This is a genomic window from Sphaerotilus montanus (assembly GCF_013410775.1).
Lineage (GTDB): Bacteria > Pseudomonadota > Gammaproteobacteria > Burkholderiales > Burkholderiaceae_C > Sphaerotilus > Sphaerotilus montanus.
Genome location: NZ_JACCFH010000001.1, coordinates 1693919 through 1749326, shown reverse-complemented (window position 1 = coordinate 1749326; position 55408 = coordinate 1693919). Strand labels below are relative to the sequence as shown.

Here is a 55408-nt window from a genome sequence, read left to right as displayed (position 1 = left end):
AAGGACCACCCGCTGCAGATCTTCGCCACCGACCTGGACCTGGAGGCACTGCAGCGTGCCCGGCGCGGTGTCTACGACCCGCAGTCGCTGGCGGCCCTGCCCGAGCGTTTCCGCGCCCGCCACTTCACTCCCTGGGGCACCCAGGTCGAGGTCTCGAAGGCGCTGCGCGAGTGCATCGTGTTCTCGCGCCATGACCTGACCCGCGATCCTCCCTTTCCCCGGCTCGACATGATCAGCTGCCGCAACGTGCTGATCTACCTGAAGCCGCAGGCGCAGGAGCGCGTGATGCGGATGTTCCACTACGCACTGGGCACCCGCGGCCTGTTGATGCTGGGCCAGAACGAGTCGGTGCTGCACAGCGAGGCGCTGTTCAGCCACCTCGGACGCGAAGTGCGGCTCTACGCGCGGCGCAGCGGGCCGACGCCGCTGCACGAGGTGGCACTGATCCCGATGGCCGAGGTGCAGCCGGTCCCGCCGAAGCCCCGTCTCGATGTCGGCCAGCCGCTGGAGTTGCGCTTGCTGCGCCAGGGGTCACAGCGCTATCTGCCTCCGTGCGTGCTGCTCGACGAGCGGCTGCAGGTGCTGCAGGTGCACGGGGATGTGTCGCCGTTCTTGCAGCTGCGGTCCGGGGCGCAGCGATTCGATGTGGTGTCGCTGGCCCGTCCGGAGATCGAGGAGGATCTGCGGTTGCTCTGTGCGCTGCTGGGCGATGGCAGCCGGGACACGCACCGCATGGCTGTCACGCTCCAGAACGGTCGGCGCCGCGAGCGCTGGGAGCTGGTGCTGCACCTCATCGGCGATGTGCCGCTGCAGCGCCAGGCCCTGCTGGCCTTCCTGCGGCAGCCGGCCCGTGTGCACCGTGAAGCGCCGTCGAAGGCTCCCGACAGCCGCGAGGCCCTGGAGTTGGCCGATGCGCGCGACCGCATGAAGAGCCTGATCGAGCAGCTCGAATCGTTCAACGAGGAGATGCAGGCTCTCAACGAGGAGTCCCAGGCCACCAACGAGGAGCTGCAGGCCAGCAACGAGGAGCTGGAGTCTGCCAACGAGGAGCTGCAGGCCACCAACCAGGAGCTGGCGACGGTCAACGCCGAGCTCAACCACCAGTGGCGGCGCCACCAGCAGCTCGCTGAAGAGCTGCAGAGCGTGCAGAACAGCATCGCCATGCCCCTGCTGGTCATTGACGACCAGTACCGCATCAGCCGCTACAACGTGGCGGCCGCCCGCCTGTTCAGCATCAGCCCGGGGGCCGAGGGCCTGCCGCTGTCCACCTTGCGGCTGCCGGAAGGCATTGATGACCTGATCGCGCCGGCGGCCCAGGCCCACGGCTCGGCCAGCCCGACCACGCTGGTGCTGCCGCCCTCGGCCCGTGGACAGGAATACGTGCTGCATTTCAGCCACAACGTCTTGGGCGGCGAGCGGCGTGGCGTGGTGCTGACGGTGGTCGACAACACCGAGCTGGCACTGGCCGAGCGCCACACCCAGCGGGTCGAGCGGCGTCTGCTGACGGTGCTCAACCACGGCCGCGCGCTGATGGCGATCAAGGATCTTGCGGGCCGCTACGAGTTTGCCAACGGCCACTACGCAGCCTTTCTCGGTGTCGAGACGGCGGCCCTGCTGGGGCGAACCGACGAGCAGGCGCTGCCACTGGCAGTGGCGCGTGCGCTGCGTCTGCGCGATGTCGAGCTGCTGCGTGACAACGAGCCTGTCGAATGCGAGGAACTGTTCGACATCGGTGGCCAGACACGCTGCTGGTGGTCCACCCGTTTCGGGCTCTACGACGTGCATGGCGCACTGGAGGCGGTCTGCCTGCAGGCGGTCGATATCACGGCCTCACATGAGGCAGACACCGCGTTGCGCATCGCCGCGCAGGTGTTCGAGGCCACGACCGAGGGTGTGCTGGTCCTGGATGCGCAGGGCTGCGTGCTGCGGGTCAATGGCGCTTTCTGTCGACTGACCGGACACGACGAATCCGCGCTGGTCGGCTCGCCGCCTCCGGTGCTGTTCGATGTCGAACGCCATGGGCCGCATTTCTTCGACGAGATCCGGCGCCAGGTCGGGCAGACCGGTCGCTGGCAGGGCGAGGTCTGCCGCAAACCCGCAGCCAACACCGCCCAGGCCCAGCGCCCCGGCGCGCTGTTCACCGGCTGGCTGTCGGCCAGTGCCATCCGGGACAAGACAGGTCAGCTGACACAGGTGGTCATGGTGCTGACCGATGTGTCCGCCCTGACCGAGACGCGCGAGAGCATGCGCCATCTCGCCACCCACGATCCGCTCACCGGGCTGCCCAACCGCAACCTGCTTTCCGACCGGCTCTCGCACGCCATCGACAGTGCGCGGCGGCACCGCAGCGAGATCGCGCTGTGCTTCATCGACCTCGACCATTTCAAGACCATCAACGACAGCCTCGGCCATGACGTCGGCGACGAGGTGCTGCGCATGGCTGCCCGCCGCATCGCCGAGGGTGTGCGCAGCGCGGATACGCTGGCGCGTCTGGGAGGCGACGAGTTCGTGCTGTTGCTGGAGAACACCAGCCGCCACGAGTGCCTGCAGACCGTCGAGCGCATCCGCAAGGCACTGGCCCAGGACATGCCTTTCCAGGGGCGGCTGCTGACGACGGGGGCGACGGTCGGCATCGCGATGTACCCGGGCGATGCCAGCGACGGCGCGACGCTGCTGCGCCATGCCGATGCCGCGATGTACCGTGCCAAGGCCAGCGGGCGCGGCAGCTACGAGTTCTTCTCGGTGGAAGTCGGTGACAGTGCCCGCACGCGGCTGATGATCGAGAGCGGCTTGCGCCAGGCCCTCAAGGGTGACGAGCTGGTGCTGCACTACCAGCCGCAGATCGATGGTGGCACTGGCCGTGTCTTCGGTGTCGAGGCACTGCTGCGCTGGCGGCCGACGGGCGGTGAGCTGATCGCGCCGTCGGTGTTCCTGCCCATCGCCGAGCAGTCGTCGCTGATCGACCTGATCGGCCACTGGGTCCTCGACGAGGCCTTGCGCCAGCTCTCGGCCTGGCGCCGGGCGGGGCTGGAGTCGGTGCGCATGTCGGTCAACATCTCGCCGCGCCAGCTGCGCGACCGCAGTTTTGCCGAGGCGCTCCAGGAGGTGCTGATCCGCCACCAGATTCCCGGCGAATGCCTGATGCTGGAGTTGACCGAGAGTGCGCTGCTGCAGCAGGACGACACGCTCACGCAGCTGCTGCAACGGCTGAACCAGCTGGGGGTGCAGATGTCGCTCGACGATTTCGGTACCGGCTATTCCTCGCTGGGCTATCTGCGTCGGCTGCCGCTCAATGAACTGAAGATCGACCGCAGTTTTGTCAACGGCGTGCTCGACCGCCGTGATGACCGCGAGATCGTGGCGGCCATCGTCGGGCTTGGCCAGGCGCTGGGGCTGCGGGTCGTGGCGGAGGGCGTCGAGACTGCGGCGCAGATGGGGCACTTCCGGGGAGGCGCAGTGCCTGTCGGCATCCAGGGCTTTCATGTGTCCCGGCCCATGTCTGCCGAGACTTCTTCCCGGTGGCTGCTCGACCACCGGCAGGGATGGGGCCATGCCTGATTCACTGGCGACGCCAGTGGCTGCAGCAGACATTGCCGAGTGGTATGAGCTGGATGCCGAGGGCCGTGTGACCGCTGTCTGCCCCGACTGGGACGCAGTCGCGAGCCGGGGTGGTGCTCCGGCCGGCTCGCTGCAGGGGTCCGTGATCGGCCAGCCGCTCATACGCTTCATTTCGGGCGACGCGACGCGGATGTACATGGACGCTGCGCTGCAGGCTGTGCGCGTGACAGGCCAGCCCCGCACGCTGCGCTACCGCTGCGACACCCCGGTCGTCCGGCGCAGCATGGAGATGACCTTGAGACCGCGGGCGGGCGGTGCGGTGCGCATTGAACACCGCCTGATCGATCAGCAGGCCAGGGTGCGCGGGCTGACGTGCTACACGGACGATGCGCCGGGCCCGCAGTCGGTGGGGTCGGCGATCATGCGCTGCAGCGTGTGCCTGCGACTGCAGCGGGCCAGCCTGCCCTGGGAGGAGCCAGAGCAGGTGGCGTCGCCTCGGCTCATGGTCCGCTACACCGTCTGCGCACGCTGCCAGATACGCTGAGGCGCGTAGCCGGTCAAAGGCTGCGCGCCTGGAAGCTGTCGCACTGCGCGAGCTGCCCCGTCTGCAGGCCGCGCTTGAACCAGGTCATGCGCTGCTGGCTGGTGCCGTGGGTGAAGCTCTCCGGGCGCACGCGGCCCCCGGCGTTGCGCTGCAGCGTGTCGTCGCCGATCTGCGACGCGGCATTCATCGCCTCTTCGAGGTCACCCTGTTCGAGCCAGTTCTTCGCCTGCTGTGCGTGGTGTGCCCAGACGCCGGCGAAGCAGTCGGCCTGCAGCTCCAGCCGCACCGACAGCGCGTTGTTCTGCGCTTCGCTGACGCGGCCCCGCATCGCGTCGATCTTGTCGGTGATGCCCATCAGGTGCTGCACGTGGTGGCCGACCTCGTGGGCCACCACATAGGCTTGCGCGAAGTCGCCCGGTGCGCCGAGCTGGCGGCGCATGGTGTCGAAGAAGTCGAGGTCGAGGTAGACCTTCGAGTCGCCGGGGCAGTAGAACGGGCCCATCGCCGCCTGGCCGGTGCCGCAGGCGGTGCGGGTGGCGTTGCTGTAGAGCACGAGACCGGGCTTCTGGTACTGCGCATTGGCCTGGCGGAACACGCCGTCCCACACGTCCTCGGTCGAGGCGAGCACGGTCGAGATGAAGCGGGCGTTCTGGTCCTGGGGGGCTGCGCGGTTCGTGCCGGCCGGGGCCTGCTGCACCACCTCGGCCTCGCCACCGCCCATGCCGCCGAGCACGCCGATCACCGTCATCGGATTGACGCCGAACACCCAGCTCGCCACCAGCGCGATCGCGATCGTGCCCAGCCCGACCCCGCGCCGCCCGCCCATGCGGCCACCGCCGCCGCTGGTGCCTCCCTGGCCGCGGCGGTCCTCCACCTGGTTGCTCTCTCGCTGTCCGTCCCACTTCATGGCGTGCTCCTCAAGTTGGTGTGAATTGTTACCGCTTCTGCGGCCATCATGCCAGCCGCATCAGCCCGCACTCCAGTAACCGGGCGCGCTGTAGCTGTGCTTGAGGAAGTCCACCCACAGCCGCACCCGCAGCGGCAGGTGGCGCACATGCGGCAGCACGGCGTAGATGCCGTTGGGCGGCGCGGCGTGGTCGTCCAGCACGCTGACGAGCCGGCCGGCGCGCAGGTCGGCTTCCACTTCCCAGGTGCTGCGCCACGCGACGCCCAGGCCCTGAACGCACCACGCATGCAGCACCTGCCCGTCCGAGCAGTCGAGCCGACCGGGTGGCCGCAGGTACTGCACCGCGCCGTCGACCAGGAACGCCCAGCCGCGCGACTGGCTCGCCTCGGAGCTGAGCGTCAGGCACTCGTGGCGCATCAGGTCGAGCGGCTGCTGGGGCGTGCCGGCGCGGGCGAGGTAGGCGGGCGAGGCCACGCAGCGGCGGCGGTTGTCGGCCAGCCGGACCGAGATCAGGCTGGAGTCGGGCATGTCGCCGACGCGCACCGCGCAGTCGTAGCCCTCGTTGACCATGTCGATGATCCGGTCCGACAGGTTCAGCGACAGCGACACCTCCGGGTGCAGCGCCAGGAACCGCGGCAGCAGCGGCGCCACATGCCGACGGCCAAACCCCCCCGGCGCCGTGATGCGCACATGGCCGCTCGCCTTGACGCCGCCCGCGCTGACGCTGGCCTCCGCGCTGGCGAGGTCGGCGAGCACGCGGGTGCAGTTTTCGAGGAAGGCGCTGCCCTCGTGGGTCAGCGTGAGCTTGCGCGTGGTGCGCACGAGCAGCTTGACGCCCAGGCGCTCCTCCAGCGCGTCCAGCCGCCGGCCGATCACCGCGGGCGCCACCCCTTCGGCCAGCGCGGCGGCGGTCAGGCTGCCGCGGCTGACGACGGCGGTGAAGGTTTCGAGTTGCTTGAGACGGTCCATGCCGGATTGTGGATTACCTGCATCCAGGTCACAAATCATTCGATTTTCAGACCATCAATGATTCTGCAGGGTTGCAATACAGTGATGCCACCATGCACAAGCTGTCCCCTGCCACCGCCCCCCAGGCCGTCCTGTTCGACGCCTACGGCACGCTGTTCGACGTCTACAGCGTCGCGCTGACGGCCGAGCAGCTCTTTCCGGGCCGGGGCGAGGCGCTCTCGCTGCTGTGGCGCGAGAAGCAGATCGACTACACGCGCCTCATCACCATGAGCGCGCCCGACGGCAGCCGCTACCGCCCGTTCTGGGACATCACCCGCGCCGCCCTGCGCCACGCCTGCGCGCGGCTGCAACTCGCGCTGCCCCAGGCGTCCGAAGACCACCTGATGAACCAGTACCGCCACCTGAGCGCCTTCCCCGAAGTGCGCGAGGTGCTGGACGGTCTGAAATCGCGTGGCATTCCGACCGGCATCCTCAGCAACGGCGACCCCGACATGCTCGGCATCGCGGTGCGCAGCGCCGGGCTCGGCCCGCTGCTCGACCACGTCATCAGCGTCGAGCCGGCGCGGGCCTTCAAGACCGATCCCCGCGCCTACGCCCTCGGTCCGAAGACGCTCGGCCTGCCCGCGAAACAGATCCTGTTCGTTTCCAGCAATGGCTGGGACGCGCTCGGCGCCACCTGGTTCGGCTTCACGACGCTGTGGGTCAACCGGACCGGCGCGCCGCTCGAAACGCTCGGCACCGAGCCGACCCGCGTGGGTGCCAGCCTGCGCGACGTCCTGAATTTCTTTCCTTCCTGATTCCTGTCCTTCCGTTCATTCCATCGATCCGACCCCGAGGTTCCCACCATGACCGCACGCACCACGATCCACGGCCTGCAAGTGGCCACCGAGCTGTTCCGCTTCATCGAGGATGAAGTGCTGCCGAACACCGGCGTTGCTTCGGCGACGTTCTGGGCTGGCTTCGACGCCATCGTCAGCGACCTCGCGCCGAAGAACGCCGCGCTGCTGGCCGAGCGTGACCGCATCCAGCTGGAGATGGATGCGTGGCACCAGGCCAACCCCGGCCCGATCGCCGACATGGCCGCCTACCGCGCCTTCCTGACGCAGATCGGCTACCTCGTCCCGGTGCCCGAGACCGTGCAGACCACGACCGCCAACGTGGACGCCGAACTGGCGCTGCAGGCCGGCCCGCAACTGGTGGTGCCGATCCTGAACGCCCGCTACGCGCTGAACGCCGCCAACGCCCGCTGGGGTTCGCTGTACGACGCGCTGTACGGCACCGACGCGATCTCCGAGGCCAACGGCGCCGAGAAGGCCGGCGGCTACAACCCGGTGCGCGGCGCCCGCGTGATCGAGTTCGCCCGCAACTTCCTCGACCAGGCCACCCCGCTGGCCGGCGCCACCCACAAGGACGCCACCGGCTACCGCGTCGAAGGCGGCAAGCTGGTTGTCGCGCTGAAGGGTGGGGCCACTGCCGGCCTCGACAACCCGGCCCAGTTCGTCGGCTACCAGGGTGACGCAGCGGCGCCGACCTCGGTGCTGCTGGTGAACAACGGGATGCACATCGACATCCTGATCAACCGCACGACCGCCACCGGCAAGACCGACGCCGCTGGCGTGTCCGACGTGGTGGTCGAGTCCGCGCTGTCCACCATCCTCGACCTGGAAGACTCGGTCGCCGCGGTGGATGCCGAGGACAAGGTGCTGGCCTACCGCAACTGGCTCGGCATCCAGCTCGGCACGCTGACCGAGGAAGTCAGCAAGGGCAGCAAGACCTTCACCCGCCGCCTGAACGCCGACCGTGTCTACACCGGCCCGAACGGCGGCGAGGTCGTGTTGCACGGCCGCTCGCTGATGTTCGTGCGCAATGTCGGTCACCTGATGACCAACCCGGCGATCCTGTGGGGCGCCGAGGGCAAGGAGATTCCGGAAGGCATCATGGACGCCGTGGTCACCACGACCATCGCGCTGCACGACCTGCAGCGCCACGGCGCCAACGGCCTGAAGAACAGCCGCACCGGCAGCGTCTACATCGTCAAGCCGAAGATGCACGGCCCGGCCGAAGTGGCCTTCGCGGGCGAGCTGTTCGGCCGCGTCGAGCAACTGCTCGGCCTGCCTGACAGCACCGTCAAGCTCGGCATCATGGACGAGGAGCGCCGCACGTCGGTGAACCTGAAGGCCTGCATCGCGGCGGCCTCGTCGCGCGTGGCCTTCATCAACACCGGCTTCCTCGACCGCACCGGCGACGAGATGCACACCGCCATGCACGCCGGCCCGATGATGCGCAAGGGTGACATCAAGTCCAGCGCCTGGATCGCGGCCTACGAGCGCCGCAACGTGCTGATCGGCCTGTCCTGCGGCCTGCGTGGCCGTGCGCAGATCGGCAAGGGCATGTGGGCGATGCCCGACCTGATGGCCGCGATGATGGAGCAGAAGGTCGGCCACCCGAAGGCCGGCGCCAACACGGCGTGGGTGCCGAGCCCGACCGCGGCGACGCTGCACGCGCTGCACTACCACCAGATCAGCGTGGCCGCAGTCCAGCAGCAGATCGAGGCCAGCGGCGACGCGGCGAACCCGGCGCTGACGGACAAGCTGATGACCGACCTGCTGACCGTGCCGGTCGTGGCCGAGGCCAAGTGGTCCGACGCCGAGCGCCAGCAGGAAATCGACAACAACGTGCAGGGCATCCTGGGCTACGTCGTGCGCTGGGTGGACCAGGGTGTGGGCTGCTCGAAGGTGCCGGACATCCACAACATCGGCCTGATGGAAGACCGCGCGACGCTGCGGATCTCCAGCCAGCACCTGTGCAACTGGCTGCTGCACGGCGTGGTGAGCGAGGCGCAGGTGCGCGAGGCGTTTGCGCGCATGGCGGTGGTGGTGGACGGGCAGAACGCCGGGGATCCGCTCTACAAGTCGCTGGCGGCGAATCAGGATGGTGCGGCTTATCAGGCGGCGCTGGATCTGGTGTTCAAGGGGCAGACGCAGCCGAGCGGGTACACGGAGCCGTTGCTGCATGCGTGGCGGTTGAAGGTGAAAGCTGCGGCCTGATCCGGCTCTGACTGCCTGAAGTCGTGAGGACGGCGCTCTGCGGGGCGCCGTTTTTCATGGCGTCGAGAACAGCGGCACTCTGCGCATGTGCTGCTCGACCCGTTCCCGAGCCACCAAGTCGTAGCCAAACTCGTGGGACGAGGCCGACCACGCTTGCTGCGTGGCGGCCACCGCCTGCAGGGTCCATCCGACGATCTGCGCCTCGTCGAAGTCGATCTTGCGCGCCAGCCGACGGAAGGTGGCCATTCCCATGTCCTCCCACCGCTTGGACCTGCCGAAGTTCAGCGCCAGCCGGTCGTCGGGCATGTACTGGATGGTGGACACCAGGTCATAGGCGGGCGACAGCGCTGCCTGCACGCCGTCCGGGTAGATCAGTGTCCAGTTCTTGTGGTGGGCGTCGCCGTTGCCGCTGGCGAGCATGAACACGTAGCGGCGGATCAGCTCTTCCAGCCCCGCAACGCCGGTCAGCACCAGCGTCAGCCGGGCGATCGTCTCGTAGTTGAACCGGGCGTATTTCTGCTCGGGGTACAGGCCGAGGATCTGGTTGAAATCCTCCATGTGGAGGCGTTTCCCGGGCACCGGCCGGTCGAAACGCCGTATGACAAATGCCTGCGTCTCCTGCCGCGGGATGCCCGTGGCCGGCAGCCCGCTCACCTGCCCGATGTCGACCAGATCGATCTCGGGAATGGTGATCCCGCTGGCGGCGGCCCAGTGCATCGTCGCGTGCTCGTTGGCGGGTACGCCGGGATAGCGCAGGTCGGGCAGCTTGAGGATCCAGTCCCCGCCCTGGCCCGAGACGGGAACCGTCATGCCGCGGTTGCTGCGCAGCGCGGAGAACTTGAGTTGCACACCAGCCAGTGAAAAATGCCAAGCGCTGTCCTCGTGTGTGCCGGCTGCCAGGTCTTCCAGGGCGTCCGCAGACTCGGCGTCTGCCCGCACTGCTGGGTGGTCGTCCTGCTCGATGCGAATCGCGCCGGGCAAATCGTGACTGAGGTGTTCCAGCAGCCTGAATTCCCGGGCGGGCTCGACGCCAGCATCCCGAGCGACCAGTTCCCGCAGCGCGCCTTCGGGCAGCAGATTCGAGAACCACGCAGGCAATCGCGACAACGCACGTCGGTGGGCACCGAGATCGTCCTCGAAGCTCTGGCCCAGCACCGGTCGGGGGTGGCCGTGGCGGTAGGACTCCAGCAGGTGGAACTCGCAGCGAGCCGCATCGTCCAGCGTCAGTCGCCCGACGGGCAGATCGCCGAGCAGCACACGCAGGCGCTTGACGGTACGTGTCATGTGTCTTCCTCGTCATCGGACACGACCAGCGAGGAGAGTGAGGGCCGGTCTGAGGCATCCCAGCGGGCATGGCGGGCGAAGACCTGCTCGAAGTGCGGCTGTAACGTCGCAGCACGCAAACTCAGGAATCGCACGTTGTCTCCGCCCTGGAGGGCGGACAACGCTTCCGGGCTGATACCGTGCGAGGCCAGCGTGGCGTCATCTGTCACCTGCAGCAATGTCTTGCGCAGACCGGGTCGCACGGGATGTGCCATTCGATTGGCCACGGACAGGGCCAGAGCACCTTCGGCATGCGAGCCCTTCAACAGCGGCACGAACGGAGGTTCCTGCCCCGCCTGCCGGTAGTCCAGCAGTACGCCCATGTCGATCAGTTCGCCCGTTTCCAGATCGCGCGGTTGCAACTCCAGCAAAGCAAGTGCCTGTAGCTTGCTGGCTGCAAAACGAAAGTTGAAGGGCTCTGTGGAGGCTGGTAGCAGTGGCTGCTCGTGGCCCACCATCTCCAACATGCACTGAACGGACCGTTCCTCGTCAATCGGGTCTATCCGATTCAGCGCCGCTCGGGTTGAGACTGCGTTGCCGAGGTGGTCACCATTGAGTGCTCCGCGCCAGAGCCAGCGGGCCAGCAATTCGCGTGACCGTGGCTTCGGTTGTGGGTGGTGACTGAAGAACTTGCCCAGCGTGACCAGCGGCTGCTTGTACGGCAGCAGGTTGTAGTGAGGAATGCCTGCGTCGCGGCGTATGAAATAGACCACTTGGCGGGCAATCTGCTCTGTCTGTCTGTACAGCTCGCCGGCGAGGTGCTGGCTTAACCGCAGCGGGTCAGCGTTGCCACCAGATACGACATCCAACCCATGCAGCACGCGCAACAACCGGTAGAGGATGTCCTCCTCGATATGACCAAAATCAAGGGACTGGGCCAGCGCGAGAACCATGTCGGCCAAGGACGATGGGTTTTTCCCGGTACGCAGGCCGTTCAATGCGTCAAATACCTCGGCCGCCTTGAGTTGTTTCCCCATCGAATTGAGCCGCCCGAAGATTTCCCGAAGGATCGACTCGCTGCCATTGCGCACGATGTAGGCCGGGATGTCGTATTCCCGCAGACGCTTGCCGAGTTGCAGCGCCCGCTCACGGCGCTCACGGCTGGGCTCACGTTTGTAGAGCCACTCGAACAACTGCTCCGAATCCAGCAGGCGGTTCAGGGGAAACCATCGGGCGGGGTCGTCTTCGAGGTTGCCCGGCGAGGGTGGCAGGACGAAGGTCTTGCGGTCAAGGTCGAAGTACAGGGCGAAATCGTCGGCATCGTCGTCAGTGGTCAACAGGATGCGCGCCAGTGATACCAAGCGTTGCTGGCCATCCACCACCAGCAGGGCGTCCGGTCTTGCCTCAGCCTGAAGACGCAGGCCACCCCACCGGATCTGATCTGCTGGTGCCGTCGTTTCCCAGAGCAGCAAAGTACCCACCGGATAGCCCAGGTACAGGCTGTCCACCAGTTTGCGGGCATCCTCGCGGTCCCAGGCCAGTCGGCGCTGAAATGAAGGAATTCTCAGCCGGCCCCGTCGGATCTCCAGCATGAGATCCTCGATCTTGAATGCGCGCGCTTCGGGCCTGTGCTCCAGCATGTCGGGTGAGCGTGCTGTCTCGAATGTCGTCATGGGATGGCCCTCGGTTTCGAAAATTATCGACGCGATCCGCAATACTCGTGTCCATGACCGCGCCGCCAACCCCCACCCACCGCCACTACCTCCCCCACGACACCCTGCTGACCGTCGTCCGCCACACCCCCCTGGTCTCGATCGACCTCGTCTGCCGCAACGCCCGCGGCGAGGTGCTGCTCGGCCTACGCCAGAACCGCCCGGCGCAGGGCACGTGGTTCGTCCCCGGCGGGCGCATCCTCAAGGACGAGCGCGTGGCCGACGCGCTGCGCCGCATCGCCGCCGCCGAACTCGGTTTCCACCCCGACGAGGTCGCCGCCGCCCGGCCGCTGGGCGTGTTCGAGCACCTCTACCCCGACAACTTCTCCGGCACCGAGGACGTGACGACGCACTACGTCGTGCTCGCCTACGAGGTGACCGTCGGCGAAGACTCGGTCCGCTCGCTCGACAGCCAGCACAGCGCGCTGCAGTGGTGGCCGGTGGGCGCGCTGCTCGCCAGCGACGCGGTCCACGTCAACACCCGCGCCTACTTCGACGACGCCATCACCTGCACCCGCACGCCATGAAGCCCCGCCTCACCGTCCTCACGCTGGCCGTCGACGACCTCGACCGCGCGCTACGCTTCTACCGCGATGGCCTCGGCTTCGCCACACCCGGCATCTTCGGCACCGAGTTCGAACACGGCGCGGTGGCCTTCATCGACCTGCAGCCCGGCCTGAAGCTGGCGCTCTGGCCGCGCCGCAGCCTGGCGCACGACACCGGCCTGCCGCTGCAGCCGCCCAGTGCCACCGAACTCTCCCTCGGCCACAACGTGCGTTCGCGCGAGGAGGTCGATGCGGTCATGGCGCAGGCCGCCGCCGCGGGCGCGGTGGTCGTCAAGCCGGCGCAGGACACGTTCTGGGGTGGCTACGGCGGCTACTTCCAGGATCCGGACGGACACCTGTGGGAGGTGGTCTGGAATCCCCATCTGCTGCCGGATGACTGAACCCGCGGCAGCCCGCCCGCCCGCGCTGTCCCGGCCGCAGCTCTACGCCATCGTCTTCATCGAGGGCTTCTGCTCGCTGGGCGCGGAGGTGCTCGCGCTGCGGCAGCTCGTGCCGCACCTGGGCAGCTCCATCATCGTCACCGCCCCGACGATCGGGCTGTTCCTGCTCGCGCTGGCTCTCGGGTACCACACGGGGGCCAAGGTCGAGCGGGACTACCTCGCCGCCGTGTCGCGCAACTTCCTGTGGTCGGCGGTGGTCTGCGGGGTGGGGCTGGCTGGGGTGAGCGTGGACGGGCTGTTCGCGGGGATGCCGTCGCCGTGGCTGGCCTACCTCGCCTTCATGGCGGCCGTGCTGTGTCCGCTGGCGTGGCTGCTGGGCCAGACCGTGCCCATCCTCACCAACTTGATGCAACACGCCCGGGCCGGCGAGTCGAGCGGCTACGCGCTGTACTACTCGACGCTCGGCTCCTTCCTCGGCTCGGTGACGCTGTCGCTGGGGGTGATGCAGTGGCTGGGCGTGTCGGCGGCGGTGTCGGTGTGCGCGGCGCTGCTGGTGCTCGGCTTCGGGCTGGTGAGCGCCCGCAGCGGACGCACGGCGCTGACGGCGGCGGCGCTGCTGGCGCTGATCGGCGTGGGCCATCTGTGGCTGCGGCCGGGGATCGACACGGCCTACGCGAGCTACAGCGTCGTGCCGGTGCAGCTCGACGGCGCCGTCAACCCGCGTGCGTTCAAGAGCAACAACTCCATTGCCTCACTGATCGACGAGGGCACGCCGCCGCACTACGCCCGCTACGTCAGCCACATCCGCCGCGTGCTGCTGGAGGACTTCGGTTTCCGCGACCGGCCGATCCTGGTGCTGGGCGCAGGCGGCTTCACGCTGTCGCACCGCGAGACCGAGAACCGCTACACCTACGTGGACATCGACCCCGCGATCCGCGCCATCGCGGAGGAGCACTTCCTCGGCGAAGCGGCGCGTGGCGAGTTCATCGTGGACGATGCGCGGCATTTCGTGGCGCGTACGGACCGTCGCTTCGACGCCGCCGTGGTCGATGTCTACAGCTCGCACACCTCGATCCCCGGCCACCTCGTCACGCGCGAGTTCTGGCAGAGCACGCGCCGGGTGCTGACCGCCGACGGCGTGCTGATCGCCAACCTGATCCTCGACGGCCAGCTCGCCACGCCGTATGCACGCAACCTGCTGGCGACGATCGAGAGCGTGTACGGCCGCTGTGCGGTGGAGGTGCTGCACCGCCGCCAGCCGCTGAGCAATGTGGTCGTCATGTGCCACGCGCGCAGCGAGGTGCAGCCGACCAGCGTGTACGTGGACGAGCGCAATGCGGCGGACCTTGATCTGGCGCGTTCGCGGTGACCCCCTGAACCTTCCTGGACTGTTCATGACTCCTTCGCAGCGGCCCCGCGCCGTCCTCACCGGCGTGTTCTTCGCCTTCGCCTTCGGCCTGGGGCTGTTCGCTGGCGCGATCCCGACGCTGATGCGCCAGACCGGCCTCGACACCGCCGGCCTCGGGCTGGCGCTGACGCTGCACAGCGCGGCCTACGTCGGCGCGATGACCGTGGGCGGGCGGCTGCTGCGCCGCATCGAGGTGCGGCGGTTGATGCGCTGGGTGCTGGTGCTGCACGCGCTGACCTTCGTGGCGCTGTTTGCCGCCGGCTCGCCGCTGGCGCTGACGGCGAGCCTGGTCGCGCTCGGCCTGACCGCCGGCACGGTCGATCTGGCGATGAACACCGATGGCACGGCGCTGGAGCGCGAGGCGGGCCGGCCGGTGCTGATCCGGATGCACGCGGCAGCGTCCGGTGCGTTCGCGATCGGTGCGATCAGCGGCAGCGTGGTGGCGAGCCAGTTCGAGGCGCTGGCGTGCGCGGGGCTGGCCGTGCTGTCGATCGCGCCCGTGGTGTGGGCGCTGACGCGGATCCCGCCGAGGGCGATGGCGGTGCTTGGGGCGCCGTCATCGACGGATGCCGCGGTCTCACCGTCACGCGCCCATCTCGGGCTGCCCGTGCTGCTGCTCGGCGTGGTGCTGGGCGTGTGCATCGCCGCCGAGATCACCGCGCAGATGTGGTCGGCGCAGTTCCTGGCGCAGCAGGGCGGGCCGAATCCGGCGCTGGCCGGCGCAGGTGCGGCGCTGTTCGCGGGCTGTCAGGCGATCGTGCGCAGCCTGGGCGACACGCTGCGGCACCGCTTCGACGACCACCGCGTCATCACCGTGTCGCTGGTGCTGGCCGCGCTGGGCTTCGCCGCGGTGGCGCTGGCGGACGGGTTCGTCAGCAGCGTGCTCGGCTTCGCGCTGGTGGGGGTGGGCACGGCGTGTGTCGTGCCGTGCTGCTTCGCGCTGGTGGCGAAGCAGGCGCCGCAGCGCGCGGCCGATGCGCTGGGTGTCGCCTCGCTGGTCGCGGGCGCGCTGCGATTGCCGACGCCGCTGTGCCTGGGGTTCGTCGCCGCGACGTGGTCGGATGCGGTGGCCTTTGGCGGGATCGCGGGGCTGCTGGCGGCGGGGGTGGTGCTGGTGGTGTGGATGCACCGGCGGCCGGCACCAGTGGCCGCTGCGGTCAGCGCCCCAGGTCCTTCGCGCTGAGCCAGGTGGTCGTCGTGGGCCCCGCGTGCAGCGAGGTGCAACCGACGCGCCTGTACCTCGACGAGCGCAACACGGCGGATCCGGATCTGGTGAATTCGCATTGATCCGCCTGCCCATTCGCGGGGCCGCGAATCGAGGGACGCTGCCCGGAAGACCAGCGAGACCGGCGAGTAAGCTGGCTTGGCCAATCGTGGCTGAACAAGCCTGGAAGGACTCGTCGAATGGGCCTGGACAAATCTCCGGTGGTGCTGGGCAAGGACCACTTTCGCCAGCTGTACCAGACCGAACTCGAGCAGGAGGCCGAGTGGCTGCGGCGAGGTGCAAGGGAGAAGGTGAATTCGATCGAGCAGTTCCTGCGCGCCCATGATCTCCATCCGCGCCGGTTGGTGGAACTGGGCTGCGGCGTTGGTGCGGTGATCACGGAATGCCAGCGCAGGTCACTGGCGGCGACCTACATGGGCGTCGATTATTCGCAGGAGGCGGTGGATTACCTGCGCGCCCATTCCCCGGGCATCGAGGCCGTGCAGGGCGACATCACCGACCCGCAGTTCCGCGTCGACGAGCCGAGCGACGTCGTGGTTGTCAGCCATGTGCTGGAACATCTGGAGGAGCCCGCCCGGTTCCTGCACTCCATGCAGCGGGCGCTGAAGTTCTCGCACGCAGTCATCGAGGTGCCCCTGGAAGACTTGATGGCGAGCAGGCTGAAAGCGCGCCTGAAGGACCGCACTGGCAATGTCGCCGGGCATGTCCAGTTTTTCACCTCGACCTCCTTCGAGGCCCTGATCGAATCCTGCGGACTGCGCATCGTGGACCGGCGGAACTATGCGCCGGTGCTCGACATGGACACGATCCGCTTCGTGTCGCAAAAGGATGGGCTGGCACTGCACCGCTACTGGCTCAAGGCCGTCACCAACCATTACCTGCCGCAGTGGCTCATGCCGTGGTGGAAGCGGCTGTATTACGCCCACCACGCGGTGTTGTGCACCGCGCGGTAAGCGCACGGGTGGCGGGCATTCAGCGCCCCAGGTCCTTCGCGCTGACCCCCGCGATGCCCCAGTTCTCCTTGGGCATGTCGTGGATCCAGACGCGGATGGCTTCCTTCGGGGCACCGACGGCTTCGTGCAGCGCCTGCGTGACCTTCTCGATCACGGCGCGCTTCTGGTCCTCGGTGCGGCCTTCGAGCATGTAGATCTGGGCGAATGGCATGGGGGGCTCCTGGGGTTGACTCGGGATCAGACGGCGGCGCGCTGGCGGGCCATGGTGAGGGCGGTGTCCTCGATCATGTCTTCCTGGCCGCCGACCATCTTGCGGCGGCCGAGTTCGACCAGCAGGTCGCGCGCCGGGATGCCGTATTTCTTCTCGGCGCGCTTGGCGAACAGCAGGAAGCTGCCGTAGACACCCGCGTAGCCCAGCGTCAGCGCATCGCGGTCGATGCGGATCGGGAAGTCCATGATCGGCACGACCAAGTCTTCGGCCACGTCCTGGATCTTCCAGACATCCACACCGGTCTCGATGCCCATCCGGTCGCACACCGCGACGAGCACTTCCATCGGCGTGTTGCCGGCGCCAGCACCCAGGCCCGCCGCTGCCGCGTCGATGCGCGTCGCGCCGCACTCGATCGCGGCCAGGCTGTTGGCGATGCCCATCGCCAGGTTGTGGTGGCCGTGGAAGCCGAGTTCCGTGGCCGGGTTCAGTGCCGCGCGCACCGCGCCGAGCCGCGCCTTCACGTCCTCCGGCAGCATGTAGCCGGCCGAGTCGGTGATGTAGATGCAGTTGGCGCCGTAGCCCTCCATCAGCTTGGCCTGCTTGACCAGCCCTTCAGGCGAGTTCATATGCGCCATCATCAGGAAGCCGACCGTGTCCATGCCGAGCTTGCGGGCGTAGGTGATGTGCTGCTCGCTGACATCGGCTTCGGTGCAGTGCGTCGCCACGCGGATCGTGCTCACGCCGAGGTCATGTGCCATCTGCAGGTGCTCGACGGTGCCGATGCCGGGCAGCAGCAGCGCTGACACCTTGGCCTGCTTCATCAGCGGGATCACCGCGCCGAGGTATTCCTCGTCGGTGTGCGCCGGGAAGCCGTAGTTGACGCTGGAGCCGCCCAGGCCATCGCCGTGGGTGACCTCGATCAGCGGCACGCCGGCTGCGTCGAGCCCGCAGGCGATCGACTTCATCTGGTCGAGCGTCATCAGGTGGCGCTTGGGGTGCATCCCGTCGCGCAGCGTCATGTCGTGGACGGTGATCTTCTTGCCGTGCAGGCTCGACAGCGGTGTGGTGGTGGTCGTCATGGTGGTGTCTCCCTTCAGGCGGCCACGGCGGGCGCGGTGGGCCGCAGGACCAGTTCGCCCTTGAGGATCTCCTCGGCGAACATCTCGGCGGTACGGGCAGCGGCGGCGGTCATGATGTCGAGGTTGCCGGCGTACTTGGGCAGGTAGTCGCCCAGGCCCTCGACTTCGAGGTAGACCGACACGCGCTGGCCGTCGAACACCGGGCCGTTGACCAGCCGGTAGCCGGGCACGTATTTCTGTACCTCGGCCAGCATCGCGTGGACCGAGGCGGTGATGGCAGCCTGGTCCGGCGCACCGGCGGCTTCATCCACCAGGCAATGCACCGTGTCGCGCATCATCAGCGGTGGCTCGGCTGGGTTGATGACGATGATCGCCTTGCCCTTCTGCGCGCCGCCGACCTTCTCCACCGCGCCCGCGGTCGTGCGGGTGAATTCGTCGATGTTCTTGCGCGTGCCGGGGCCGACCGAGCGGCTCGACACGGTCGCGACGATCTCCCCGTAGGCGACCGCCTGCACGCGGCTGACCGCGGCGACCATCGGGATGGTCGCCTGCCCGCCGCAGGTGACCATGTTGACGTTCATCTCGCCGGAGCCGACATGCGCCTTCAGGTTCACCGGCGGCACGCAGAACGGCCCGATCGCCGCCGGCGTCAGGTCGATCATCAGCGCGCCTTGTTCGTTCACCTTGCGCGAGTTCTCGGCGTGGACGTAGGCGCTGGTGGCATCGAACACGATCTGCACGCCGTCCGCCTGCATGTGGGGCACCAGGCCGTCCACGCCGTCCGACGTGGTCTTGATGCCCATCTCGCGGGCGCGTTTCAGGCCGTCGGATTCGGGGTCGATGCCCACCATCCATACCGGTTCGAGGACGGGCGAGCGCTGCAGCTTGGCGAGCAGGTCGGTGCCGATGTTGCCGGGCCCGATCAGGGCGCACTTGATCTTGCGGTTCTGTGTCATGAGGAGCTTTCGGGGTTATTCGACGAAGCGCATCGACACGCTGCCCAGGTCCTGGAAGCGCACATTCACGCTGTCGCCGGCCTGCACCGCGATGGCTTCCGTGACGCCGCCGGTCATGATGAAGGGGCCGGCGGGGATCTCCTGGCCGCGCGCGCCGAGGTGGTTGGCCATCATCGCGACCGCCGCGGCCGGGTGACCGAGCACCGCTGCGCCCGCCGCCATCGCCACGATCTGGCCGTTCTTCTCCAGCACCACGCCGAGCGTGCGCAGGTCGAGTTCCTCGACGTTGCGCGAGCGCCCGCCGATCACGAAGCGCGAGGCCGAAGTGTTGTCGGCGATGACACTCTTCAGGTCGAACTTGAAGTCGCGGTAGCGGCTGTCGATGATTTCCACTGCGGGCAGCACGAAGTCGATCGCCGCCATCACCGTGCCGACGTGGCAGCCGGGGCCCTTCAGCGGCGCCTTGGTGACGATGCAGATCTCGGCCTCCACCTTCGGGTGGATCAGCTCGGACATCCTGATTTCGCCGCCGTCGGGGCGCGCCATGTAGTCGCTGACGAAGCCGAAGCAGGGGGTGTCCACGCCCATCTGCTTCATCTTGGCGAACGAGGTCAGCCCGGCTTTCAGGCCGACGGTCTTGTTGCCGCGCGCTTCCTTGCGGCGGCGGATCTCGTCCTGGATGGCGTAGGCGTCGTCCCAGTCCATCAGGGGATAGTCGTCGGTGATCTTGGTGATGTCGCGGGCGTTCAGCTCGGCGGCCTCGACGTGGAGGGCGAGCAGTTCGATGGTCTGGCGGTCGAGTTGCATGGTGTGGGTTCCGCTCTGGTCTCTCGGGGTTCAGATGAAGCGCACCGAGGTGCTGCCCAGGCCGCCGACGCTGCAGTGCAGGCTGTCGCCGGCTTTCACCGGGACCAGCGGCGACTGCGAGCCCGACAGGATCACGTCGCCCGCCTTGAGCGAGATGCCCAGCCGGCCGAGCGTGTTCGCGAGCCACGCCACGGCGTTCACCGGCGAGCCCTGGACCGACGCACCACACGAGGTGGAAATGATTTCGCCGTTCTTCTCCAGCACCATGCCGGCCAGCGCCAGGTCGAGGTCGCGCGGGCTGCGGCGCGTGCCACCGAGGGTCAGCACGCCGCACGAAGCGTTGTCCGCGACGGTGTCCTGGATCTTGATCTTCCAGTCCTTGATGCGCGAATCGACGATCTCGAAACACGGCATCACGCAGTCGGTGGCGCGCAGCACGTCGGCCGCCGTCACGCCCGGGCCGGTCAGGTCGCGCGCCAGGATGAACGCCACCTCGGCCTCGGCCTTCGGCGCGATCATCTTGGACGTGTCCACCGGCTCGCCTTCGTTGAACACCATGCCCGAGAGCAGGTGCCCGAAGTCCGGCTGGTTCACGCCGAGCATGTCCATCACCACCTTGCTGGTCACGCCGATCTTCTTGCCGATCACGACTTCGCCCGCGTCGAGGCGGCGCTGGATCATGCGGAGCTGGATCTGGTAGGCGTCGTCGATGGTGATGCCGGGTTCGCGGTTGGTCAGCGGCTCGACGGGGATGCGGCTGAGCAGCGAGGCGTACAGCTCGTCGCCGTAGCGTTCGATCGTCTGGGTGTCCATCATGGTCTGGGTACTCGGTGGGTGCCCGCGTGCGCGGGCATGACGGGCGGGGTGCGTCAGCGGGTCGCGTCGGCTTCGGCGAGGAAGTTGGTGACCAGTTGCGCGAAGCGGGCGCTGTGCTCGATCTGCGTCCAGTGGCCGCAGTGGCCGAAGACGTGGAGCTGGCTGTTCGGAATCCAGTCGGCCAGGGTCAGCGAGTTGGACAGCGGGATGACCTGGTCCTCGCGGCCGTGGATTACCAGCGTCTCGTGCGGCAGGCTGCGGATGGCGGCTTCCGGGCTGGCCATCGCATCGACCCAGCGCTGGCGCGGCGCCGGGAACATCGCGGAGAACGATTCCTGGAAGCCGGGCCGGATGCTGGCCTGGTAGCGCAGTTCGGCCAGCTCGTCCGTGACCAGCGCGCGGCTGTACGCGAAGATGTCCAGCAGCCCGCGCATCGTCTCGAACGACGGCTCGTAGCCCCACACCGCGTCCAGCCCCGGCGTGATCACGAACGGCACGCCGACCGAGCCCATCAGCACCAGCCGCCGCACACGCTGCGGCGCCCGGATGGCCAGCGCCAGCGACAGCGCGCCGCCGAAGGAGTTGCCGATCAGGTCGACCTGCGGCACGTCCAGCGCGTCGAGCAGGTCGAGCGCCTGCTGCACCCAAGTGTCCATGATGTAGGCGGTGCCGGCCGGTCGATCGGTGTAGCCGAAGCCGACCATGTCGGGCGCGATCACGCGGCGCTGCTGCGCGAGCACCGGCATCACCAGCCGCCAGTTCGCCCACGCCGACACGCCCGGCCCGGAGCCGTGGATGAGCAGCACGGGCGGCTGGTCCTCAGCGGCGGTGCCGAGGTCGTGGACGTTGGTCTCGAAGGTGCCGGTGCGGACGCGGCGGCCGAGTTCGGGGTTCATGGAGGCGAACTTTCTCGGGAGCGGTGGGGAGGGGATCACCGCCACGATAGGATCGCCTCGCGATACTGTCCAATACTGAATATTGTCGAATCAATACCCTTTAGGTATTGGTGTGCCGTCTGCGCAGCCGCCGCACCCCGACGGCCAGCCCGTATCCCCACGGTGCCAGCGCCAGCACCAGCGGCTTTTCCCAGTCACTGGCGCGGTGGGTCGCGTCACGCTCCTGCTGCGTCACCGCATACGGTGGGCAGACGAAGGCGCACCGGCGCTGCCAGCGGAACCGCTCGTCCGAGAGAGCCAGGAAATAGCGGCTCCACGCCACCATGGCGGCCAGCACCACTAGGGCGACGAGCAGGCGCCACCAGCCTGTGCGCCAGGACATGGCCATGGCAGGTGTTCTCACGGCGTTCCTCGGTCTGGTGCGCGGGAGACCAGCGTCAGGTTGGGTTGGTCGGAGCGAACCTGCAGGCAGGTCGACGGGTCTGCCCGAACGATGGCCAGCAAGTCGGCATCGGACAAGACCGCTGTCTCCAGGACCACGTGGTCGCAGGCCCGGCAATGGCGGTGGGGGGCGTTGTCGCGGGCTGGTTCCAGCTGCGTCCACTGCATCTTGCGCGGGCAGTGCAGCGTCTTGATCCGTTCACCGGTATCGGTGAACAAGGTGCTGGTGGAGGGGTCGAATTGCATGGGGCATCTCCTGTGTGATCCGCATGGTGCGATGGCCAGCGCAAAACATCCTCGCCGGATCGTGATGAAAAGTGGCAGGGCGGGTGCCCTACCGCCCCGCTGTCAGCGCGTCCAGCCACTGCCGGCACGCGACCGTGTCGGCGTGCTGCGGGCCGTAGGTGCGCTCGTAGAGGGTCAGCGCGGCCTGGGCGGCGGCGCGGGCCGGACCCGGGCGCCCGGTGTGGCGGTAGACCTCGGCCAGGCGCTGGTGGACCTGGGCGACATGGGGCGTGCCGCGGGTCGGCCCCTGGTCGAGGACGTGCAGGGCGTGCAGCAGCAGCGGCTCCGCGGCGTCCGGCCGACCGGCGGCGTCCAGCACCCGGGCCAGTGCGACTTCGGTGATGGCGGTCGGGCGGGCGTCCGGGCCCCAGCGCGCCCGCCGCAGGCGCACGGCCCGCTCCATCAGCGACTGGGCCTGCGCGAACTCCCCCCGGCGGCGGTGCACGCCCCCGAGGCTGACCAGCTGATGGGGCAGGGCGGCGTCGTCCGGATCGGCGGCTTCCAGGGTCTGGATGGACACGCGCAGCGCAGCCTCGGCCTCGGACAGCCGGTTGCCCTGGACCCAGACGCCCGCCAGCGTCCCCTGCAAGCGGGCGAGCCGCGTGTCCTTCGGGTCGGGGGCCGGCACCCGTTGCCGGTGCACCGTGATGGCACGCGTCAGGCTCGCTTCGGCGCGGGGCAGATCCTCCAGTTCGCTGTAGAGCGAGCCCAGCGTGTCCAGGGTGTCCACCAGCCGCTGGTGCGTCGGCCCGAGGCTGGCCTCCTGCACCGCCAGCGCCTGGCGCAGCACGGCGGCGGCATCGGCGAGCCGCCCCTGCCGCTGCAGCGCCAGGGCGAGGTTGGCCTGCACCGTGGCGACCTCCGGATGGGTGGCGCCGTGCAGCGCTTGCGTGCCCTGCAGCGCGGTGCGGAAGGCGCTCGCGGCCTCCGCGAAGCGCCCCTCGTGGAGCAGCAGGGTGCCGAGCTGGTTGCGCATGTCGGTGGACGCCTCCGCCAGGGCGCCGGCCTCGGCCCGGTCGGCGATGTCGAGGGCCGACCGCAAGGTCCGCTCCGCCTGCGCGGTGTGGCCGCTGTCTTGCTGCGCCCAGGCCAGCGTGGCCAGCGCATGGACGGTGTCGGGATGCCGGGCGCCACGCACGGTGCGGGTCTCGTCGACCAGCCGGGTCAGCAGGTCCACCGCCTCGCGGCCCCGGTCGAGCTGCACCAGAACCCGGCCCAGACGCGACCAGGTGGAGAACAGGTCCGGATGGAATTCCCCGCGCACGCCCCGGCGCTGGCTGTCCAGCACCGCCCGCAGCAGCGGCTCGGCCTCGGCCGGCCGCTCCTGGAAGAGCAGCAGCTCCGACAGCCGGGTCCGGGCGAGGTTGAGGTCGACGTCGCGGACACCGGGGTGTGGCAGGGCCGCCTGGACGGCCTCGCGCAGCGCCTGTTCGGCCGCGGCGTAGCGCCCCTGGCGCAGCAGCGCTTCCCCCAGCGTCCGCAGCGTCCGGATGCGCTCTTCCGGCCGGGCGGCGGCCCCTTGGCTGTCGAGAAAGGCCAGGATGCGCCGCAGCACCGATTCGGCATCGGCCGGCCGGCCTTGTGCGATCTGGATCGCCGCGCGTTCGAGGCGGTACGGCGTGAGGCGCGCCTCCTGCACACCGGGGGACTGGCGCAGCAGCCGCAGGCCGCTCGACACCGCGTCCTCGGCCTCTGCCAGCCGGCGCTGCGGCACCAGGAAGAGCGTGGCCAGCGCCAGGTGGTCGCGGGCCGCGGCGTCCACGCCGGCCGGCAGCTGGTCCATGCGGGTGGCCAGCACGGCGCGCAGATCGGCTTCGGCCTCGCGGGGCTGCTGCAGATGGCGCAAGGACAGCGCCAGGTGGGTGCGCGCATCCAGCACCGTCGCGTGGGTCGGCCCGAAGGCGCTGCGCCACTGCGCGACCGCGTGCACCCGCGCCCGGTGTTCTAGCGCGAACTGCCCGCGCCGGCCGTAGGCGTCGGCGAGCAGGCCCCAGGCGCGTCCCAGGTGGACGGCGGTGTCGGTGTCCGTCGAGGCGCCTTGCCCGGTGGCCCGGCGCTGGGTCAGCAGGGTTTCGAGCCGCTCGATGGCCGGCTCCAGGCGGTTCTGGCGCAGCCAGGTCTCGGCCTGGTCCACGGCCGGCTGCAGCGGCAGCGGCGTGGCCGCGCCATCGGCCGCCAGGACGGTGCCCGCCCACCACAGGGCGGCCAGGCCCGCGCCCAGCCTGCGGCGCCAGGGGCGCGCGGTGCCTCGTTGTCTGCTCATGCTCATGCTCATGCGGTTCATGCGGCGTTCGTGTCCGGGGTGTCCCTGTGGGTCGATGTGCAGTGCCACACGCCCATGCCCACGCATGCGCACACGCACCACACGAGCACCATCATGAGCGACACCGGATGCCAGGACAGCCCCGGGAACCCCATACCGACCGGCCGACCCAGCAGCGCCAGATTGACCGCCACCCCCAGCACCGCCTGCACCAGCAGCCAGAGCCCGACCACCCGCCAGACCCGGGCCAGCCCGTGTTCGGCGCTGTCGGCCGGCGTGCGCCGGAGCTGCCGCAAGGCGCCGATCAGACCGGCGGTCCACAGGCCGACGAACCCCGCCACAAGCCCGGCCACCGGCACCCAGCCCACCCGGACCACCAGCCAGACCAGCGCAAAGTCGCCATGCGACTGCGGCACCGGCCGCACCGCGCCGAGGGCCGGCCCCCAGTCGGCCGCCCGGGCCAGCGCCAGCGCGGTCAGATGCCGCTGGTACTGGCTGCAGCAGTCGCCGTAGGGGCTGATCTGCACCATCCACCACAGGCGCCAGAGCGGGTTGGACGCCTGCAGGTCCACGACGCCGAGCACCACCACCAGGGCCAGCAGCAGCACGCCCGGCGGGAGGGCGCGCCGCCACCCGCGCCAGGGGCCGGGCGGCCGTGCGCTCCGTGCCAGCAGCAACAGCACCAGCATGGAGACGATCTGCCGCGAGTTGGCCAGCGCGCAGCCCCACCACAGCATGGCCCAGCATGCGGTGGCGGTGTGCCACCCACCGGGTGCAGCCGGTGGACGGGCTCCTCGGGTGCGGTACACCTGCAGCAGCAGGACGGCCGCGACCAGGGTCTCGACACCAGTCATCCAGACCGCTTCCACGCGCCGGCTGCTGCTCAGCGTGGTGATCAGCAGGCCGCAGAACAGGTAGAGACCGGGCAGGCGGGTGGTGTGCATGTCCTGCATGGTGCCGCGCGGCGGGGGCGGAAACCTGTACCGAATCTGCCGGATCCGGACGAATGGTGATGAATCGTGACGGCTGCGGATCCGGTCGCCACACCGGGGTCCGCTTGCGTTCCAATGGCCCATCCGCGGGGCAGTGACCGCTCCGCCACAGGAGAGGAGCACCCCATGACCAAGCAGATCGCCGTTGTCGAGGACGAACAGGACATCCGCGACAACTACCTGGAAGCCCTGCGCCGCGCCGGGTACCAGCCACGTGGCCACGCCTCCCGGCAAGAGGCCGAGGCTGCCTTCGCCGTCCAGATGCCGGACCTGGTCCTGCTGGACATCGGCCTGGGGGCCGAGCGTGATGCGGGCATGGTGCTGTGCCAGGACTTGCGGGCGCGCTCCAAGGTGGTGCCGATCATCATCCTGACCAACTTCGACAGCGAATCGGACGTCATCAGCGGCTTTCGCCTCGGGGCAGACGACTACCTCGTCAAGGCCCACATCACGATGGCGCAGCTGCTGGCGCGGGTCACGGCCCTGTTCCGCCGGCAGGAAGCCCTGCAGCAGGCGCGTCGCCAGGAACACGTCCTCGACATCGGCGCCCTGCGGCTGGACCTGGAGCGCTTCGAGGCCCGCTGGAAGGACACCGCGGTCGATCTGACGATCACCGAGTTCGAGATCATCAAGGCGCTCACCCGGCAGGTGGGCCACCTGCGTGACCGCGACACGCTGATGCGCTCGGCGAACATCTACGTCGAGCCCAACACCATGACCGCGCACATCAAGCGCATCCGCACCAAGTTCGAGGCGGTCGATCCGGCGTTCTCGATGATCGACACCGTCTACGGCCGCGGCTACCGCTGGAACGGCGCGGCCGCCCGATGAGCCCCGACACCGTGCCGACCACGGCGCGCCGGCCGTGGCGCTTCGGCCTGCGCGCGCAGGGGCTGGCCGTGGCGCTGGTGCTGCTGGTGGTGTTTCCGCTGGTGCACGAGCACTACGTCGGCGAGATGCGCACACGCCTGCAGCAGGCCCAGCAGCGTGCGCTGCTCGACGTGACCGAGGCCTATGCCCGCGCGCTGCAGCCGCTGTCCGATCCGGTGGCCGAGCGCTTGCCGGGGGCGTCGATCGCGCGCAGCGGCTTCCAGGTCTGGCTGCTGGACACGGAGCTGCGGGTCCGCGGCCACTGGGGCAGCCTGGTGCGCCAGGACACGCGGTTCATGGCCGATGCCGACCCCCAGGCTGATCCCCAGGCCGATGCCCTGGACCGCTGGATCGTGCGCTGGGTCCACCCCTGGGTGGCGCCGGACACGGTCGATTTCTCCGACCTGGAGCGGGCGAGCGGTCCGGTCCTCGATGACGCGGTGCGGGCCGCCGCCCAGGGCAGCATCGGCGTGCAGCAGCGCAGCCTGTCGACCCGCGACGCGCGCATCTTCTCGGTGGCCGCGCCGGTGTGGGGGGCGTCGGGTGTCGAGGGCGTGGTGGTCGTGGAGCAGGGCGACGACACCATCACCCGCGCCGCCTGGCATGCCCGCGAACGGCTCGCGGTCACGACGCTGCTGGCCTTCCTGGTGGTGGCGGGCGTGCTGGCGCTGTACGCCGGCCGGCTCACCCGGCGCCTGCTGGCCTTGCAGGCCGAGGCGGAGAGCGCCGTGGACGCCCAGGGCCGTGTGCGCCGCAGCCGCGGTCTGCGCCTGCAGGCCAGCCACGATGCCGAGGACGAACTGGGCGACCTGTCGCGCAGCTTCTCGACCCTGCTGCAGCGCCTGGACGGCTACCACGACTACCTGCAGAAGCTCGCCCGCCTGCTCGGCCACGAGCTGCGCACGCCGATCACCTCGATCCGCATGTCGCTGGACAACCTGCGCGCGCTCAGCACCACGCCGGCCGACGCGGTCTACTTCGAGCGCACCGAGCGCGGCATGGACCGCATCAACCGCGTGCTGTCGGCCATGGGCGAGGCGTCGCGGCTGGAGGAGATGCTGGCCAGCAGCCCGCGCATTCGCTTCGACCTCGGCGCCTTCCTGCACGACTACGTCAACACCTTCGCGGCGGGCCGGCCGGACCGGATCTTCGAGGTCTGCGTCGGCCCGCCCGCCGCGTGGGTGCTGGGCGATCCCGACTGGGCTGCGCAGATGCTGGACAAGCTGCTCTCGAACGCCTGCGACTTCGCGGTGGCCGGCACGCCCATCGTGGTCGCGTGCGAGCGCGACGCGCCGCACGCGCGCCAGGTCCGCGTCAGCGTCTCGAACCAGGGGCCGCGCCTGCCGGCGGCGCTGGCGACCTCGCTGTTCGAGCCCTTCTCCTCGGTGCGCGACGGAGCGGCGTCCGACCAGCCGCACCTGGGCATCGGGCTCCATGTCGTGCGCCTGGTCGCCGAGTACCACGGCGGGCAGGTGGCGGCGCAGGACCGCGCGGACGGGAGCGGCGTGGTGTTCACCGTGACCCTGCCGCTGGAGGCCTGAACCCTGTCGGGTCCGAGATCTCCTCGACTTCCCGCCAGTATCAGGGCAGCGCTACGCCTGCCACGCCGATCACCTTCTGGTGCGAGTAGTCGCCCGCCGCCGGACGCGACACCGTGCCGCCGCGCGCGACCAGCCAGTCGGCGAAGGTCTGCGTGTAGAGCAGGTAGGTGTTGACGTAGTTGCCCGCCGTGTAGACCTGGCCGAGCGTGGTGTAGCCGTCCTTGCCGGTGGCGATGAAGTCGTTTGTCACCAGGGTGTAGGTCTTGGCCGGATCGATGGCGGACCAGACGCCCGAGGTGCGGTCCTTCACCTCCACGTTGCTGAAGCGGCTGCCACGCGCCTTGCTCAGGTCCAGGTGCCAGCGCAGGCCGGCCGCGTAGGGGTGCGAGCCGTCGGACGAAGCGTTGTCGCGGTAGTTGGCGACAGCGTCCTCCAGGGCCTGGACCACCTGGGCGCCGGTCATGTTCAGCTCGACCAGCACGTTGGAGAAGGGCAGCACGGTGAACGCGGTGTTCATCGTCAGCGTGCCGCTGCTGATCGGCGTGCGCACGCCGCCGGCGTTCTGCAGCGCGAAGTGGGCGCGCTTGCTGGCGGCCAGGAAGGCTTCGGCCACCACCTGCGCGGCGTCGCTGCCGCGGGCCAGCGTGTTGGCGGTCTCGCAGCCGGCGATGCCGCCGGAGCGGTTGGTCGTCTCGCCGGGCACCCGCACCAGGCAGAGCGCTTCGGTCGCGGTGCCGATGACCTTGGCCTTCTGCGCCTCGACCTGCACGGTGTAGCCGGCCAGCACGCCTGCGGCGATGGTGTTGGGCGTCGTCACCTTGATGCGCGGGTCGGTGGCCAGCTTGGCGGTCAGCGCGACCTTGGTGGCGTCATCGACCGCGACGAAGGTGCCGGCGGCGTTCTTGCGCTTGAAGCTGTCGCCGATCACCACCGAGGCGTTGCCCGCGCAGCTCGCGACCGCGCCCTGGGTGTCGAACTTGACGTTCATCAGGCTGAAGACCTTGCTGTATTCCCACGACTGCCCGATGCAGACCGTGCCGCCGTCCTTGTTCTTCACCACCGTCGGGTAGGCGCCCGAGCTGCTGAGGCCGAAGCTGGCGAAGTCGCCCAGCAGCGTGTGCGAGTCGCCGCCGATGATCACGTCCACGTCGGTCAGCGCGGCCGCCAGCTTCTTGTCGGCGTCGTAGCCCTGGTGCGTCAGCAGCACGATGTGCTTCACGCCCTGGCCCTTGAGTTCGTCGATGTACTTCTGCGCCGTGGTCGTCTCGTCGAGGAACTGGGTGCCGGCCAGCGGGCGCGACGACGCCTTGGTCTTGCCGGCGACGTCGATGCCGATGATGCCGACCTTCACGCCGTCATAGGTCTTGACCAGGTAGGGCTTGTGGACTGGCGTGCCCGACGGGGCCAGAGGGGAGCCGGCTGCCGGCACGACGTTGGCCGAGACGATGGCGGTCTGGCAGTCGGCCGTGTAGAGCTGGTCCAGGAAGTTCTTCAGCACGCCGTCGCCGTCGTCGAACTCGTGGTTGCCGTAGCCGAAGGCGTCGAAGCAGACCGTGTTCATCATCCTCGCGTCGGCCTCGCCCTTGAAGAAGGTGTAATACAGCGTGCCGGTCACCGCGTCGCCTGCGTGCAGCTTGAGCAGGTTCTTCTTCTCGGCGGTGGCCTGCTGGAACAGCGTGGTCTGGCGCGCGAAGCCACCGAGTTCGACCTGGGTCGCCACGCCGTCGAGCACCAGTTCCACGGCGGGGATCGGCTCCAGTTGCGAGTGGTGGTCGTTGAGGTGTGCGATGGTCAGCGTCAGGGGGGCGGGGGTCGGCGGAGCGGTCAGGTCGGGCCGTGTGCTGCAGGCACCGAGGGCGGCCACCAGACCGGCGGCGGCGAGGAGGTGACACAGGGGGCGCAGGGGACGCAGAAACATCGTGAGGCTCCTGAGGCAGGGGGCGTGATTTGTGCGGCACAGTGTCGCTCATGGACCTCAGACAGATGCGCTACTTCCTCGCCGTGGCCGAGGAGCGCCACCTCGGCCGCGCCGCCGAGCGCTTGCACATGGCGCAACCGCCGCTGACCCGCCAGATCCACGCGCTGGAGGACGAACTCGGCGCGCCGCTGTTCACCCGCACGCCCAAGGGCATGGAGCTGACCGAGGCAGGGCAGACGCTGCTCGACGAGGTACCGAACCTGCTGGCGCTGGCCCAGCGTGCCCGCGAGCGCACCCGCGCGGCCGGACGCGGCGAGACCGGGCGGCTGGACGTGGGGCTGTTCGGCTCGGGGGTGCTGGACGTGATCCCGCGGCTGCTGGCGCGTTTCCATGCCGAGCGGCCGGACGTGAAGATCGTGCTGCACACGATGACCAAGGCCGAGCAGCTCGACGCGCTGCGCGAGCGCCGCATCAGCGTCGGCTTCAACCGGCTGGTGCCGCCGGAGCCGGATCTGGTGATCGAGACGGTGCTGCGCGAGCAGATGCGGGTGGCGCTGCCCGAGGGCCATCGGCTGTGCGCGCAGGCGTCGGTGCGCATTCCTGATCTGCAGGGTGAGCCGATGATCCTCTACCCGAACCTGCCGCTGCCCGGTCTGGCGCAGCAGGTGATGCAGGCCTTCGCGCAGGAGGGCACGCCGCTGCAGATCGAGCAGGAGGTCGAGGACGTGCTGACCGCGGTGGCGCTGGTGGCGGGGGGGTTTGGCGCCTGTGTCACGACGGCCAGCAGCGAGAGCCTGCGGCTGCCGGGGGTGGTGTACCGGCCGCTGGACTGCGCGTATCTGCGGGACATCGAGCTGAGCTGCATCCACCGGCGGGGGGATGGATCGCCGGTGCTGGGGGCGTTTCTGGCGGTGGTGCGTGGGTCCTCGCCTTCGCGAGGATGACGAGGGGGTGGCGGACTACTCGATCACCAGCCGGTCGATCCACCGCACCCCCGCCGCCACGTCATCCCGCAGCGCCGGCCGATACGGCGGCTTGTCGGTCTGCGTCGGCGGCGCGCTGATCAGGTTCAGGTCGATCGACTGCGGCCGCCCGACCAGGCCTTTGTCGGTGCGCTCCAGCTGGTAGTACAGCCCGTTCCACAGCTTGGCGCCGAACTCCTTGGGCAGCTTGAACAGGAACAGCAGGTGGTGCTCCAGCCACGCCAGGTCGGTCGGCGTCACCGTGCCCGGGTTCGGATACGGGTAGGGCACGTGGCAGCTCACCTCGCCGCCGCCTTCGACGCACTTGAACTCCTTCATCGACAGGAAATGGTCGGTGAACTTGGCGTGGTCCATGTGGACGGAGAAGGCGATGCGGCCGTCCGGGCGGGGCGTGAACTCCACGGTGCCGAGCGGCAGGCGCTGCTGGTCGCGGGTGATGGCGACGAGGGCCTTGGTGCCTTGCAGCTCCCAGGCGCTGGCCGCACCGGGCAGGGCACAGACCGAGGCCGTGGTCAGCAGCGCGAAGGCGGTCAGCGTGGTCAGGCGGGCGGGCTTGGGCATGGTCTGTCCTCAGGTGGGCGGGTGAGGGAGGCAGGCTACAGCGTAGCCGTTCCCGCCGTGTCCGGACAGACCGTTGCCCTGACGCGGTACCAGGCTGTGCCTAGGCCGCCTGGCTCAGGTTCGCCGCCTCGTTGCTGCGCGACAGGATCTCGTCGACCAGCGTGGCCTTGAGCGCCTCGGCCTGTTCGTTGGCCCCCTGGCAGGTGCCCGCGGCATGGTGGCCGCCGCCGCCGTGTTCCAGCATCAGTGCGCCGATGTCCATGCGGTTGCGCCGGCCGAAGATCGACTTGCCGACGGTGTAGACCGTGTTCTGCTTCTCGCGGCCCCACAGGACGTGCATCGAGATGTCGCACTGCGGGAACATCGCGTAGACCACGAAGCGGTTGCCCGCATAGATGACCTCCTCGTCGCGCAGGTCCAGCACCACGAGGTTGTCGCGCACCTGGGCGACGCGGCGGATCTGCTCGCGGAACAGCGCGTGCTGCGAGAAGAACAGGTCGATGCGCTCGTGCACGTCCGGCAGCGCCAGGATCTCGTCGATGGACATGTCCCGGCAGCACTCGATCAGCATCATCATCAGCTGGTAGTTCGAGATGCGGAACTCGCGGAAGCGGCCGAGCCCGGTGCGGGCGTCCATCAGGAAGGACAGCAGCTCCCAGCCCTTCGGGTCGAGCACGTCGTCGATGCTGAAGCCGGCCGAGTCCGCCTTGTCTACCGCTTCCATCATCGCGTCGCTGACACGGGGAAAGCGGGCCTTGCCGCCGAAGTGGTCGTACACCACGCGCGCCGCCGACTTGGCCTCGGCCAGCAGCACATAGCCCGGCGTGTCCCGGCCCTGGTTGCGGATGGCCTCGCTGGCGTGGTGGTCGAAGCACATGCCGCAGCCGGGGACGTAGGGCACGTTGGTGAGGATGTCGCGCGCGGTGACCGCCACCTTGCCGTCCTGCACGTCCTTGGGGTGGACGAAGGTGATGTCGTCGATCAGGTCCAGCTCGCGCAGGAGCACGGCGCAGACCAGGCCGTCCATGTCGCTGCGGGTCAGCAGGCGGTATTTTTGCGGGGTCGAAGAGGTCATGGTCAGGGGATCCTGGTGAACGCGTGGGTGCCGTCTTATCGGCATCCACGGACCTCGCTTGACGCCTGCGGGCGGCAGGTCGGCCGGCCTCCCCTTGGCCAGTCGCCGGGCGTTGCGGACTTACTCGGCTGCCGCGGCGATCAGCTCCGCCAGCGCCTGCGCGACCTCCTCAGTGGACACACCCTCGCCCAGCGTGACCGGCGCCTCACCCAGCGCCGCCGCCCCTTCGGTCTTCAGCCGCTTCACCCAGTTCCCCGCATCGCGCCCGCCGGCAAACGCCTGGCTCTGCAGCAGCACGCGCCCGTCCGCCGCGGCGAGCTTGAAGTAGAACTGCCCGTCCGCCTCGCGGTACTGCTTGAACACGGCCAGCGCGGCCTTGTCGGCTTTCGCCGTGACCGTGGCGGCCACGGGTGCGGCCACCATGCGACGCAGGCCCACCGCCTCGCGCAGCCGCTGCAGCAGCGGCGCGGCCTCGGCGCGGGCCTTGGCTGCGCCGGCCATCAGGATCGCCTCCAGCTCGGCCGGCTGATTGATCAGCGCCTCGTAGCGCGCCCGCATCGGCGCGAGTTCGCCGTTGATCAGCTCGAACAGCCGCTGCTTGGCCTCGCCCCAGCCCAAGCCCTGGCGCAGCGCGTCGCGGAAGGCGGTGTTCTGCTCCGGCGTGCCGAAGGCGTCGTGCAGCGTGACCAGCGCGGAGCCCTCGGGATCCTTCGGCTCGCCCGGCAGCTTCGAGTCGGTGACGATGCGCGCGATCGCGTCCTTCAGCGCCTTCGCGCCACCCTCGAACAGCGGGATCGTGTTGTCGTAGCTCTTGCTCATCTTGCGGCCGTCGAGGCCGGGGAGCAGCGCCATCTCGGCCTCGACCACGGCTTCCGGCAGCACGAAGAAGTCCGTGCCCTGGCCGTAGAGGTGGTTGAAGCGCTGCGCCACGTCGCGCGCCATCTCGATGTGCTGGATCTGGTCACGGCCGACGGGAATCTGGTGCGCGTTGAACATCAGGATGTCGGCGGCCATCAGGATCGGGTAGCTGAACAGGCCCATCGTGATGCCGGCGTCCACGTCCTCGCCGGCGGCCAGGTTCGCATCTGCGGCGGCCTTGTAGGCGTGGGCGCGGTTCATCTGGCCCTTGGCGGTGACGCAGGTCAGCAGCCAGGTCAGCTCGGGGATCTCGGGGATGTCGCTCTGGCGGTAGAGCGTGACGCGCGCGGGGTCGAGGCCGGCGGCCAGCCACGTCGCGGCCAGCTCCAGCCGCGAGCGCTCGATGCGCGCCGGGTCGTCGCACTTGATCAGCGCGTGGTAGTCGGCGAGGAAGAAGAAGCTCTCGACGTCGGTGCGGCGGCTGGCGATCACGCAGGGCCGGATGGCGCCGACGTAGTTGCCGAGGTGGGGGGTGCCGGTGGTGGTGATGCCGGTCAGGACGCGGGTAGGCATGGTGGGCTGGTGCTGGAGCGACAACGAAAACTCCGATTGTGACCGGACCCCGCCACCCCGCGCCGCCCGCTCAGGCCGGTGCCTCCGGGCGCGGCTGGTAGCGCGGGAAGGCCTGCGCCATCGCCTGGTAGGCCTGCCGCTCGTCCTCGGTGGTGGCCGGGGGCAGGGCGATGTGCAGCACCGCGTAGAGGTCGCCGGCCGGGTGACCGGGCAGGCCGCGGCCCTTCAGGCGCAGCCGGCGTCCAGGGGTCGAGCCGGGTGGAATCGTGAGCTGGACGTCGCCTTCCGGCGTGGGGGCGGTGACGGTCGCGCCGAGCACCGCTTCCCAGGGCGCCGTGGGCAGATCGACCTGCACGTCGCGCCCGTCGACGCGGAACAGTGGGTGCGGCTGCAGCGTGATGTCGAGGTAGAGGTCGCCCGCGGCGGCCCCGTCCTCGCCCGCGCCGCCCTGGCCGGCCAGCCGCAGGCGTTGTCCGGGGCGCAGGCCTTTCGGGATGTCCACCTCCAGATGCCGGGTCTGCAGCGAGGCCCGCCCCGCCGCATCGACCACCGGGAGGCGCAGCGAGACCGTGCGCCGCGCCCCTTGGTAGAGGTCGATCAGCGCGACCTCCAGCCCGGCGTGGTGGTCGCGGCCGGGAACTGGCTCGCGGTAGCGCGGGCCTTCGCGGCGCCGCGACCGTCCGGCGGCGTGGGCGAACATGGCCTCGAAGGGGTCTTCTTCCTGGCGGTGCGCCTCGGCGGCGGCCTGCGCGTAGGTGCGGTCGAGCGCGTGCTGGCGCCAAGCCTCGTCGTGGGCGGCGCGGCGGTCGGTGTCGATCAGGGCTTCGTGGGCCTCGGCGGCGGCCATGAACTGCGCCTGCGCATCGGGCTCCTGGCTGACGTCCGGGTGGAACTTGCGCGCCAGCTTGCGGTAGGCCTTGCGGATCTCGTCGTGCGTGGCGGTGCGGGCCACGCCGAGGGTGGCGTAGTGGTCCTTGGGGCCGGAGGCCCCGGACGGGCTGGCGTGCGTCATGCGGTGTGGAGGAGGTTCGTGTGGGTCCGTTTTAGCGGCGCCGCCGGCCGGTGTCTGTTCGTCATCGCACAGACTGGCCCGCCGGGACCGGCGCACGCTGGATGCCTGCCCATCCGACCGGACCACCACCATGCCCACTGAAGCCACCCAGATCGTTCTCCACGCCGTGGTCCGCACCGACCACCAGCAGGCCCAGGTGCTGCGTTTCGACGAGACGCAGGTGCAGACGCAGACCGTGCAGCTGCACGCCCACACCACCGCGCAGCACAAGAGCGGCGTGCGCTCGGAACACGAGTTCTTCGGCGCGGTCTGCGACGCGCTCGACGGCATCGCGCAGGTGCTGGTCACCGGCACGCACACCGCGCTGGCCGATTTCCGCCACTACGTCGACAAGCACCGCCCGCACCTCGCCAAGCACCTTGTCGGCTACGAGGTGGTGGACCACCCGACCGATCCCCAGCTGGTGGCGCTGGCGCGGGCGTTCTTCCAGCGCCAGGACCGGCTGGGGGCGGACGGGATGCTCAGAGCTTGACCATCACGTTCCGAAGCTCGGTGTAGAACTCCAGCGAATGCACCCCACCTTCGCGCCCGATCCCTGACGCCTTCGCGCCGCCGAACGCGGTGCGCAGGTCACGCAGGAACCAGGAGTTGATCCAGCACAGCCCGACCTCGACCGCTGCGGCCATGCGGTGCGCGGTGCCGAGGTTCTGCGTCCACACCGTCGTCGCCAGGCCGTAGTCGGTGGCGTTGGCCAGCGCAATGGCTTCTTCCTCGGTGTCGAAGGGCGCGATGTGGCAGCAGGGGCCGAAGACCTCCTCGCGCACCACGCTGGCGCTTTCCGGCAGTCCGGTCCAGATCGTCGGCTGCACCCAGTGGCCTTCCGCCAGCGCGCCGGGCATGTCGGGCACCCCGCCGCCGGTCACCACCGTCGCGCCTTCGGCCACCGCCTTGGCGTAGTAGCCCAGCACCTTCTGCTTGTGCTCGGCCGAGATCAGCGGGCCGAGGCCGACGCCGGGCTGCTCGCTCGGGCCGACCTTGAGCGCCTCGGCCTTCTCCTTGAGCGCGGCGACGAACTGGTCGAAGATCGGCCGCTGCACATAGACGCGCTCGGTGCCGAGGCAGACTTGTCCACAGTTCTCGAACGCGCTGCGCGTGATGCCGGCGACCGCCTTGTCGAAGTCGCAGTCGGCGAAGACGATGCCGGCGTTCTTGCCGCCCAGCTCGAACGACACTGGCCGTACGCCCTTGGCCGCCGCCGCCATGATCGCCTCGCCCGTGCGCGTCTCGCCGGTGAAGGTGATGCCGCTGACGCCCGGGTGTCTGGTCAGGAACTCGCCCGCCGAGCCGGGACCGAAGCCGTGCAGCACGTTGTAGACACCCGGTGGCACGCCGACCGCGTTCATCACCTCGCCGAGCAGCGTCGCGGTGGCGGGTGTTTCCTCCGACGGCTTGACGATCACCGTGTTGCCGCAGGCCAGCGCGGGGCCGACCTTCCACGTCATCAGCAGCAGCGGCAGGTTCCACGGGCACACCACCGCGACCACGCCCAGCGGCGAGCGCACGGCGTAGCTCACCGCAGTGCCGCCGTCCGGCGTGGTCATCTGGAAGCTCTCGGTCGGCACGTTCTTGATGATGTCGGCGAAGACCTTGAAGTTGGCCGCGCCGCGCGGGATGTCGATGTGCGAGGCCAGGCTCAGCGGCTTGCCGGTGTCGGCGATCTCGGCCTGCAGGAAGTCGTCGAAGCGGCGGTTGATCTCGTCGGCGACCGCGTAGAGCATGTCCACGCGCTTGACCACGCTCAGGCGGCCCCAGTCGCCCTTGAGCGCGGCGCGGGCGCCGGCGACGGCCGCGTTCACCTCGGCCTGACCCGCCTCATGCACCAGCCCCAGTACCCGGTTGTCGACCGGCGCGCGGTTCTCGAAGGTCTTGGCCGTGGCGACGAATTCGCCGTGGATGAAGTTCAGGTACTGTTTCATGGTGGGTCAGGTGGGGTGCGTGGGTCCTCGCGTTCGCGAGGATGACGGCGGTGGGGCGCAGGCTGGGCTCAGGTGTAGACGTCCGTGAAGGACGGCACCGCGGCACCCGTGTGGTAGAAAATTCCGCTCCAGAGCTGGTCCTCGGTCCAGGTCGTCACGGGCCGGTCGCGCTGCGCCAGGTAGCCCAGGCCGGCGAAGGTCTCGTTGCGGTTGCCGCTCGGGTCGAAGAAGTAGATGGTCTCGCCGCGCGTGATGCCGTGGCGGGTGGGCGCTACGTCGATGCGGGTCTTGTTCTTGGCCATCACGTCCGCGGCCTTGAGCACGTCGTTCCACGAGTCGAGGAAGTAGGCGATGTGGTGCAGCCCGCTGCGGGCGCCGCCGACGAAGGCGATGTCGTGCGGCGTGGTGGTGCGGCTCATCCAGGTGGCGGCCTGCATGTCGCCGTTCGGGCCGACCAGCACCTGCTCGGTCAGGAAGAAGTCCAGCGCCTCGGTCATGAAGCGGGTGTTGTCCGCAACCGTGTTGATGCCCTCGGGCGGGTTCATCTCGCACATCAGCAGCAGGTGGTCGAGCCAGTGCGCGCCGGCCCCCTTCAGGCCGTCCGGCCACGGGTCGGGGTTGGTGGTGCCGACGTCCGTGCCCACGTACTCCTTGGTGGCGTACAGGCGCATCTCGTGGCCGCTGGGCAGGTGGAACTGCAGCATGCGGCCGGTGGCGGGCAGCGTGCCCTCGTCGAGCATCACGGTCTTGACGCCCCAGGCCTCGACCTTGGCCTGCAGCTCGTCGAGGTCGGATTCCTTCTCGCATTTGTAGGCGACGTGGTTCAGGCCGGCCTGGTCGCTCGGCGTGAGGATGAGCGAGTACTTGTCCCACTCGTCCCAGCACTTCATGTAGACGTTGCCATGCTTGTCTTCCATGGTGACCTTGAGGCCGAGCACGTTCTCGTAGTGCTTGAGGGCCGCCGCCATGTCCATGACTCTGATGCTGGCGTGACCGATGCGCATGACACCCATGATTTGTCTCCTAGGGGTTCAGGGTTGTGGGGAAGGTGTGGGTTGCGGGGCTGCCGCCTTGGCGTACCCGCGGGAAAACGGTTTCTCGAACTTGCCGATCACTTCGATCTGCACCGCCGTGGTCGGCGCGACCCGGCAGGCCAGGGTGCAGCCCTGGCGTTCTTCTTCTGCGGTGACATGGGCGCGGCTGACGGGGCCGAGCGCCGTCACCGTGCCGTCGACGATGCGGACCTTGCACACGCCGCAGCCGCCGTTGACGCAGCCCACCGGGATGCCCTTGCGGCCCAGCCGCAGCATCCCGTCGAGCAGGCTCTCGGTGGTGGCGCAGGGGTACTCCTCGCCGGTCTGCGTCACGTGGACGGTCACCTTGGGGCGGAAATCGAACATCGCGTGGGTGCTCCTGCCGGCCCTCAGACGCGCTTGAACAGCGGGCTGCGCTGTGCGTTGGCGTCGGCGGCCGAGATGAACTTCTCGGTGTGGATGCCGTCCTCGAACAGCCGGCCCTGCATCAGCGTGCCGATGCAGGCTTCGACCATCGGCGGCGGGCCGCAGAGGTAGGCCTTGTGGCCGGCGAAGCTGCCGCCGAAGTGCGCCTTGGCCGCGTCGTGGACGAAGCCGCGGGCGCCGGTCCAGTCCGAGCCTTCCGCGGCATCCGGCTCGTTCGACAGCACCGGGACGTAGGTGAAGTTCGGGTGCTGCGCGGCCAGCGCGACGAACTCGTCGTGGTAGTACAGCTCGGCCCGCGTGCGCTGGCCGTAGACGAGCGTGATCGGCTCGGTGCAGCCCTGGCCGAGCAGGTCCAGCACCATCGAGCGTGGGCTCGACAGCCCTGACCCACCCGCCATGAACACCATGGGCAGGTGTGCCGACTGCCGCACGAAGAAGCGCCCGTACGGGCCGGACAGCCGCAGCCGGTCGCCCACCTTCAGCTTCTCGTGCAGGTAGGTCGTGCCCGCGCCGCCCGCGACGATGCGCACGTTCAGCTCGACCTCGCCGCTGCGCTGCACGTCGGCGGGCGCGTTGGCGATCGAGAAGGCGCGCGACTGGCCGAGGCCGGGGATCTCCAGCTGCACGTACTGGCCGGCCTGGAAGTCGATCGGCTTGTCGAGCGCGAGGTGCAGCGCCTTGATCGTCGGCGTGAGATCGACGATGCGGGTGACGGTGGCCGCGAAGTCGCGCACGGGGATGATCCGCGCGTCGGGCTCGTCGTCCATGTCGGCTTCGATGGTCACGTCGTCCTGCAGCGTCGCGCAGCAGGCCAGCGTCTTGCCCTCGTCGCGCTCGAAGTCCATCAGCGCGAACGGGTTCGCCGCGCCGTGGTCGACCTCGCCGCCGCAGACCTGCACCTTGCACGTCCCGCACAGGCCGTGGCCGCAGGCGTGCGGGATGTAGAGCCCCTGGCGCAGCGCGGCGTCGAGGATGGTCTGGCCCTCCTCGACGTCGATCACGGCGCCGAGCGGCTCGATGGTGAGTTGGTAGCTCATCAAACGGTTCCTGCGCGCGGCGCGGGGATCAGTTGCACGACCCGTTCAGGCCATGCAGGCCCGGCGTGCGGAAGCGGATCACGTCCTTGTGCGTCAGGCCGTTCTCCGCCAGCGACTTGGCCGGGTCCGGCTGCCAGGGCTGGCCGGACTTGGTCCACTCGACGGTCGCCCAGTCGATCTTCGCGAAGTCCGGGTGGTAGCCGTAGACACCGGGCAGCACCGCCGCGCCGACCGCCCCGAACGGCATGTCCGGCGGCAGCGGCAGGCACACCGGCGCGCAGAACAGCAGGTGGTCCTCCCAGCCGATGTAGAGCAGCGGCGCAGGGAAGTTCTCGCGCACGTCCTTCATCGGGAAGTCGTACGGCGCGGCGTTGGGGTTGGCGACGACGCTCATGCTGCAGCTCCTCCGGTGTGGCCCATGCCGCCGTCTGCACGCCAGGCGGCGAAGTTCTTCTGGTCTTCCGAGCCTTCGAAATCGAAGTTGTCCCGGCCGATGTTCAGCTCGTACCACTGCAGCACGGCGATGAGCGGGTCGAAGCCTTCGGCGGTCGGATCGGTGCCCGGCTTGAAGCAGTTCCCCTGGTAGATCTGGTGCACCGGCAGCCAGCTCTGGATGTACTTCTCGGGCTCGTCCTCGAAGATCTCCTTGCAGTGGTCCGAGCAGAAGTGGTACTTGTTGCCGAAGTAGTTCGATTCGCGGTAGCAGATCTTGGTGGCGTCCCCCGGCTCGGTGAAGAGCATCGGGATCTGGCACGTCGTGCAGAGCATCGGCAGCGTCTTGTTGTAGAAGCGGTTGCCGGCGGCGGCCTGCTCGCGCCAGTAGTCCCAGCGCGGCTTGTAGGTCGACTCGAAGCTGTCCGGGTACTTCTCGGCCAGCCACTGCATCTCGTCCTCGTTCGGCACCCAGGTGTGGAACGGCGCGGCGGCGTTGTAGTTGTAGAAGGTGGCCCACGCCTGGTGGCTGATGTGGTCCTTGCCTTCGCAGGCGTCCTTCCAGCCCTTGGGCTCGCGGATGCCGTAACGCGCCAGGTCCTTGAACAGCGCGCCGCCGTTCTGCTCGGCGTACATCTCCCAGGCCTCCTTCCAGCTCATGACGCGCTTCGGGAGCATGTAGTCCTGCATCATCGCCACGATGGTCAGCAGGCGGTAGCCGCGCCAGAACCACTTGTCGATCCACTTCTGCACGATCGGCACATTGGCCGGGTCCTGCTCCAGCATGAACTTGATGCACTCGATGCCCAGCGTCATGTGGCGCGACTCATCGGACTGGGCCGAGAAGCCGAAGGTCACTGTGGACATGTCGCCGTTGTGCGCCGCGCCCGACATGAAGGGCACGAACAGCAGGTTGGTCAGCACGTACTCGAACGAGAAGCTCACCGCGGTCAGGAACTCGAACGGGCCGCCGGTGCAGGCGTCCTCGAAGAAGCTCTTCGGCACCGACAGGTACCAGACGCGGTCGAACCAGTGGCTCGAATGGTGCATCCCGTTGAAGTACTTGTTGTAGTGCGAGAGCGCGTGCGTTTCGGTCTGGAAGTGGCGCAGCTCGTCGATCGACTGCATCTGCGCCGCGACCCGCGCGCCTTCGCCGGTAAACTGGCGGCCGACGTGGGCGAAGCCGCGGTGGGCGTAGTACTCCAGTGGCGTGACACCCTGGATGAAGAGCTTCAGCGCGTTGATGTAGCGCGCATCGCTCACGCCGAGCTGGCCGTTGTTCTGCGCAAAGGCCTCGATGACGGCGTAGAGCTTCTTTTCCTTCTCGCCCTGGTACTTCCAGTAGGCGTCCATCGTCAGGCGGAAGGGGTCTTGCCACTTGTCCCAGTCGTGGATCTTGATGCCCTCGTAGGTGTCGTACGGGAAGACCTTGTCCATCGGCTGGTAGGTGGTCTCCCAGCCGAGGCCGCGGGTCATCGCGGCGTAGCGTTCCTTGAGGCCGAGCTTTTTCTTGGCGACGCGGGTGTCCATGCTTGTCTCCTTTTATTGCGCCCAGCTCAGGGTGAGTTGGTCGTCGTCCTCGTCGATGTGGCCCGACAGCGTCACGAGGTTGACGTGGATCTGCTGCAGGTCGTAGGGGCGGCCGGTGATCTCCTCGATCGTTGCGCGGCGGATCGTCAGGCGCTGCGGCACGTCGATCTTGGTCAGCCCGGTCGGGTGCGTGACGACGGCGGTGGGGTTGTCGGCCACGATGGCCTCGACCACTGGCCGGGATTCCTCGTTGGCCTGGAAGGCGATGAAAACGTTCGACATGGGCGTGGTTCCTTGCGGGTCAGACGGCGAGGCCGGCCTTGCGGCAGCGGGCGTCGAGCGTGGTGCGGGCGTCCGCCAGCGCGGCGTCGCCGTGGTCGCCCATGGCGAGCTGGGCGATGGGCGCCAGGGCGGTCTGGGCGCGGGCGACCCAGTGGGTGGTCCACTTCGACAGCAGCGCGCGGTTCTCGTCCGATTCGGCCGCAGCCGTCTTCACCACGGCGTCGATCCAGCGCGCGCTCTCGGCGTGCCAGTCGGTCATGAACGCGGTCATCATCGCGACGGCGGTGGCGCCCTTGAGCGTCAGGTGGTCGTCGATGAAGCTGCCGTAGACCAGCGGATAGAGCAGGCCGTCGATCGCCAGGTTCTGCGCGACGAACAGCTCGAACGGGTCCTTCACGACCAGGGTGTCCTCCACCAGCCGGCGCAGCTCCTGCCAGACCGGCGCGGCCAGCCAGGCCTGCTTGCCCACGTCGAGCACCTCCGGCTCGCCCAGCACCAGCCCGAGCCGGGTCAGGTACTGCGCCACGCCCAGGTTGTCCATCGCGTGGAACATCGCCGGGGCCGTGAACGCCGTGCCGTAGCCATAGGCGCAGACCGAGGCGTTGTTCATGTTGGCGCCCCAGGCGGCGTGGCGCAGCGGCATCAGCACCGTCAGCGCCTGCTCGCGCACGGCATCGGTCATGGCCGCGACCATGCCCTTCGACTCGACGAACTGGAAGTTCGACTCCATCGCGTCCTGCTGGCGCGCGCGGGTCATGGTCCAGTTGGCGTAGTAGTACTGGCGCGGATCCTTCAGCACGTACCAGTCCTTGAGCCGGATCGCCGTGCGCGCCGTGTCGAACAGCTCGAACTCCGGCTGCCAGGTCGGGCGGTAGTGGAAGTTGGCCGCGGGCTGCGCGCCGATGGTGGCTTCCAGGTAGCGCGAGGCCGCCTTGTCGCTGCCGAGGTGCTCGGCCACGCGGGTGAGGGTCTGGCGCAGCGGCTGGATCTCGCGCGCTTGCAGGTCGATGTTCATCGGGCTTGTCTCCTGGTGTGGATCTCAGTGGTCCAGCCGGATCACGCGGTGCGTGGCGCAGAACTCGGCGAACGCTGGCTCGGGCAGCAGCAGCTCGACCAGCAGCTCCGGCCAGCCGATCGCGAACTCGAAGAGCACGAGACCGTCGGCCCGCTGCTCCAGCACGCGGACGTACTTCTTGCGGGTGTCGAGATCGGTGTCGGATGCGGTATCGAGGGACGGGCTTGCGGTCATGGGCAGGACTCCGGGTGGTCCCTCTTCCATTGCAAGCGACAGGCCACTTCAGGCCAGTTTTCCTGAAATCTCGATATTCCTAGGGTAAGCACCGAGAAAGTGCGCCCCGTTTTTTCCGGAATCGGCCCCGGACAGCATGGTGTTCACCTGCTGCGGGTCCGATGGAATGCGGGCGTTTTACGGTCAATTCACGGTGAATTGACGATATGGACAAGTCACGCGGCGTGATTTGATGATTTGGTGAAATGTCGAGATTGCGGCGCGGGAGGGCAAGGTCGCCGGACGGCTCAGGAATAGCGGCGCGACACCGACTCGGCCACGCAGACCGGCCTGGTCGAGCCTTCGCGTTCGACGGTGGCTTCCACCGTGACTTGCGAGCCGCCGTCGATCTGCTCGCAGGCCAGCAGCCGGAACACGCCGCGCACCCGGCTGCCCACCGGCAGCGGCGCCGGGAAGCGCACCCGGTTCAGCCCGTAGTTGATGCTCATCCGCAGGTGCGGGATCTCGAAGGCGTGTTCGCCCATCCACGACAGCAGCGACAGCGTCAGGAAGCCGTGCGCGATGGTGGTGCCGAACGGGCCGGCCGCGGCGCGCGCCGGGTCGGTGTGGATCCACTGCAGGTCTTCGGTGGCGCGGGCGAAGGCGTCGATGCGGGCCTGGTCGATCGTCAGCCAGGGGCTGGTGCCGAGCACCTCGCCGAGGCGGCCGGGCAGTTCGGCGAGCGGGATGGACGGGAGGGCGTGGTCGGGCATGTCGGGTCCTGGCGGCGGAGGAGGTGAGGGGAGGGGCGGGCGGGATGCCAACGATCTTAGGCAGGCCGTCCGCGCCGGGTCATGCGCGACAACCCCGAGGGCCTGTCCCGCGGGTGACGCCCCGGACCTGGTGCCACGCCACATCTGAAGTGACGGTCCGCTCTGACGAACGAACCCCTCCCGTCATGCCCGCGAAAGCGGGTACCCACGCATGGCGATGAGCGTGCTTGGTGAACGTGGGTCCTCGCCTGCGCGAGGATGACGGCGGTGGGGTGCGATGGAGGATGGCGGTGGGGTGCGACAGTTGATCGTTGACGCAACACTAGAATCAGGCCAAGAGAGAAATCTCGAGAATCTGCCCGCGGAGCCCCGGCATGCCCAACCACCTGAAGTACCCGCCCGACACCGACCTGCGCCGCCTGCTGCGCTTCGCGCCGGAGGAGGGCGCGATCTGGCTCGGCGAGCGGCGCATGGTGCTGCTGCACACGGCGTCGCTCGGGGCGCTGCGCCAGGACCTGATCAACTCGATCGGGCTGGAGCAGGCGCGGCGCATCTTCACGCGCATGGGCTACGCCAGCGGCCTGAACGACGCCGAGTTCGCCCGCAAGACGCGGCCCGGGGAGGATCCGGCGGCGGCCTTCCTGGTCGGGCCGCAGCTGCACATGCTCGAAGGCGCGGCGCGGGTCACGCCGCTGAAGATGACCTTCGACCGCGAGGCCGGCCGCTTCGAGGGCGAGTTCCGCTGGGACCATTCCTGGGAGGCCCACGCCCACCGCCACACCTTCGGCCCCGCCGACGAGCCGAGCTGCTGGATGCTCACCGGCTATGCCTGCGGCTACACCTCGGCGTTCATGGGGCGGCTGATCCTGTTCAAGGAGGTCACCTGCACCGCCTGCGGCGACGACCACTGCCGCATCGTCGGCCGCCCGATCGAGGACTGGCCGGACGGCGAGGCGCACCGCGTCTACTTCGCCTCCGACTCGCTGGTCGAGAAGATCGAGGCGCTGAGCCTGCAGGTCGAGGCGCTGCGCTCGACGCTGGCACCGGCCGGGCCGTGTGGTTCGATGGTGGGGCAGTCGCCCGCCTTCCGGCGCGCCTTCGAGCTGCTCGGCAAGGCGGCGGCCACACAGGTCACCGTGCTGCTGACCGGCGAGACCGGCGTCGGCAAGGAGCGGTTTGCCCGCACGCTGCACGAGCTGAGCGAGCGCCGTGCCGGCCCCTTCGTCGCGGTGAACTGCGCCGCGCTGCCGGCCGAGCTGATCGAGGCGGAGCTGTTCGGCGTGGAGAAGGGCGCCTACACCGGCGCGCACGCCGCCCGCACCGGCCGCTTCGAGCGCGCCGATGGCGGCACCCTGTTCCTCGACGAGATCGGCGACCTGCCCGTGCCGCTGCAGGCCAAGCTGCTGCGGGCGCTGCAGGAGGGCGAGATCGAGCGCCTGGGCAGCGAGACCACGCGCAAGGTCAACGTGCGGCTGGTGGCGGCGACGAACGTGGACCTGGACGCGGCGGTCAAGGCGGGGCGGTTCCGGCGTGACCTGCTGTACCGGCTCAACATCTACCCGATCCGCATCCCGCCGCTGCGCGAGCGCGGCGCCGACATCGAGCTGCTGGCGCAGACGCTGCTCGCGCGCTTCACCGCGCTGCACGGCAAGCGGCTGCAGGGCTTCAGCGAGCGGGCGTTGCAGGCGCTGGGCCGCCACGCCTGGCCGGGCAATGTGCGCGAGCTGGAGAACATCGTCGAGCGCGGCGTCATCCTCGCCGCGCAGGGCGGCTCGATCGAGGCCGAGGACCTGTTCTCGCTCAGCCCCGGCCACGCCGACCAGGCCGCCGACCGCACCGGCCTCGATCCGCACGGCCAGCTCGCCACGCTGCCGCCGGATCCGGACGAGGACCTCTGCGAACGCATGCTCGCCAGCGGGCTGCCGCTGGAGGAGCTGGAACACCAGTTGCTCGCCTTTGCCGTGGCCCGCGAGAGTGGCAACCTGTCCGCCGCGGCCCGCCGCCTGGGGATCACCCGCCCGCAGCTCGCTTACCGGCTGCGCCGTGGTCCCATGCCGTCCGAACCTGGAGCTGCCTGATGCTGCCATCCGAAAAATTCCTCGCCGCCTTCCGCAGCAACGACGAAGCCCCGCGCACCCTCGTCGAGCGCGCCTACCTGAGCCTGCGCCACGACATCGTCTGCGGCGCGCTGGCGCCGGGCGAGCGGCTGCGGGTCGAGCACTTGAAGGACCGCTACGACGTCGGCGCCGGCACGCTGCGCGAGGCGCTGTCGCTGCTGCTGTCGGACGCGCTGGTGACGGCGGAGGGGCAGCGGGGCTTCCGCGTCACGCCGATCTCGCTGGCCGATCTGGAGGACGTCACCAACACCCGCGTGCTGCTGGAGACCGAGGCGCTGCGCCTGTCGATCCGCCACGGTGACGCGGCCTGGGAACTCGCCCTCGTCGCCGCCTTCGACCGCCTGAGCACGGCCGAACGCACGCCGGAAAGCCTGCGCTCGGGCGCCTGGGAACACGCCAACCGCGGCTTCCACGAGGCGCTCATCGCCGGCCACGGCTCGCCCTGGAGCCGCTACCTGCTCGGCATCCTCTACCGCCACGCCGAGCGCTACCGCTACATCGCGCTGCGCGCGGCCGCGGCGACCGAAGCCGGCCCGCCGCGCGACGTGCACCGCGAGCACGAGGACCTGTTCCGTGCGGCGATCGGCCGGCAGGAGGCGCGTGCGGCGCTGGCGCTGGAGGTGCATGTGCGCAATACGTGCGAGGTGCTGAAGAAGGCGGGGTTGGGGGCGATGTGACGTGAGGTTTGTCACGCCTTGTCCGGATCTGTGAAATTCGGACGGTGAGCGCCATTCGGGCACTGTGGACGGTGTCGGGGTGGCGCTTTATTCTGGGCTGCCGCCGGGTTTTGCAGGATTGGCTTGCATGGTTTCGGCGATGTTCAGGGGGATTTATGTGTCAAAGCGCGGAAAAATTTCGATGCCGCCAACGGCCTGGACGACATTTTCTGACGTGTTAGATGTCAGCGGATATATTAGGCGGCAGGGCCATGAGGTCTAAATTACGTTAGGCCGCAAAAATTTCACCTTCACTGTACTTGAGAAATATGAAATTGCAAAAAGAACTACAACGAGCCGATGTATCCGACGCAGCTCGGTCACGGATTGCATTGGCACTACCAGTCTTAAAGGGTATTCTATTGGCGCTACAGCGAGACCGAGTATCTAGGCTCGGCGGCTACGAGAAGATCACCCTGGCCGACTTGGCGCGCGAATACCGAGAGGGTAGTGGTGATTGTGGAATATGCTTTGAGTACGCTGTACATGATTCTCTGTTGGCAAAGGATCCGAATATTCATGCGCTACTTAGCAATGTGCTTAACGACTTCTGTACAATAAAATCAGGTGCCGAGTCCATCCTGTTTGGTGCCGAGAAATCTGGCGGTATTTCATTAATTGATACTTCAGATTCGCTTCTTAATGATGACTCACGTATATTGTCTGGGAAGGTCGGTCAACCGACAAAACTAAAAAAGCAGTGGGATACCATCAAGAAGGCGCTACGTGACACAAAGGCTAGGGACCGTTTGCCTACTAGTATAAAAGGATTGTGGAAGGCGGATCTTTTCCTAGGGAATTCTAGCGAAGGCAAATGGGTAGGTTCTACGCTGAAGTTGAACAAATCCGACTTTCAAGGCGCGGCGGGCCTACGGTTGGGAATTTATCCAGAGACCAAAAAGGGAGAAAGCCCTTCCCGTGATGACAAAAACAATCTGATTCTTTGCCCACTTCCATACGATGCTAATTTTATGGAAGTCTTCTACTCATCATTTTTTGCTGTCAAGCAATTCCTTCTAGCAGATGCGAAGGTGCCCAGACCCGTAGCATTGCCAAATTCTGCAGATCGCTTTTTGGCGCAACAGTTTGAAGATCGCCGAGAATTTACTGTCTTGGAGATCATTGAATATATGTATCCACTAGGTCAGCCAGATTTAACCACAGAGTCTGTTATTGGCGCTTCTAGTGGTGATGCTTCGGTTCCACTTGATGCAGTAGCACCAGTGCCGCGCAGTGCGGCCTAACAGGTCGCTCAACCGGGTCCGACACAGCATGCCGGTTAGCTTCGACGTTATCCTTTAAATACCTACCATCGAATACCCTGCTATGAAAATTCACGATGATCACCTCTACCACGGTGCTGCGCTGATTCAAATTGCAGAGCACGAAAAATTCACCGCGATAAATTCGTTGAAGATTGGAAGGGTTGTCTACAAAAATGCGTACAGAATAAACGACGACATTGCTGTTTATTTCAAATACGCAACAAATCCAACGGCAGCTCATGGTGAGTATGTTTTTACTTTCAAGAGTGAGCATATTGATTTGCTCAAAGATATATCGGAAAATTGTAAATCCATTTGCTTGGCTCTCGTCTGCGTTAAAGACAGAGAGGTGTGCTGCATCACTTACTCTGATTTTAAGGAATTAATAGCTCTGCGGGAAAAAGCCAAGGGGGCAGCCGAAGATCAGTATGCCGTCCTAATCACAGCCCCATCTGGCAAAGGAATGCGTGCATACGTCAATGCACCCGGTGTCAGGGGGCAGATGATTGGTGATCCAATAAAAGTCCCAAGAAACTCATTTCCTGATGCGGTCTTTGGTTAAAAGGGAGTTCAATCGGACTCTAAACATGGGGGCGCCACTTTATTACGCCCTCATGTTTTCCACCGGTTAACCGCACGTTAGTGCGCAAGAAGTCGGGCGCACCCGCCGCCGGTTGAGCGCGGCGGTTTAGCGCGCACTCAAGCGTGCAACTGATTCAACTGCCGAGCGATCACGTCATGGTTGAGCCAGAGCACCGGCCCGGCCGGGCGGGACGACTCATGGAACATCAGCGGCCCGACCGCCTCCAGCACCAGGGCGCTGAGGTGGTCGGTGATCAGCGCCTTGCGGTCCTTGTGCATCTGCGTGATGGCGTCCGAGGTGCCGATCATGATGTCGGCCAGCTCGGGCGTGTTGGACATCGGCCAGGCCGCGAAGTCGCGGAAGCTTTCCGCCACGTCGCTGGCGTTGAAGTCGGTGATCTTCTGCAGCACCGCTTCGAGCGACTGGTCCTCCAGCAGCAGGTCGCGGCAGGCCTGCCACTGCGCTTCAGCCCAGGCGCCGCCGTCCTCCTTCTTCAGCGCCAGCAGCAGCGCGAACAGCGGCAGCTCGACGCCGACGAAGATGTCCGACGAGTTGGTCCGGATCTCGGGGCAGTTGTAGACCGTCGCCTGGACGCCCTGTTCCCAGGCCGCCTGGGCGATGCGCTCCAGCCGCATCTTGGCGTAGCCCTGCGTGTAGGTGGTGTAGGTCTGCCACGCGTACGCGCCGTCGATGAGGATCTCGGTGCCGTGGTAGCCGTAGGCCGAATACCGCACCTCGCCGCCACTGGCCGCCAGACGCGCGCGGATCGCCGCGCTGCCGTCGATCAGGTGCTGGAAGCTGTTGGCCGTCACCTCGTCGAAGTTCTGCAGGATCAGCTTGCCCAGGTCGCTCTCCAGCAGCTGGCTCGACGCCATGAACCGCTCGCCGCGCCCCTTGTAGATCCGGTTGGCAATCGCCAGGAACACCTTGGCCTTCGGGATGCCGCCGGCCATCGTGTGCGCGAAGAAGACGTTGCGGCCGTCGGCGATCAGGCCGTCCAGGCGGGCCATGACCTCGGCCACGCCGTCCTTGAAGCGCTGGACACCGATCTCGCGGCACTGGTCGATGTGCGCCCAGTCGAGCTTCACGTCGGTCCAGTTCTTGAGCGTCATGCTGCCCAGCAGGTCGGTCGGCGTGGGCGCGCCCGGGGCGGCGTCGAGGTCGAAACCGGCCATCAGCGGCACGTTGAGGATCTTGCCGCCCAGGTTGGCTTCGGCCACGGCCAGCTCTTCGTCGTTCAGCGGGCGCAGCCGGTTGTCGTCGTCACGGCGGCCGACCGTGATCCCGATGATCTCCATGCCGGCCTTGCGCGCTTCGTTGACCAGACCGTTGGCATAGCCACGGCCGAAGAGTTCGCCAAACAGCACGAACACATCGCCCGGACGGAAGATGTTCGATTGCGGCACGGACCGGAGAGGGGTGGGTGAATGCATGGTCTGTTCGTGGCTAGGGATGAAATCGTCGAGCAGGACTGTAAACGCAGTGGTCGCCGGCGTGGCCCCAAGACGCTGTACGCTGCAGCGTTCCCCCAACCGCAGGATGTTCCCCATGCCCTGGATCGACCTCGTCACCTTCCTCGCCCTCGCCCAGTACCTCGTCTTCGGCGGGCTGGTCGGCAGCGCCCGTGGCCGCTACGGCGTCAAGGCGCCCGCCACCACCGGCAACGAGCTGTTCGAGCGCCACTACCGCGTGCAGATGAACACGCTGGAGCTGCTGGTGGTGTTCGTGCCGGCGCTGTGGATGGCCGCGAAGTACTGGTCCCCGGCCGCGATGGCCGCCGTGGGCGCGGTCTATCTGGTCGGCCGGATCCTCTACCAGCGGGCCTACACGCGCGCGCCGTCGCAGCGCTCGCTGGGCTTCGCGCTCAGCATCGGACCGGTGTCGGTGCTGCTGGTCGCTGCGTTCGCGGGCATGGTGCGCAGCGCGCTGGCGGGCTGATCCGGCCGACCTTGGCCGTTCAGGGCGGCAGCGCGACCCCCAGCGCGACCGCCAGCGCCAGCGGCATGAACACGACCGTCGCCAGGTTGCCGATCAGCACCATCGAGGCCACCTTGTCCGGCTCCTGCCCATACCGCTCGGCGAGCATGTAGTTCAGCACCGCCGGCGGCAGCGCCCCGAACACCAGCAGCAGCGCCTCCTCGCGCGGCGGCAGCGCGATCAGCCGCGCGGCGACCCACGCCAGCGCCATGCCCGCCGCCGGCCGCAGCGCCGCGCCGAACACGCCGAAGCCGATCGCCGTGATGCGCGACTCGGCCATGCGCACGCCCAGCGCCAGCAGCATCAGCGGCACCGCGATCTCCCCGACCATGCGGATCGCCACCAGCAGCGGCGGCCACAGCGCCACCCCGGCCACGCCCACCGCCAGCCCCGCGAACGCCGCCAGCACCGACGGCGAGCGCCACGCGGTGGCCAGCCGCGCGTGGTGGTCGAGCAGCCAGGTGCCGAAGGAGAACTGCAGCAGGTTCGACAGCGTGAACAGCACCACCGCTGGCGCCAGCGCGTCTGCTCCGAATGCCAGCACCGCCAGCGGCAGCCCGAGGTTGCCGCAGTTGTTGAACATCATCGGCGGCACGAGCGTCTTCGGGTCGATCCCCGCCAGCCGCGCCACCGCCCAGCCGACCAGGCCGCTGCCCGCGATGACGAGGAAGGCGGCGCCGAGCAGCGGCAGGTACTGGTCGAGGTGGAACTCCTTGCTCGCCAGCGCGCCGAACACCAGCGCGGGCGTGCAGACGTCCATGTTGAGCCGGTTGGCGTGCGACAGGTCGGGTTTCAGGCGCCGGCCGACGACGAAGCCGACGGCGGTGATGGCGAAGAGCGGGAACAGGATCGAGAGGATGCGCAGGAGCATGGGGCGGGACGATACGCGACCGCGCACAGGTTGCGCCCCCCTGCACCCCGTGCGCGCCTTGGCGACGGATGGTGGCATTCCGTCACACAACGCCGACAGTTCCCTCGAATGGGGGGGCGTATTCGGCTAGCGTTGACCATCGGTTACGGACTTGTCACAAGTTGTTGCCGAAAATGCAAATACTGGCTGCCAACGAGCAGCCTCCCTTCTGGACGGAGCAGATCGTGTTTCAACGACCCCGGCAAATCGGCCGCATTTCCAACTGGGCTGCAGTGGCCCTGATGGCTTTGACCAGTGCGCTTGGCGCACCTGCCGCAGCGCAGACCCCCGGCACCACCTTTCTCATCGGCGGTGTGCCCTACACCAGCACGGCCTGTGCGCCCGAATGGGGAAGCTGTCGCTTCACCGGCACGCGCCGCGTGGCCTATGGCGTGGGCACGCAGTGGCTGTTCCGCTATGCCACCGGCAGCCAGGACTGCAAGAGTGCGGCGTTTGGCAAGGACCCGGCCTTCGGCAAGAAGAAGGCGTGCTACACCACCGCGTCCACGGTGCTGATCCCGCCGACCTCGCCGAACCCGGCGCCGCTGACCACGGCACAGAAGCAGGCCGCCCGGCTGCTGAACCAGGCCACCTGGGGCGCGACTGCCACCGAGATCACCCGCGTCTCGGCGATGACGCCCACCGCCTGGGTGACCGAACAGCTGGCCAAGCCGTTGACCACGCCCAGCCATTTCGACTACGTGGCGATGAAGGGCCCGCTGGGCACGTCCGAGCACATCAACGCCTTCATGGAAAGCTTCTGGTCGCAGGCCGCCACCGGTCAGGACCAGCTGCGCCAGCGCATGGTCTTCGCGCTGTCCGAGATCTTCGTCACCAGCGCGGTCAGCAGCGGCATCGACACCCAGGCGGCCGCCCACGCCGCCTACCACGACCTGCTGGCCCGCAACGCCTTCGGCAACTACCGCCAGCTGCTGGAAGACGTGTCGCTGAGCCCGGTGATGGGCATCTACCTCTCGCACATGAACAACCAGAAGGAAGACGCCGCCACCGGCCGTCTGCCGGACGAGAACTATGCGCGCGAGGTGATGCAGCTCTTCAGCATCGGCCTGTGGATGCTCAACCAGGACGGCTCCCGCAAGCTCGACGCCACCGGCAACCCCATCCCCACCTACGGCATCCCCGAGGTGATGGGCATGGCCAAGGTCTTCACCGGCTGGACCTTCAACGGCGTGCAGGCCTGGAACGCGCCGATGATGAACAACCCGGCGATCACCTCGACCTCGGCCAAGAACATCGTCAACGGCGTCACCATCCCCGCGGGCACTGGCGGCGCGGCCTCGCTGAAGATCGCCCTCGACACGCTGGCCAACCACCCGAACGTGGCGCCTTTCATGAGCGAGCAGCTCATCAAGCGCTTCGTCACCAGCAACCCGAGCCGCGCCTACGTCGGCCGGATCGCGGCGGTGTGGGCCAACAACGGCAAGGGCGTGCGCGGTGACCTGGGTGCGGTGATCAAGGCCATCCTGCTCGACACCGAAGCCCGCAGCGACGCCAACCTCACCAGCAGCACCTACGGCAAGCTGCGCGAGCCGATGCTGCGCTTCGGGCACTGGCTGCGGGCGTTCAACGCCAGGCCCAACGATGGCGTCTGGACGATCTGGAACCTGGAAGACCCGGTGACCAGCCTCGGCCAGAACCCGCAGCGCTCGCCCAGCGTCTTCAACTACTTCCGGCCGGACTACGCGCCGCCGGGGCCGATCCTGGCCGCGGGCCTGACCGCACCGGAGTTCCAGATCACCCACGAGACCACGCTCACTGGCTACAGCAACTTCATGTCCTACGCCAGCGAGCGGGGCTTCGGCGGCAAGATCCTGCCGAACTACGCGCCCTACGAGGCCATCGCCGACAACGCCGAGACGCTGCTGAGCCGCCTCAACATCGAGCTGATGGCCGGCCAGATGAGCGATGCCACCAAGCAGACCATCACCGGCGTGATGAACACGCTGCCGGTGACGCTGGCCAACGCGCGCAAGCTGCGCGTCTGGCAGGCCGTCTTCCTGGTGATGACCTCACCCGAATACGTGGTTCAACGCTGAGAGTCGACGGACACGCCATGACCTATCTGCACAAGCAACTGGCCCGTCGGGATTTCCTGCGCCGGGCCGCCCTGACCACCGCCTACGCCGGCACGCCGTTCGCGGCCACCCTGGCGACCCTCGGCGACGTGGCCGCTCAGACCGCCACCGACTACAAGGCGCTGGTCTGCATCTTCATGTTCGGCGGCAACGACCAGAGCAACACCATCATCCCGTACGAGAACGCCGCCTATGCCAAGTACCAGGTGGCCCGGCCGGCGATCGCGCTGCCGCAGTCCACGCTGCTGCAACTCAATCTGGCGGGCTATGCCGGCCCGCAGCTGGGCCTGAACCCGGCGTTCGCCTCGCTCAAGCCGCTGGTGGATGCGGGCCAGTGCGCGCTCATGGCCAACGTCGGCACGCTGGCCTACCCGACCACGCTGACGCAGTACAAGAACAGGACGGTGCAGACGCCGCTGGGCCTGTTCTCGCACTCGGACCAGCAGGCGTCGTGGCAGTCCGGTCTGCCGACCAAGGGCTCCGCCACGGGCTGGCTGGGCCGCGCGGCCGACCTCACGTCGAGCGTGTACAACCCCGGCTCGGCCGTCTCGATGTGCATGTCCCTGGGGGGCAACAACCTGATCCAGGCCGGCAACTCGGTGGTGCAGTACCAGGTGACCAACAACGGCCCGGTGGTCATCGACACGATGGATGCGACCCACTGGCGCTACAACGCCGACATGGCCGCCGCCATGAACACGCTGATCACCCAGCAGCGTGCGCACATGCTGGAGCAGGCCTACAACACGGTCGGCACCCGCGCCGTCGCCACCGGCAACATCGCCAAGAGTGCGCTGGCGGCGGCGCCGGCCATCTCCACCGTGTTCCCGGCGGGCGGACTTGCAGCGCAACTGCGCATGGTGGCCCGCCTGATCTCGGCCCGCAATGCGCTGGGCCACAAGCGGCAGGTCTACTTCGTCTCGCAAGGGGGCTACGACTTCCACGACACGCTGGTCGAGAACCAGGCGCTGCGGCTGGGCGAGCTGTCCGATGCGATGGCGGCCTTCCATGCGGCCACGGTCGAAATGGGCGTGGCCAACAGCGTGACCACTTTCACCGCGTCGGATTTCGGGCGCGGGCTGCAGTCCAACGGCCGCGGCTCCGACCACGGCTGGGGCGGGCACCACTTCATCCTGGGCGGCGCGGTCAAGGGCAACAAGCTCTACGGGCAGTGGCCGACGGTCGCACTCGGCGGGCCGGAAGACCTTGGCCAGGGGCGGCTGATCCCGACCACCTCGGTGGACCGCTACGCGGCGACGCTGGCGACCTGGTTCGGCGTGTCGGCGGCGAACCTGCCCACCGTGCTGCCCAATGTGACCCGCTTCGCCACGGCGGCGACCGCGGGTCTGGGCTTCCTCTGAACCGGCGTCGAGTCAGGTCCAGTCGCTGCTTGGCGCACGCCACAGATCGACCCCGCCTTCGCTGGCGTGGTGGTCGATCTCGGCGAGTTCCTCGGTGCTGAACGCGAGGTTCTGCAGCGCGGCGACGTTCTCGCGGATCTGCGCCACGCTGCTGGCGCCGATCAGCGTCGTCGTCACCCGCGGATCGCGCAGCACCCAGGCCAGCGCCATCTGCGCCAAGGACTGCCCCCGGCGTTGCGCGATGGCGTTCAGCGCCCGCACCTTGGCGAGGTTCTCCGGCGAGAGATGTTCGCGTGACAGCGAGCCGCCACCCGGCCGGTTGATGCGGGCGTCGGCCGGGATGCCGTTCAGGTACTTGTCCGACAGCACGCCCTGCGCCAGCGCCGTGAAGGTGATGCAGCCCATGCCCTCGGCCGCCAGCGTGTCCAGCAGACCACGCTCGATCAGCCGGTTCAGCAGGTTGTAGCTCGGCTGGTGGATCAGCAGCGGCACCTTGTGCTCGCGCAGCAGCCGGGCCATCTCGGCCGTCTTGCCGGGCGAGTACGACGAGATGCCCACATACAGCGCCTTGCCCTGCTGCACGGCGGTGGCGAGGGCGCCGGCGGTTTCCTCCAGCGGCGTCTCGGCGTCGAAGCGGTGCGAGTAGAAGATGTCGACGTAGTCGGTGCCCAGGCGCTTGAGGCTCTGGTCGAGGCTCGCCAGCACGTACTTGCGCGAGCCGCCGCCTTGCCCATAAGGGCCGGGCCACATGTCCCAGCCGGCCTTGCTGGAGAGGATCAGCTCGTCGCGGTAGGGCTTCAGGTCTTCGCGCAGGATCCGGCCGAAGTTGGTCTCGGCGCTGCCGTAGGGCGGGCCGTAGTTGTTGGCGAGGTCGAAGTGGGTGATGCCCAGGTCGAACGCGGTGGTCACCATCTCGCGCTGCAGGCTGATCGGTGTGGTGTCGCCGAAGTTGTGCCACAGGCCCATCGACAGCGCGGGCAGCTTCAGGCCGCTGCG

The 55408-nt window shown here is 68.3% G+C and carries 52 protein-coding genes (2 of these 52 cut by a window edge); 20 read left to right on the top strand and 32 right to left on the bottom strand.

What is annotated here, in order from left to right:
• On the top strand, positions 1 to 3558 hold the 3' portion of the coding sequence (locus BDD16_RS07840; protein ID WP_179633431.1) for an EAL domain-containing protein. 1068 nt of this gene lie to the left of the window's left edge; only the last 3558 of its 4626 coding nucleotides appear in the window; its start codon lies beyond the left edge, outside the window; it ends in the stop codon at positions 3556 to 3558.
• On the top strand, positions 3551 to 4102 hold the full coding sequence (locus BDD16_RS07835) for a hypothetical protein (protein WP_179633430.1): 552 nt from the start codon (positions 3551 to 3553) through the stop codon (positions 4100 to 4102). Before BDD16_RS07840 ends, BDD16_RS07835 begins: the two co-directional genes overlap by 8 nt.
• 13 nt (positions 4103 to 4115) lie before the next feature.
• Here BDD16_RS07835 and ypfJ read toward each other — a convergent pair whose 3' ends face one another.
• Entirely contained in the window at positions 4116 to 5009 is an 894-nt protein-coding gene (ypfJ, locus tag BDD16_RS07830; protein WP_179633429.1) for a KPN_02809 family neutral zinc metallopeptidase, read from the bottom strand.
• Positions 5010 to 5069: 60 nt separating this feature from the next.
• Positions 5070 to 5978: a LysR family transcriptional regulator gene (locus BDD16_RS07825; protein WP_179633428.1), complete on the bottom strand. Its 909-nt coding sequence runs from the start codon at positions 5976 to 5978 to the stop codon at positions 5070 to 5072.
• 92 nt (positions 5979 to 6070) lie between these two features.
• On the opposite strand from BDD16_RS07825, the gene BDD16_RS07820 reads away from it, so the two are divergent.
• Both BDD16_RS07820 and BDD16_RS07815 read left to right on the top strand, forming a co-directional pair.
• Positions 6071 to 6775: a haloacid dehalogenase type II gene (locus BDD16_RS07820; protein WP_179633427.1), complete on the top strand. Its 705-nt coding sequence runs from the start codon at positions 6071 to 6073 to the stop codon at positions 6773 to 6775.
• A 48-nt stretch (positions 6776 to 6823) separates the two neighbouring features.
• Complete coding sequence (locus BDD16_RS07815; RefSeq protein WP_179633426.1) at positions 6824 to 9025, top strand: malate synthase G; 2202 nt, start codon at positions 6824 to 6826, stop codon at positions 9023 to 9025.
• A gap of 54 nt (positions 9026 to 9079) precedes the next feature.
• Here the strand turns inward: BDD16_RS07815 and BDD16_RS07810 are convergent, their stop codons facing one another.
• Positions 9080 to 10309 carry a type II toxin-antitoxin system HipA family toxin gene (locus BDD16_RS07810; RefSeq protein ID WP_179633425.1) on the bottom strand — a complete coding sequence of 410 codons (1230 nt, stop codon included), beginning with the start codon at positions 10307 to 10309 and terminating at the stop codon, positions 9080 to 9082.
• Positions 10306 to 11961, bottom strand: coding sequence for a DUF262 domain-containing protein (locus tag BDD16_RS07805; RefSeq protein WP_179633424.1), 1656 nt, complete (start codon positions 11959 to 11961; stop codon positions 10306 to 10308). The genes BDD16_RS07810 and BDD16_RS07805 overlap by 4 nt, the downstream gene beginning before the upstream one ends.
• A 53-nt stretch (positions 11962 to 12014) precedes the next feature.
• Here BDD16_RS07805 and BDD16_RS07800 point away from each other — a divergent pair, with 53 nt between their 5' ends.
• The 5 genes from BDD16_RS07800 to BDD16_RS07780 all read left to right on the top strand — a co-directional run bounded on the left by BDD16_RS07800 (position 12015) and on the right by BDD16_RS07780 (position 16532).
• On the top strand, positions 12015 to 12527 hold the full coding sequence (locus BDD16_RS07800; protein ID WP_179633423.1) for a GDP-mannose mannosyl hydrolase: 513 nt from the start codon (positions 12015 to 12017) through the stop codon (positions 12525 to 12527).
• Positions 12524 to 12946, top strand: a complete 423-nt coding sequence (locus BDD16_RS07795) for a VOC family protein (protein WP_179633422.1) — start codon at positions 12524 to 12526, stop codon at positions 12944 to 12946. Before BDD16_RS07800 ends, BDD16_RS07795 begins: the two co-directional genes overlap by 4 nt.
• Entirely contained in the window at positions 12939 to 14315 is a 1377-nt protein-coding gene (locus BDD16_RS07790) for a fused MFS/spermidine synthase (protein WP_218897742.1), read from the top strand. Before BDD16_RS07795 ends, BDD16_RS07790 begins: the two co-directional genes overlap by 8 nt.
• Before the next feature lie 25 nt (positions 14316 to 14340).
• The gene (locus BDD16_RS07785; protein WP_179633421.1) at positions 14341 to 15537 is read left to right on the top strand and encodes an MFS transporter; all 1197 of its coding nucleotides are present in this window, start codon (positions 14341 to 14343) and stop codon (positions 15535 to 15537) included.
• Between the two features lie 221 nt (positions 15538 to 15758).
• Positions 15759 to 16532 (top strand): class I SAM-dependent methyltransferase, encoded by a 774-nt coding sequence (locus BDD16_RS07780; protein ID WP_179633420.1) that lies wholly within the window; start codon positions 15759 to 15761, stop codon positions 16530 to 16532.
• 19 nt (positions 16533 to 16551) lie between these two features.
• Here the strand turns inward: BDD16_RS07780 and BDD16_RS07775 are convergent, their stop codons facing one another.
• The 10 genes from BDD16_RS07775 to BDD16_RS07730 all read right to left on the bottom strand — a co-directional run bounded on the left by BDD16_RS07775 (position 16552) and on the right by BDD16_RS07730 (position 25230).
• Complete coding sequence (locus tag BDD16_RS07775) at positions 16552 to 16743, bottom strand: 2-hydroxymuconate tautomerase (RefSeq protein ID WP_179633419.1); 192 nt, start codon at positions 16741 to 16743, stop codon at positions 16552 to 16554.
• Positions 16744 to 16769: 26 nt separating this feature from the next.
• Entirely contained in the window at positions 16770 to 17822 is a 1053-nt protein-coding gene (gene dmpG, locus BDD16_RS07770) for a 4-hydroxy-2-oxovalerate aldolase (protein ID WP_179633418.1), read from the bottom strand.
• A 14-nt stretch (positions 17823 to 17836) separates the two neighbouring features.
• Positions 17837 to 18778: an acetaldehyde dehydrogenase (acetylating) gene (locus BDD16_RS07765; protein ID WP_179633417.1), complete on the bottom strand. Its 942-nt coding sequence runs from the start codon at positions 18776 to 18778 to the stop codon at positions 17837 to 17839.
• A gap of 15 nt (positions 18779 to 18793) precedes the next feature.
• Positions 18794 to 19585: a 2-oxo-3-hexenedioate decarboxylase gene (dmpH, locus tag BDD16_RS07760; RefSeq protein ID WP_179633416.1), complete on the bottom strand. Its 792-nt coding sequence runs from the start codon at positions 19583 to 19585 to the stop codon at positions 18794 to 18796.
• Positions 19586 to 19615: 30 nt separating this feature from the next.
• Positions 19616 to 20398 carry a 2-oxopent-4-enoate hydratase gene (gene dmpE / locus BDD16_RS07755; RefSeq protein WP_179636049.1) on the bottom strand — a complete coding sequence of 261 codons (783 nt, stop codon included), beginning with the start codon at positions 20396 to 20398 and terminating at the stop codon, positions 19616 to 19618.
• A 56-nt stretch (positions 20399 to 20454) separates the two neighbouring features.
• Positions 20455 to 21297, bottom strand: coding sequence for an alpha/beta fold hydrolase (locus tag BDD16_RS07750; RefSeq protein WP_179633415.1), 843 nt, complete (start codon positions 21295 to 21297; stop codon positions 20455 to 20457).
• 100 nt (positions 21298 to 21397) lie between these two features.
• Positions 21398 to 21685 (bottom strand): hypothetical protein, encoded by a 288-nt coding sequence (locus BDD16_RS07745; RefSeq protein ID WP_179633414.1) that lies wholly within the window; start codon positions 21683 to 21685, stop codon positions 21398 to 21400.
• An 11-nt stretch (positions 21686 to 21696) separates the two neighbouring features.
• Positions 21697 to 21984: a hypothetical protein gene (locus BDD16_RS07740; protein ID WP_179633413.1), complete on the bottom strand. Its 288-nt coding sequence runs from the start codon at positions 21982 to 21984 to the stop codon at positions 21697 to 21699.
• A gap of 88 nt (positions 21985 to 22072) precedes the next feature.
• The gene (locus BDD16_RS07735; RefSeq protein WP_179633412.1) at positions 22073 to 24286 is read right to left on the bottom strand and encodes a tetratricopeptide repeat protein; all 2214 of its coding nucleotides are present in this window, start codon (positions 24284 to 24286) and stop codon (positions 22073 to 22075) included.
• Positions 24287 to 24303: 17 nt separating this feature from the next.
• The gene (locus BDD16_RS07730) at positions 24304 to 25230 is read right to left on the bottom strand and encodes a hypothetical protein (protein WP_179633411.1); all 927 of its coding nucleotides are present in this window, start codon (positions 25228 to 25230) and stop codon (positions 24304 to 24306) included.
• 174 nt (positions 25231 to 25404) lie between these two features.
• On the opposite strand from BDD16_RS07730, the gene BDD16_RS07725 reads away from it, so the two are divergent.
• Positions 25405 to 26109, top strand: a complete 705-nt coding sequence (locus BDD16_RS07725; RefSeq protein ID WP_179633410.1) for a response regulator — start codon at positions 25405 to 25407, stop codon at positions 26107 to 26109.
• Positions 26106 to 27689: an ATP-binding protein gene (locus BDD16_RS07720; RefSeq protein WP_179633409.1), complete on the top strand. Its 1584-nt coding sequence runs from the start codon at positions 26106 to 26108 to the stop codon at positions 27687 to 27689. The genes BDD16_RS07725 and BDD16_RS07720 overlap by 4 nt, the downstream gene beginning before the upstream one ends.
• Positions 27690 to 27729: 40 nt before the next feature.
• Here BDD16_RS07720 and BDD16_RS07715 read toward each other — a convergent pair whose 3' ends face one another.
• Positions 27730 to 29607: a bifunctional metallophosphatase/5'-nucleotidase gene (locus BDD16_RS07715; RefSeq protein WP_179633408.1), complete on the bottom strand. Its 1878-nt coding sequence runs from the start codon at positions 29605 to 29607 to the stop codon at positions 27730 to 27732.
• 50 nt (positions 29608 to 29657) lie between these two features.
• Here BDD16_RS07715 and BDD16_RS07710 point away from each other — a divergent pair, with 50 nt between their 5' ends.
• Positions 29658 to 30551: a LysR family transcriptional regulator gene (locus tag BDD16_RS07710; protein ID WP_179633407.1), complete on the top strand. Its 894-nt coding sequence runs from the start codon at positions 29658 to 29660 to the stop codon at positions 30549 to 30551.
• Positions 30552 to 30566: 15 nt separating this feature from the next.
• Here the strand turns inward: BDD16_RS07710 and BDD16_RS07705 are convergent, their stop codons facing one another.
• From BDD16_RS07705 to BDD16_RS07690, 4 genes are all read right to left on the bottom strand, one after another.
• A complete protein-coding gene (locus BDD16_RS07705; protein ID WP_218897733.1) occupies positions 30567 to 31151 on the bottom strand; it encodes a hypothetical protein in 585 nt (194 codons plus the stop codon).
• A gap of 100 nt (positions 31152 to 31251) precedes the next feature.
• Positions 31252 to 32226, bottom strand: a complete 975-nt coding sequence (locus BDD16_RS07700; RefSeq protein WP_179633406.1) for an exopolyphosphatase — start codon at positions 32224 to 32226, stop codon at positions 31252 to 31254.
• Between the two features lie 120 nt (positions 32227 to 32346).
• Positions 32347 to 33657, bottom strand: a complete 1311-nt coding sequence (locus BDD16_RS07695) for a tryptophan--tRNA ligase (protein WP_179633405.1) — start codon at positions 33655 to 33657, stop codon at positions 32347 to 32349.
• A gap of 70 nt (positions 33658 to 33727) precedes the next feature.
• Positions 33728 to 34669 (bottom strand): DnaJ C-terminal domain-containing protein, encoded by a 942-nt coding sequence (locus BDD16_RS07690; RefSeq protein WP_179633404.1) that lies wholly within the window; start codon positions 34667 to 34669, stop codon positions 33728 to 33730.
• Between the two features lie 130 nt (positions 34670 to 34799).
• On the opposite strand from BDD16_RS07690, the gene BDD16_RS07685 reads away from it, so the two are divergent.
• Positions 34800 to 35201 (top strand): hypothetical protein, encoded by a 402-nt coding sequence (locus BDD16_RS07685; protein ID WP_179633403.1) that lies wholly within the window; start codon positions 34800 to 34802, stop codon positions 35199 to 35201.
• Here the strand turns inward: BDD16_RS07685 and BDD16_RS07680 are convergent.
• The 10 genes from BDD16_RS07680 to BDD16_RS07635 all read right to left on the bottom strand — a co-directional run bounded on the left by BDD16_RS07680 (position 35191) and on the right by BDD16_RS07635 (position 43387).
• Positions 35191 to 36645 (bottom strand): 2-hydroxymuconic semialdehyde dehydrogenase, encoded by a 1455-nt coding sequence (locus tag BDD16_RS07680; protein ID WP_179633402.1) that lies wholly within the window; start codon positions 36643 to 36645, stop codon positions 35191 to 35193. The two genes, BDD16_RS07685 and BDD16_RS07680, sit on opposite strands and share 11 nt — an antisense overlap.
• A 68-nt stretch (positions 36646 to 36713) precedes the next feature.
• Complete coding sequence (locus BDD16_RS07675; protein ID WP_179633401.1) at positions 36714 to 37658, bottom strand: catechol 2,3-dioxygenase; 945 nt, start codon at positions 37656 to 37658, stop codon at positions 36714 to 36716.
• 18 nt (positions 37659 to 37676) lie between these two features.
• On the bottom strand, positions 37677 to 38045 hold the full coding sequence (locus BDD16_RS07670; protein ID WP_179633400.1) for a 2Fe-2S iron-sulfur cluster binding domain-containing protein: 369 nt from the start codon (positions 38043 to 38045) through the stop codon (positions 37677 to 37679).
• 23 nt (positions 38046 to 38068) lie between these two features.
• Positions 38069 to 39142 (bottom strand): NADH:ubiquinone reductase (Na(+)-transporting) subunit F, encoded by a 1074-nt coding sequence (locus BDD16_RS07665; protein ID WP_179633399.1) that lies wholly within the window; start codon positions 39140 to 39142, stop codon positions 38069 to 38071.
• Between the two features lie 28 nt (positions 39143 to 39170).
• The gene (locus BDD16_RS07660; protein WP_179633398.1) at positions 39171 to 39536 is read right to left on the bottom strand and encodes a phenol hydroxylase subunit P4; all 366 of its coding nucleotides are present in this window, start codon (positions 39534 to 39536) and stop codon (positions 39171 to 39173) included.
• Positions 39533 to 41104 carry an aromatic/alkene/methane monooxygenase hydroxylase/oxygenase subunit alpha gene (locus tag BDD16_RS07655; RefSeq protein WP_179633397.1) on the bottom strand — a complete coding sequence of 524 codons (1572 nt, stop codon included), beginning with the start codon at positions 41102 to 41104 and terminating at the stop codon, positions 39533 to 39535. The genes BDD16_RS07660 and BDD16_RS07655 overlap by 4 nt, the downstream gene beginning before the upstream one ends.
• 12 nt (positions 41105 to 41116) lie before the next feature.
• Entirely contained in the window at positions 41117 to 41386 is a 270-nt protein-coding gene (locus tag BDD16_RS07650; RefSeq protein ID WP_179633396.1) for an MmoB/DmpM family protein, read from the bottom strand.
• Positions 41387 to 41405: 19 nt separating this feature from the next.
• Positions 41406 to 42401 carry an aromatic/alkene monooxygenase hydroxylase subunit beta gene (locus BDD16_RS07645; RefSeq protein ID WP_179633395.1) on the bottom strand — a complete coding sequence of 332 codons (996 nt, stop codon included), beginning with the start codon at positions 42399 to 42401 and terminating at the stop codon, positions 41406 to 41408.
• Positions 42402 to 42425: 24 nt separating this feature from the next.
• Positions 42426 to 42635: a phenol hydroxylase subunit gene (locus BDD16_RS07640; protein WP_179633394.1), complete on the bottom strand. Its 210-nt coding sequence runs from the start codon at positions 42633 to 42635 to the stop codon at positions 42426 to 42428.
• 287 nt (positions 42636 to 42922) lie between these two features.
• Entirely contained in the window at positions 42923 to 43387 is a 465-nt protein-coding gene (locus BDD16_RS07635) for a MaoC family dehydratase (protein ID WP_179633393.1), read from the bottom strand.
• 374 nt (positions 43388 to 43761) lie between these two features.
• Between BDD16_RS07635 and BDD16_RS07630 the strand changes: the two genes are divergently transcribed.
• From BDD16_RS07630 to BDD16_RS07615, 4 genes are all read left to right on the top strand, one after another.
• On the top strand, positions 43762 to 45465 hold the full coding sequence (locus BDD16_RS07630; protein WP_179633392.1) for a sigma-54-dependent Fis family transcriptional regulator: 1704 nt from the start codon (positions 43762 to 43764) through the stop codon (positions 45463 to 45465).
• Positions 45465 to 46181 (top strand): GntR family transcriptional regulator, encoded by a 717-nt coding sequence (locus tag BDD16_RS07625; protein WP_179633391.1) that lies wholly within the window; start codon positions 45465 to 45467, stop codon positions 46179 to 46181. The genes BDD16_RS07630 and BDD16_RS07625 overlap by 1 nt, the downstream gene beginning before the upstream one ends.
• A 308-nt stretch (positions 46182 to 46489) precedes the next feature.
• The gene (locus BDD16_RS07620) at positions 46490 to 47464 is read left to right on the top strand and encodes a hypothetical protein (protein ID WP_179633390.1); all 975 of its coding nucleotides are present in this window, start codon (positions 46490 to 46492) and stop codon (positions 47462 to 47464) included.
• Between the two features lie 82 nt (positions 47465 to 47546).
• The gene (locus BDD16_RS07615) at positions 47547 to 48047 is read left to right on the top strand and encodes a hypothetical protein (protein ID WP_179633389.1); all 501 of its coding nucleotides are present in this window, start codon (positions 47547 to 47549) and stop codon (positions 48045 to 48047) included.
• Positions 48048 to 48184: 137 nt separating this feature from the next.
• Here BDD16_RS07615 and BDD16_RS07610 read toward each other — a convergent pair whose 3' ends face one another.
• Complete coding sequence (locus tag BDD16_RS07610; RefSeq protein ID WP_179633388.1) at positions 48185 to 49501, bottom strand: enoyl ACP reductase FabMG family protein; 1317 nt, start codon at positions 49499 to 49501, stop codon at positions 48185 to 48187.
• A gap of 115 nt (positions 49502 to 49616) precedes the next feature.
• On the opposite strand from BDD16_RS07610, the gene BDD16_RS07605 reads away from it, so the two are divergent.
• Positions 49617 to 50006 carry an MAPEG family protein gene (locus tag BDD16_RS07605; protein WP_179633387.1) on the top strand — a complete coding sequence of 130 codons (390 nt, stop codon included), beginning with the start codon at positions 49617 to 49619 and terminating at the stop codon, positions 50004 to 50006.
• Between the two features lie 19 nt (positions 50007 to 50025).
• Here BDD16_RS07605 and BDD16_RS07600 read toward each other — a convergent pair whose 3' ends face one another.
• Entirely contained in the window at positions 50026 to 50916 is an 891-nt protein-coding gene (locus tag BDD16_RS07600) for an AEC family transporter (protein WP_179633386.1), read from the bottom strand.
• A 281-nt stretch (positions 50917 to 51197) separates the two neighbouring features.
• Here BDD16_RS07600 and BDD16_RS07595 point away from each other — a divergent pair, with 281 nt between their 5' ends.
• Both BDD16_RS07595 and BDD16_RS07590 read left to right on the top strand, forming a co-directional pair.
• Positions 51198 to 53012 (top strand): DUF1800 domain-containing protein, encoded by a 1815-nt coding sequence (locus BDD16_RS07595; RefSeq protein ID WP_179633385.1) that lies wholly within the window; start codon positions 51198 to 51200, stop codon positions 53010 to 53012.
• 17 nt (positions 53013 to 53029) lie between these two features.
• Positions 53030 to 54412 (top strand): DUF1501 domain-containing protein, encoded by a 1383-nt coding sequence (locus BDD16_RS07590; RefSeq protein WP_179633384.1) that lies wholly within the window; start codon positions 53030 to 53032, stop codon positions 54410 to 54412.
• A gap of 12 nt (positions 54413 to 54424) precedes the next feature.
• Here the strand turns inward: BDD16_RS07590 and mgrA are convergent, their stop codons facing one another.
• On the bottom strand, positions 54425 to 55408 hold the 3' portion of the coding sequence (mgrA, locus tag BDD16_RS07585; RefSeq protein WP_179633383.1) for an L-glyceraldehyde 3-phosphate reductase. It continues 57 nt past the right edge of the window; 984 of the gene's 1041 nt are visible here — the last part of the coding sequence; its start codon lies off the right edge, out of view; its stop codon occupies positions 54425 to 54427.

Excerpts from the sequence above, each read along its gene's own strand:
- BDD16_RS07605 (WP_179633387.1), top strand. The coding sequence starts at position 49,617 with ATGCCCTGGATCGACCTCGTCACCTTCCTCGCCCTCGCCCAGTACCTC.
- BDD16_RS07785 (WP_179633421.1), top strand. The coding sequence starts at position 14,341 with ATGACTCCTTCGCAGCGGCCCCGCGCCGTCCTCACCGGCGTGTTCTTC.
- BDD16_RS07650 (WP_179633396.1), bottom strand. The coding sequence starts at position 41,386 with ATGTCGAACGTTTTCATCGCCTTCCAGGCCAACGAGGAATCCCGGCCA.
- BDD16_RS07810 (WP_179633425.1), bottom strand. The coding sequence starts at position 10,309 with ATGACACGTACCGTCAAGCGCCTGCGTGTGCTGCTCGGCGATCTGCCC.
- BDD16_RS07615 (WP_179633389.1), top strand. The coding sequence starts at position 47,547 with ATGAAAATTCACGATGATCACCTCTACCACGGTGCTGCGCTGATTCAA.
- BDD16_RS07690 (WP_179633404.1), bottom strand. The coding sequence starts at position 34,669 with ATGACGCACGCCAGCCCGTCCGGGGCCTCCGGCCCCAAGGACCACTAC.
- BDD16_RS07715 (WP_179633408.1), bottom strand. The coding sequence starts at position 29,607 with ATGTTTCTGCGTCCCCTGCGCCCCCTGTGTCACCTCCTCGCCGCCGCC.
- BDD16_RS07725 (WP_179633410.1), top strand. The coding sequence starts at position 25,405 with ATGACCAAGCAGATCGCCGTTGTCGAGGACGAACAGGACATCCGCGAC.
- BDD16_RS07745 (WP_179633414.1), bottom strand. The coding sequence starts at position 21,685 with ATGGCCATGTCCTGGCGCACAGGCTGGTGGCGCCTGCTCGTCGCCCTA.
- BDD16_RS07660 (WP_179633398.1), bottom strand. The coding sequence starts at position 39,536 with ATGAGCGTCGTCGCCAACCCCAACGCCGCGCCGTACGACTTCCCGATG.
- ypfJ (WP_179633429.1), bottom strand. The coding sequence starts at position 5,009 with ATGAAGTGGGACGGACAGCGAGAGAGCAACCAGGTGGAGGACCGCCGC.
- BDD16_RS07805 (WP_179633424.1), bottom strand. The coding sequence starts at position 11,961 with ATGACGACATTCGAGACAGCACGCTCACCCGACATGCTGGAGCACAGG.
- BDD16_RS07600 (WP_179633386.1), bottom strand. The coding sequence starts at position 50,916 with ATGCTCCTGCGCATCCTCTCGATCCTGTTCCCGCTCTTCGCCATCACC.
- BDD16_RS07815 (WP_179633426.1), top strand. The coding sequence starts at position 6,824 with ATGACCGCACGCACCACGATCCACGGCCTGCAAGTGGCCACCGAGCTG.
- BDD16_RS07635 (WP_179633393.1), bottom strand. The coding sequence starts at position 43,387 with ATGCCCGACCACGCCCTCCCGTCCATCCCGCTCGCCGAACTGCCCGGC.
- BDD16_RS07710 (WP_179633407.1), top strand. The coding sequence starts at position 29,658 with ATGGACCTCAGACAGATGCGCTACTTCCTCGCCGTGGCCGAGGAGCGC.
- BDD16_RS07735 (WP_179633412.1), bottom strand. The coding sequence starts at position 24,286 with ATGAGCAGACAACGAGGCACCGCGCGCCCCTGGCGCCGCAGGCTGGGC.
- BDD16_RS07655 (WP_179633397.1), bottom strand. The coding sequence starts at position 41,104 with ATGGACACCCGCGTCGCCAAGAAAAAGCTCGGCCTCAAGGAACGCTAC.
- BDD16_RS07800 (WP_179633423.1), top strand. The coding sequence starts at position 12,015 with ATGACCGCGCCGCCAACCCCCACCCACCGCCACTACCTCCCCCACGAC.
- BDD16_RS07835 (WP_179633430.1), top strand. The coding sequence starts at position 3,551 with ATGCCTGATTCACTGGCGACGCCAGTGGCTGCAGCAGACATTGCCGAG.
- BDD16_RS07790 (WP_218897742.1), top strand. The coding sequence starts at position 12,939 with ATGACTGAACCCGCGGCAGCCCGCCCGCCCGCGCTGTCCCGGCCGCAG.
- BDD16_RS07620 (WP_179633390.1), top strand. The coding sequence starts at position 46,490 with ATGAAATTGCAAAAAGAACTACAACGAGCCGATGTATCCGACGCAGCT.
- BDD16_RS07630 (WP_179633392.1), top strand. The coding sequence starts at position 43,762 with ATGCCCAACCACCTGAAGTACCCGCCCGACACCGACCTGCGCCGCCTG.
- BDD16_RS07730 (WP_179633411.1), bottom strand. The coding sequence starts at position 25,230 with ATGCACACCACCCGCCTGCCCGGTCTCTACCTGTTCTGCGGCCTGCTG.
- BDD16_RS07625 (WP_179633391.1), top strand. The coding sequence starts at position 45,465 with ATGCTGCCATCCGAAAAATTCCTCGCCGCCTTCCGCAGCAACGACGAA.
- BDD16_RS07665 (WP_179633399.1), bottom strand. The coding sequence starts at position 39,142 with ATGAGCTACCAACTCACCATCGAGCCGCTCGGCGCCGTGATCGACGTC.
- BDD16_RS07795 (WP_179633422.1), top strand. The coding sequence starts at position 12,524 with ATGAAGCCCCGCCTCACCGTCCTCACGCTGGCCGTCGACGACCTCGAC.
- BDD16_RS07590 (WP_179633384.1), top strand. The coding sequence starts at position 53,030 with ATGACCTATCTGCACAAGCAACTGGCCCGTCGGGATTTCCTGCGCCGG.
- BDD16_RS07820 (WP_179633427.1), top strand. The coding sequence starts at position 6,071 with ATGCACAAGCTGTCCCCTGCCACCGCCCCCCAGGCCGTCCTGTTCGAC.
- BDD16_RS07775 (WP_179633419.1), bottom strand. The coding sequence starts at position 16,743 with ATGCCATTCGCCCAGATCTACATGCTCGAAGGCCGCACCGAGGACCAG.
- BDD16_RS07645 (WP_179633395.1), bottom strand. The coding sequence starts at position 42,401 with ATGAACATCGACCTGCAAGCGCGCGAGATCCAGCCGCTGCGCCAGACC.
- BDD16_RS07780 (WP_179633420.1), top strand. The coding sequence starts at position 15,759 with ATGGGCCTGGACAAATCTCCGGTGGTGCTGGGCAAGGACCACTTTCGC.
- dmpE (WP_179636049.1), bottom strand. The coding sequence starts at position 20,398 with ATGGACACCCAGACGATCGAACGCTACGGCGACGAGCTGTACGCCTCG.
- BDD16_RS07595 (WP_179633385.1), top strand. The coding sequence starts at position 51,198 with ATGGCTTTGACCAGTGCGCTTGGCGCACCTGCCGCAGCGCAGACCCCC.
- BDD16_RS07700 (WP_179633406.1), bottom strand. The coding sequence starts at position 32,226 with ATGACCTCTTCGACCCCGCAAAAATACCGCCTGCTGACCCGCAGCGAC.
- BDD16_RS07685 (WP_179633403.1), top strand. The coding sequence starts at position 34,800 with ATGCCCACTGAAGCCACCCAGATCGTTCTCCACGCCGTGGTCCGCACC.
- BDD16_RS07695 (WP_179633405.1), bottom strand. The coding sequence starts at position 33,657 with ATGCCTACCCGCGTCCTGACCGGCATCACCACCACCGGCACCCCCCAC.
- BDD16_RS07825 (WP_179633428.1), bottom strand. The coding sequence starts at position 5,978 with ATGGACCGTCTCAAGCAACTCGAAACCTTCACCGCCGTCGTCAGCCGC.
- BDD16_RS07705 (WP_218897733.1), bottom strand. The coding sequence starts at position 31,151 with ATGCCCAAGCCCGCCCGCCTGACCACGCTGACCGCCTTCGCGCTGCTG.
- BDD16_RS07610 (WP_179633388.1), bottom strand. The coding sequence starts at position 49,501 with ATGCATTCACCCACCCCTCTCCGGTCCGTGCCGCAATCGAACATCTTC.
- dmpG (WP_179633418.1), bottom strand. The coding sequence starts at position 17,822 with ATGACGACCACCACCACACCGCTGTCGAGCCTGCACGGCAAGAAGATC.
- BDD16_RS07765 (WP_179633417.1), bottom strand. The coding sequence starts at position 18,778 with ATGACACAGAACCGCAAGATCAAGTGCGCCCTGATCGGGCCCGGCAAC.
- BDD16_RS07720 (WP_179633409.1), top strand. The coding sequence starts at position 26,106 with ATGAGCCCCGACACCGTGCCGACCACGGCGCGCCGGCCGTGGCGCTTC.
- BDD16_RS07670 (WP_179633400.1), bottom strand. The coding sequence starts at position 38,045 with ATGTTCGATTTCCGCCCCAAGGTGACCGTCCACGTGACGCAGACCGGC.
- BDD16_RS07675 (WP_179633401.1), bottom strand. The coding sequence starts at position 37,658 with ATGGGTGTCATGCGCATCGGTCACGCCAGCATCAGAGTCATGGACATG.
- BDD16_RS07680 (WP_179633402.1), bottom strand. The coding sequence starts at position 36,645 with ATGAAACAGTACCTGAACTTCATCCACGGCGAATTCGTCGCCACGGCC.
- BDD16_RS07640 (WP_179633394.1), bottom strand. The coding sequence starts at position 42,635 with ATGACCGCAAGCCCGTCCCTCGATACCGCATCCGACACCGATCTCGAC.
- BDD16_RS07740 (WP_179633413.1), bottom strand. The coding sequence starts at position 21,984 with ATGCAATTCGACCCCTCCACCAGCACCTTGTTCACCGATACCGGTGAA.
- dmpH (WP_179633416.1), bottom strand. The coding sequence starts at position 19,585 with ATGCAACTCGACCGCCAGACCATCGAACTGCTCGCCCTCCACGTCGAG.
- BDD16_RS07750 (WP_179633415.1), bottom strand. The coding sequence starts at position 21,297 with ATGAACCCCGAACTCGGCCGCCGCGTCCGCACCGGCACCTTCGAGACC.